This window comes from Nonomuraea sp. NPDC003727, assembly GCF_053586935.1.
Window position 1 is genome coordinate 225235 of the sequence record NZ_JBSFNE010000012.1, and the last position, 57671, is coordinate 282905.

Annotated in this window: 54 protein-coding genes (2 of these 54 only partly in view); 41 read left to right on the top strand and 13 right to left on the bottom strand. The window is 70.7% G+C overall.

Annotation, left to right across the window (positions count from 1 at the left end; translation table 11 throughout):
* Positions 1-513, bottom strand: partial view of an elongation factor G-like protein EF-G2 gene (locus ACWDLG_RS30120; protein WP_449926311.1) — the 5' end (the start) only. 1626 nt of this gene lie to the left of the window's left edge; only the first 513 of its 2139 coding nucleotides appear in the window; the start codon lies at positions 511-513; its stop codon lies beyond the left edge, outside the window.
* 176 nt (positions 514-689) lie between these two features.
* On the opposite strand from ACWDLG_RS30120, the gene pgsA reads away from it, so the two are divergent.
* From pgsA to ACWDLG_RS30210, 18 genes are all read left to right on the top strand, one after another.
* A complete protein-coding gene (gene pgsA / locus ACWDLG_RS30125) occupies positions 690-1313 on the top strand; it encodes a phosphatidylinositol phosphate synthase (protein WP_449926314.1) in 624 nt (207 codons plus the stop codon).
* Positions 1310-2206: a phosphatidylinositol mannoside acyltransferase gene (locus ACWDLG_RS30130; protein WP_449926317.1), complete on the top strand. Its 897-nt coding sequence runs from the start codon at positions 1310-1312 to the stop codon at positions 2204-2206. Before pgsA ends, ACWDLG_RS30130 begins: the two co-directional genes overlap by 4 nt.
* Complete coding sequence (locus ACWDLG_RS30135; RefSeq protein WP_449926320.1) at positions 2203-3309, top strand: glycosyltransferase family 4 protein; 1107 nt, start codon at positions 2203-2205, stop codon at positions 3307-3309. The genes ACWDLG_RS30130 and ACWDLG_RS30135 overlap by 4 nt, the downstream gene beginning before the upstream one ends.
* A complete protein-coding gene (locus tag ACWDLG_RS30140) occupies positions 3306-3848 on the top strand; it encodes a hypothetical protein (protein ID WP_354912168.1) in 543 nt (180 codons plus the stop codon). Before ACWDLG_RS30135 ends, ACWDLG_RS30140 begins: the two co-directional genes overlap by 4 nt.
* Positions 3849-3912: 64 nt before the next feature.
* Positions 3913-4920 (top strand): DUF3048 domain-containing protein, encoded by a 1008-nt coding sequence (locus ACWDLG_RS30145; protein WP_449926324.1) that lies wholly within the window; start codon positions 3913-3915, stop codon positions 4918-4920.
* A gap of 66 nt (positions 4921-4986) precedes the next feature.
* Positions 4987-5922: a pyridoxal 5'-phosphate synthase lyase subunit PdxS gene (gene pdxS, locus ACWDLG_RS30150; RefSeq protein ID WP_449926327.1), complete on the top strand. Its 936-nt coding sequence runs from the start codon at positions 4987-4989 to the stop codon at positions 5920-5922.
* A gap of 1083 nt (positions 5923-7005) precedes the next feature.
* Complete coding sequence (locus tag ACWDLG_RS30155) at positions 7006-8712, top strand: alkaline phosphatase D family protein (protein ID WP_449926330.1); 1707 nt, start codon at positions 7006-7008, stop codon at positions 8710-8712.
* A gap of 258 nt (positions 8713-8970) precedes the next feature.
* Positions 8971-9495 (top strand): pyridoxal 5'-phosphate synthase glutaminase subunit PdxT, encoded by a 525-nt coding sequence (gene pdxT / locus ACWDLG_RS30160; RefSeq protein WP_449926442.1) that lies wholly within the window; start codon positions 8971-8973, stop codon positions 9493-9495.
* Between the two features lie 3 nt (positions 9496-9498).
* On the top strand, positions 9499-10251 hold the full coding sequence (locus tag ACWDLG_RS30165) for a YebC/PmpR family DNA-binding transcriptional regulator (RefSeq protein ID WP_354912154.1): 753 nt from the start codon (positions 9499-9501) through the stop codon (positions 10249-10251).
* A gap of 45 nt (positions 10252-10296) precedes the next feature.
* Positions 10297-11445: a GNAT family N-acetyltransferase gene (locus ACWDLG_RS30170; RefSeq protein WP_449926333.1), complete on the top strand. Its 1149-nt coding sequence runs from the start codon at positions 10297-10299 to the stop codon at positions 11443-11445.
* A gap of 128 nt (positions 11446-11573) precedes the next feature.
* On the top strand, positions 11574-12101 hold the full coding sequence (gene ruvC / locus ACWDLG_RS30175) for a crossover junction endodeoxyribonuclease RuvC (RefSeq protein ID WP_449926336.1): 528 nt from the start codon (positions 11574-11576) through the stop codon (positions 12099-12101).
* Positions 12098-12718 (top strand): Holliday junction branch migration protein RuvA, encoded by a 621-nt coding sequence (ruvA, locus tag ACWDLG_RS30180; protein WP_354912145.1) that lies wholly within the window; start codon positions 12098-12100, stop codon positions 12716-12718. Before ruvC ends, ruvA begins: the two co-directional genes overlap by 4 nt.
* 46 nt (positions 12719-12764) lie before the next feature.
* Complete coding sequence (gene ruvB / locus ACWDLG_RS30185) at positions 12765-13781, top strand: Holliday junction branch migration DNA helicase RuvB (protein WP_354912142.1); 1017 nt, start codon at positions 12765-12767, stop codon at positions 13779-13781.
* A 316-nt stretch (positions 13782-14097) separates the two neighbouring features.
* Entirely contained in the window at positions 14098-14445 is a 348-nt protein-coding gene (gene yajC, locus ACWDLG_RS30190; RefSeq protein ID WP_449926340.1) for a preprotein translocase subunit YajC, read from the top strand.
* 41 nt (positions 14446-14486) lie between these two features.
* The gene (secD, locus tag ACWDLG_RS30195; protein WP_449926343.1) at positions 14487-16283 is read left to right on the top strand and encodes a protein translocase subunit SecD; all 1797 of its coding nucleotides are present in this window, start codon (positions 14487-14489) and stop codon (positions 16281-16283) included.
* Position 16284: 1 nt separating this feature from the next.
* A complete protein-coding gene (gene secF, locus ACWDLG_RS30200) occupies positions 16285-17292 on the top strand; it encodes a protein translocase subunit SecF (RefSeq protein ID WP_449926346.1) in 1008 nt (335 codons plus the stop codon).
* Between the two features lie 132 nt (positions 17293-17424).
* The gene (locus ACWDLG_RS30205; protein WP_354912135.1) at positions 17425-17946 is read left to right on the top strand and encodes an adenine phosphoribosyltransferase; all 522 of its coding nucleotides are present in this window, start codon (positions 17425-17427) and stop codon (positions 17944-17946) included.
* Positions 17947-18074: 128 nt separating this feature from the next.
* Positions 18075-20318: a RelA/SpoT family protein gene (locus tag ACWDLG_RS30210; protein ID WP_449926445.1), complete on the top strand. Its 2244-nt coding sequence runs from the start codon at positions 18075-18077 to the stop codon at positions 20316-20318.
* Here ACWDLG_RS30210 and ACWDLG_RS30215 read toward each other — a convergent pair.
* The 4 genes from ACWDLG_RS30215 to ACWDLG_RS30230 form a co-directional block, all read right to left on the bottom strand.
* A complete protein-coding gene (locus tag ACWDLG_RS30215; protein WP_449926349.1) occupies positions 20296-21342 on the bottom strand; it encodes a hypothetical protein in 1047 nt (348 codons plus the stop codon). The genes ACWDLG_RS30210 and ACWDLG_RS30215 overlap by 23 nt on opposite strands.
* Positions 21339-22394, bottom strand: coding sequence for a TOMM precursor leader peptide-binding protein (locus ACWDLG_RS30220; protein ID WP_449926350.1), 1056 nt, complete (start codon positions 22392-22394; stop codon positions 21339-21341). Before ACWDLG_RS30220 ends, ACWDLG_RS30215 begins: the two co-directional genes overlap by 4 nt.
* Positions 22395-22720: 326 nt before the next feature.
* Positions 22721-23971: a DUF349 domain-containing protein gene (locus ACWDLG_RS30225; RefSeq protein WP_354912125.1), complete on the bottom strand. Its 1251-nt coding sequence runs from the start codon at positions 23969-23971 to the stop codon at positions 22721-22723.
* Between the two features lie 37 nt (positions 23972-24008).
* On the bottom strand, positions 24009-24863 hold the full coding sequence (locus ACWDLG_RS30230) for a peptidylprolyl isomerase (RefSeq protein WP_354912123.1): 855 nt from the start codon (positions 24861-24863) through the stop codon (positions 24009-24011).
* Positions 24864-25003: 140 nt separating this feature from the next.
* Between ACWDLG_RS30230 and ACWDLG_RS30235 the strand changes: the two genes are divergently transcribed.
* Genes ACWDLG_RS30235 through aspS form a run of 3 tightly spaced genes read left to right on the top strand, consistent with a single transcriptional unit; the run spans position 25004 to position 28676 of the window.
* Positions 25004-25684, top strand: coding sequence for an MBL fold metallo-hydrolase (locus tag ACWDLG_RS30235; RefSeq protein WP_354912120.1), 681 nt, complete (start codon positions 25004-25006; stop codon positions 25682-25684).
* Positions 25684-26943 (top strand): histidine--tRNA ligase, encoded by a 1260-nt coding sequence (gene hisS / locus ACWDLG_RS30240; RefSeq protein WP_449926353.1) that lies wholly within the window; start codon positions 25684-25686, stop codon positions 26941-26943. The genes ACWDLG_RS30235 and hisS overlap by 1 nt, the downstream gene beginning before the upstream one ends.
* Positions 26940-28676, top strand: a complete 1737-nt coding sequence (gene aspS, locus ACWDLG_RS30245) for an aspartate--tRNA ligase (RefSeq protein ID WP_449926355.1) — start codon at positions 26940-26942, stop codon at positions 28674-28676. Before hisS ends, aspS begins: the two co-directional genes overlap by 4 nt.
* A gap of 67 nt (positions 28677-28743) precedes the next feature.
* Here the strand turns inward: aspS and ACWDLG_RS30250 are convergent, their stop codons facing one another.
* Genes ACWDLG_RS30250 through ACWDLG_RS30260 form a run of 3 tightly spaced genes read right to left on the bottom strand, consistent with a single transcriptional unit; the run spans position 28744 to position 32087 of the window.
* Positions 28744-29937 carry a cytochrome P450 family protein gene (locus ACWDLG_RS30250; RefSeq protein WP_449926357.1) on the bottom strand — a complete coding sequence of 398 codons (1194 nt, stop codon included), beginning with the start codon at positions 29935-29937 and terminating at the stop codon, positions 28744-28746.
* Positions 29930-31141, bottom strand: a complete 1212-nt coding sequence (locus ACWDLG_RS30255) for a cytochrome P450 family protein (RefSeq protein ID WP_449926359.1) — start codon at positions 31139-31141, stop codon at positions 29930-29932. Before ACWDLG_RS30255 ends, ACWDLG_RS30250 begins: the two co-directional genes overlap by 8 nt.
* A 55-nt stretch (positions 31142-31196) precedes the next feature.
* Positions 31197-32087: a peptidylprolyl isomerase gene (locus tag ACWDLG_RS30260; protein WP_449926361.1), complete on the bottom strand. Its 891-nt coding sequence runs from the start codon at positions 32085-32087 to the stop codon at positions 31197-31199.
* A gap of 189 nt (positions 32088-32276) precedes the next feature.
* Between ACWDLG_RS30260 and ACWDLG_RS30265 the strand changes: the two genes are divergently transcribed.
* From ACWDLG_RS30265 to ACWDLG_RS30345, 17 genes are all read left to right on the top strand, one after another.
* Positions 32277-32732, top strand: coding sequence for a DUF2231 domain-containing protein (locus ACWDLG_RS30265; protein WP_449926364.1), 456 nt, complete (start codon positions 32277-32279; stop codon positions 32730-32732).
* A gap of 69 nt (positions 32733-32801) precedes the next feature.
* On the top strand, positions 32802-34046 hold the full coding sequence (locus tag ACWDLG_RS30270) for a replication-associated recombination protein A (RefSeq protein ID WP_449926448.1): 1245 nt from the start codon (positions 32802-32804) through the stop codon (positions 34044-34046).
* Positions 34043-34435, top strand: coding sequence for a VOC family protein (locus ACWDLG_RS30275; protein WP_449926367.1), 393 nt, complete (start codon positions 34043-34045; stop codon positions 34433-34435). The genes ACWDLG_RS30270 and ACWDLG_RS30275 overlap by 4 nt, the downstream gene beginning before the upstream one ends.
* A 97-nt stretch (positions 34436-34532) precedes the next feature.
* Positions 34533-34904 carry a DUF948 domain-containing protein gene (locus ACWDLG_RS30280; RefSeq protein ID WP_354912100.1) on the top strand — a complete coding sequence of 124 codons (372 nt, stop codon included), beginning with the start codon at positions 34533-34535 and terminating at the stop codon, positions 34902-34904.
* Positions 34901-35131, top strand: a complete 231-nt coding sequence (locus ACWDLG_RS30285) for a hypothetical protein (RefSeq protein ID WP_354912098.1) — start codon at positions 34901-34903, stop codon at positions 35129-35131. The genes ACWDLG_RS30280 and ACWDLG_RS30285 overlap by 4 nt, the downstream gene beginning before the upstream one ends.
* 20 nt (positions 35132-35151) lie before the next feature.
* Positions 35152-37824 carry an alanine--tRNA ligase gene (gene alaS / locus ACWDLG_RS30290; protein WP_449926372.1) on the top strand — a complete coding sequence of 891 codons (2673 nt, stop codon included), beginning with the start codon at positions 35152-35154 and terminating at the stop codon, positions 37822-37824.
* Between the two features lies 1 nt (position 37825).
* The gene (gene ruvX, locus ACWDLG_RS30295) at positions 37826-38308 is read left to right on the top strand and encodes a Holliday junction resolvase RuvX (protein WP_449926375.1); all 483 of its coding nucleotides are present in this window, start codon (positions 37826-37828) and stop codon (positions 38306-38308) included.
* Positions 38305-39585 (top strand): endolytic transglycosylase MltG, encoded by a 1281-nt coding sequence (gene mltG, locus ACWDLG_RS30300; protein ID WP_449926377.1) that lies wholly within the window; start codon positions 38305-38307, stop codon positions 39583-39585. Before ruvX ends, mltG (ACWDLG_RS30300) begins: the two co-directional genes overlap by 4 nt.
* Before the next feature lie 229 nt (positions 39586-39814).
* Positions 39815-40957, top strand: coding sequence for an endolytic transglycosylase MltG (mltG, locus tag ACWDLG_RS30305; RefSeq protein ID WP_354912087.1), 1143 nt, complete (start codon positions 39815-39817; stop codon positions 40955-40957).
* Between the two features lie 159 nt (positions 40958-41116).
* A complete protein-coding gene (locus ACWDLG_RS30310) occupies positions 41117-41947 on the top strand; it encodes a shikimate dehydrogenase (RefSeq protein ID WP_449926381.1) in 831 nt (276 codons plus the stop codon).
* A gap of 387 nt (positions 41948-42334) precedes the next feature.
* Positions 42335-42970 carry a translation initiation factor IF-3 gene (infC, locus tag ACWDLG_RS30315; RefSeq protein WP_354912081.1) on the top strand — a complete coding sequence of 212 codons (636 nt, stop codon included), beginning with the start codon at positions 42335-42337 and terminating at the stop codon, positions 42968-42970.
* Between the two features lie 118 nt (positions 42971-43088).
* Positions 43089-43283, top strand: a complete 195-nt coding sequence (gene rpmI / locus ACWDLG_RS30320; RefSeq protein WP_354912078.1) for a 50S ribosomal protein L35 — start codon at positions 43089-43091, stop codon at positions 43281-43283.
* A 24-nt stretch (positions 43284-43307) separates the two neighbouring features.
* A complete protein-coding gene (gene rplT, locus ACWDLG_RS30325) occupies positions 43308-43691 on the top strand; it encodes a 50S ribosomal protein L20 (protein ID WP_354912075.1) in 384 nt (127 codons plus the stop codon).
* 779 nt (positions 43692-44470) lie between these two features.
* A complete protein-coding gene (locus ACWDLG_RS30330) occupies positions 44471-45274 on the top strand; it encodes a TrmH family RNA methyltransferase (RefSeq protein ID WP_449926386.1) in 804 nt (267 codons plus the stop codon).
* Between the two features lie 251 nt (positions 45275-45525).
* Entirely contained in the window at positions 45526-46608 is a 1083-nt protein-coding gene (locus ACWDLG_RS30335; protein WP_449926389.1) for an ATP-binding protein, read from the top strand.
* Between the two features lie 205 nt (positions 46609-46813).
* Positions 46814-47854, top strand: coding sequence for a phenylalanine--tRNA ligase subunit alpha (gene pheS, locus ACWDLG_RS30340; RefSeq protein ID WP_449926451.1), 1041 nt, complete (start codon positions 46814-46816; stop codon positions 47852-47854).
* A complete protein-coding gene (locus ACWDLG_RS30345) occupies positions 47854-50409 on the top strand; it encodes a phenylalanine--tRNA ligase subunit beta (protein ID WP_449926392.1) in 2556 nt (851 codons plus the stop codon). Before pheS ends, ACWDLG_RS30345 begins: the two co-directional genes overlap by 1 nt.
* Before the next feature lie 99 nt (positions 50410-50508).
* Here ACWDLG_RS30345 and ACWDLG_RS30350 read toward each other — a convergent pair whose 3' ends face one another.
* The gene (locus ACWDLG_RS30350) at positions 50509-51108 is read right to left on the bottom strand and encodes a Uma2 family endonuclease (RefSeq protein WP_449926394.1); all 600 of its coding nucleotides are present in this window, start codon (positions 51106-51108) and stop codon (positions 50509-50511) included.
* 76 nt (positions 51109-51184) lie between these two features.
* Between ACWDLG_RS30350 and ACWDLG_RS30355 the strand changes: the two genes are divergently transcribed.
* Both ACWDLG_RS30355 and ACWDLG_RS30360 read left to right on the top strand, forming a co-directional pair.
* Positions 51185-51421: a hypothetical protein gene (locus ACWDLG_RS30355; protein WP_449926397.1), complete on the top strand. Its 237-nt coding sequence runs from the start codon at positions 51185-51187 to the stop codon at positions 51419-51421.
* 124 nt (positions 51422-51545) lie between these two features.
* Positions 51546-52292: a metallophosphoesterase family protein gene (locus tag ACWDLG_RS30360; RefSeq protein WP_449926400.1), complete on the top strand. Its 747-nt coding sequence runs from the start codon at positions 51546-51548 to the stop codon at positions 52290-52292.
* Between the two features lie 469 nt (positions 52293-52761).
* On the opposite strand, the gene ACWDLG_RS30365 is transcribed toward ACWDLG_RS30360, so the two are convergent.
* From ACWDLG_RS30365 to ACWDLG_RS30380, 4 genes are all read right to left on the bottom strand, one after another.
* Positions 52762-54057 (bottom strand): MFS transporter, encoded by a 1296-nt coding sequence (locus tag ACWDLG_RS30365; protein WP_449926403.1) that lies wholly within the window; start codon positions 54055-54057, stop codon positions 52762-52764.
* A gap of 295 nt (positions 54058-54352) precedes the next feature.
* Positions 54353-54703 (bottom strand): nuclear transport factor 2 family protein, encoded by a 351-nt coding sequence (locus ACWDLG_RS30370; protein ID WP_449926406.1) that lies wholly within the window; start codon positions 54701-54703, stop codon positions 54353-54355.
* 49 nt (positions 54704-54752) lie between these two features.
* On the bottom strand, positions 54753-55154 hold the full coding sequence (locus ACWDLG_RS30375) for a hypothetical protein (RefSeq protein WP_354912050.1): 402 nt from the start codon (positions 55152-55154) through the stop codon (positions 54753-54755).
* Between the two features lie 438 nt (positions 55155-55592).
* Positions 55593-57248 (bottom strand): class I adenylate-forming enzyme family protein, encoded by a 1656-nt coding sequence (locus tag ACWDLG_RS30380; RefSeq protein WP_449926409.1) that lies wholly within the window; start codon positions 57246-57248, stop codon positions 55593-55595.
* Between the two features lie 212 nt (positions 57249-57460).
* On the opposite strand from ACWDLG_RS30380, the gene argC reads away from it, so the two are divergent.
* Positions 57461-57671 carry the 5' portion of an N-acetyl-gamma-glutamyl-phosphate reductase gene (gene argC, locus ACWDLG_RS30385; protein WP_354912045.1) on the top strand. 815 nt of this gene lie beyond the right edge of the window, so the window shows 211 of its 1026 coding nt (coding positions 1-211); it begins with the start codon at positions 57461-57463; the stop codon falls past the right edge of the window.

A 57671-nucleotide genomic window follows, 5' to 3' on the forward strand; every position in this document is an offset into this window, starting at 1 on the left:
ACCGAAGATCTCCTGACACTCGCCCAGGACCTGGTCGAAGTCGGCGCGGTGGTGGTCGATCTTGGTGATCACCACGGCCCTGGGCATGCCGACCTGCGCGCACTCCTCCCACAGCATCTGCGTCAGCCCGTCGATGCCGTCGGTCGCCGCGACCACGAACAGCGCGGCGTCCGCGGCGCGCAGCCCGGCCCGCAGGTCGCCCACGAAGTCGGCGTAGCCCGGCGTGTCCAGAAGATTGATCTTGATCCCGTTGTGGACGATCGGCGCGACGGACAGGTTCACCGAGCGCTGCTGGCGCACCTCCACCTCGTCGAAGTCGCTGACCGTGCTGCCGTCCTCCACACGGCCCATCCGCGGGATGGTGCCCGTGGCCGCGAGCAACTGCTCGACCAGGGTGGTCTTGCCCGCTCCCGAATGGCCGACCAGGACGACGTTGCGTATCGCGTCCGCCCTCTCGGCCGCTGGTGCCCTGCCCGCGGCTCCCATGGCCGCGCCGTGGTGCTTGTCAGCCACATCGCCTCCGCTTCCGTGGGACGGAGCCCGCAGGGTACGGCGCGCGCCGCCCAAATCGTCGTTCGATTCAGTGCCGCCGCCCAGCGGAATTACCGCAAAGGACGCGGTTAGTTCACCAAATACCCGTGTGGCGAATATCACAAGGGGGGCGAGGCAAAGAAGTGATGGCGGCCTGCATGGCCTACGATCGGAGCGCGATGCTCAAACTCCTGCGCCCGGCCATGACCCGGATACTCACCCCGCTGGGCAGGGCACTCGTCCGCCGCGGGATAGGCCCGAACGCCGTCACCGCGATCGGCACCACCGGCACCGTGGTGTGCGCCCTGGTCCTCTACCCCATGGGCCAGCTGTGGTGGGGCTCGCTGGCGATCACCGTGTTCGTGCTGTTCGACCTGCTCGACGGCGTCGTGGCGCGGATGGGCGGGGGCGGCGGCAGTACGTGGGGCGCCTTCCTCGACTCCACGCTCGACCGGGTGGCCGACGCGGCCGTCTTCTCCGGCCTGATCATCCACTTCTTCCTCCAGCGCGACCTGCTCATGGCGGGGGTCACGCTGTTCTGCCTGGTCGCCGGCGCGCTGGTGTCCTACGTCAAGGCCAGGGCAGAGGGGCTGGGAGTCGGCTGCGACGTGGGCCTGGCCGAGCGGCCCGAGCGGCTGGTCGTGGGGCTCGTGTCCGCCGGCCTGTCCGGCCTCGGCGTGCCGTACATCCTGGCCTTCGGCATGTGGCTGCTGGCGGCCGCCAGCGCCGTCACCGTCGTCCAGCGGATCGTCCACGTCCGTCGCCAGATTGGAGCCCGATGACCTCCCTCCAGGACCGTGCGGTCGCCGCGGGCTTCGCGGCGGGCTGGACGCTGCTGCCGTACCTGCCGGAGCGGCTGACCGCGGCCGCCTTCACCCTCGTGGCCGACCGGGCCTGGCGCCGGCGGGGCAAGAGCGTGCGCCGCCTCGAGCACAACCTGGCCAGGGTGACCGGGCTGGCCGAGGACAGCCCCGAACTGCGGGCGCTCAGCCGCGCGGGCATGCGTTCCTACCTGCGCTACTTCCACGAGGTCTTCAGGCTGCCGAAGATGCCCGTCGACGAGGTCGTGCGGCGCACCCACGTCACCGGCGACGAGCACATCTGGAACACCGTGGCCGAGGGGCGCGGCGTGGTGCTCGCGCTGCCGCACATGGGCAACTGGGACCAGTCGGGCGCATGGCTGGTCGGCTGCGGGCACCCCTTCACCACGGTGGCCGAGCGGCTCAAGCCCGAGTCGCTGTTCCGCCGCTACGTCGCCTTCCGCGAGGGCCTCGGGATGGAGGTGCTGCCGCTGACCGGCGGCGACGGGCACACGTTCGGCGTCCTCGCGCAGCGGGTGCGCAAGGGCGGCATCGTCTGCCTGCCCGCCGAGCGCGACCTGACCAAGGGCGGCGTCGAGGTGGAGTTCTTCGGCGCCACCACCAAGGTGCCGGTGGGCCCCGCGCTGCTGGCCGTCAAGACGGGCGCCGCGCTGCTGCCGGCGACCATGTGGTTCGAGGGCCCCGACTGGGGTCTGCGCATCCACGAGGAGGTCGAGGTGCCCGACTCCGGCACCCTCCAGGAGCGCACGGCCGCCGTGGCGCAGAGCCTGGTGACGGTGTTCGAGAAGGGCATCGCCGAACACCCCGAAGACTGGCACATGCTGCAGCGCCTGTGGCTGGAGGACCTGAAGTGAACGTCGGCATCGTCTGCCCTTACTCCTGGGACGTGCCGGGCGGTGTCAAACAGCACATCGACGACCTGGCGCAGGCGCTGACGGCCCAGGGGCACCAGGTCTCGGTGATCGCCCCGGCCGAGGAGGACGCCGAGTTGCCGCCGTACGTGACCGGTACCGGCAGGGCGGTGCCGGTGCCGTACAACGGCTCGGTGGCGCGGATGTCGTTCGGCTTCCTGTCGGCGGCCAGGGTGCGGCGCTGGATCCGCGAGAACGACTTCGACGTGCTCCACATCCACGAGCCGCTGGTGCCCAGCCTGGGCGTGCTGGCCTGCTGGGCGGCCAAGGGGCCGATCGTGGCCACCTTCCACGCCTCCTTCAACCGCTCGCGGGCCATCGCGATCGCCGAGCCGATGCTGCGCAGCGCGCTGGAGAAGCTCAGCGGCCGCATCGCCGTCTCCGACGCCGCCCGCAAGAGCCTGGTCGAGCAGTTCGGCGGCGACAGCGTGCTGATCCCCAACGGCGTGACCGTCAGCCGCTACACCCAGGCCGAGCCGCTGCCCGGCTGGGGCCCCGACGGGCGCACGCTCGGCTTCCTCGGCAGGATGGACGAGCCGCGCAAGGGCCTGCCCGTCCTTCTCGAGGCGCTGGAGCAGGTGCCCGACGCGAGGCTGCTCGTCGCGGGCCCCGGCGAGGTGAAGATCCCCAAGTCGATCCGCGACCGCGTCACGCTGCTCGGCATGGTCAGCGAGCAGGACAAGATCCGCGCCTACCACTCCGTCGACGTCTTCGTCGCGCCCAACACCGGCGGCGAGAGCTTCGGCATCGTGCTGGCCGAGGCCATGTCGGCCGGAGCCACCGTGCTGGCCAGCGACATCCCGGCCTTCCGCCGGGTGCTGGGCGACGGGCAGGCCGGCGCGCTGTTCCCCAACGGCGACGCGGCCGCCCTGGCCCACGAGGCGCGCGCCCTCCTCGACGACCCCGAGCGCAGGGCCAAGCTGGCCGACGAGGCGCTGCTCGCCGTGCGCAAGTACGACTGGTCCACGGTCGCCCGCGACGTCGTGCGCGTCTACGAGACCGTCACGGCCGCGGCGGGACGAGTGGAGGAAGACACCGTCGCATGAGCACCACGATCATCGTCCTGCTCGTGGGCATCCTCATGGTGCTCACCGCCGTCTACGTCTCCTGGCGGGCCGGGCGTCTCGACCGGCTGCACATCAGGCTGGAACTGGCCCGCGAGGCGCTCGACGTCGCGCTGGTCCGGCGCGCCGCCGTCGTGCTCGAACTGGCCGGATCCCGTCTGCTCGACCCCGCCACCTCCCTGGTCCTGGCCGCGGCCGCCCACGAGGCCCGTACGGCCGGCCCCGAGGAGCGCGAGCACGCCGAGAGCGACCTGTCCAGGGCGCTGCGCGCGGCCGTCGACCAGGACAGGTTCAGGGAACGCATCAGCGAGTCGCCGGGCGGCCTGTCGCTGCTGGAGGAGCTCGACGCCGCCGTCGCCAAGGTCGTCTACGCCCGCCGCTTCTACAACAACGCGGTCGCCGTGACCCGCACCGCCCAGCGCCGCTGGCTCGCCCGCAGCCTGCGCCTGGCCGGACGCACCGAGTATCCCGAATTCTTTGAGATCGATGACAATCCGCCCGAGACCATGGCAACCGAATGACCCGTTTTAGGGGAGCCCGGTAAGCTTCCTTCCGTTTTCGTGGCCGAGCGGAGGAGTTGAGCAGGTGCGGGTAGCCCGAACGATCGCGGTGACGCTGGCGGTGCTCGCTCCTGTCGCGGCCTGCTCGAGCGGGGGCGGAGCGGCCTCGCCGTCGAAGGCTCCGCAGGCGGCCCCCGTCTCCGCCACGCCGACGCCCGAGGTGAGCAAGCACCCCTTCACGGGCCTGCCGTACGAGGAGCTCGAACCGGTCCTGGCGGTGAAGATCGAGAACACCGCGGCGGGCAAGCCCCAGATGGGGCTGAAGAGCGCGGACATCGTCTACGTCGAGCAGGTCGAGGCCGGCCTCACCCGGCTGATGGCGGTCTTCTCCTCCAAGCTGCCGCCCAAGGTCGGCCCGGTCCGCAGCGCCCGCATCTCCGACCTGCACATCACGCCGCAGTTCGGCAAGCCGGCCTTCGCCTACTCCGGCGTCCAGTCCAAGATGCTGCCGTTCATGGCGGAGGCGTCGCTGTTCGACGTCGGCGACACCCGCAACCCCGGCGCGTTCTTCCGCCAGCCGGGCCGCTTCGCCCCCTACAACCTGTTCGCCAACACCAAGCAGCTGCTGGCCAAGGCGCCCAAGGCGAGCCAGGCCAAGGACATCGGCTTCACCTTCGGCGAGGCCCCCGCCGAGGGCGGCGTGCCGAAGAAGTCGTGGACGGTCAGATGGCCCGCCGCCCGCTTCACCTTCGCCTGGTCGGAGGCCAAGAAGCAGTGGCTCGTCTGGCAGGACGGCAAGAAGGACATGGCGGCCGAGGGCGGCCAGCTCGGCGCCCCCACGATCGTCGTGCAGTACACCAAGACCGAGCGCTCGCAGTTCCACGACAAGAACCAGAGCTACACCCCGCTGGTCCACTCCGTCGGCAAGGGATCGGCCATCGTGCTCCGCGACGGCAAGGCCTACAAGGCCAAGTGGTCGCGGGAATCGGAGGAAGAAGGGACGACGTTCACCACTGAGAGCGGTGAGCCGATGAACTTCGCGCCTGGCCAGGTGTGGATCGCTCTCGCCAGCCGCAAGCCCGTCATTCCTTAACGTACAAAATCCCGCCTCGACCCTGACATGGTGGTGTGTCCGGTCGTGGGGTGTTAAGGACCTACGATGGGCTTGAGAACTTACCGACCTGCCGTTGTGAGGAAGACCGTGTCTACCAGCCCCGTCACCGGAACCGCGCGCGTCAAGCGCGGCATGGCCGAGATGCTCAAGGGCGGCGTCATCATGGACGTCGTCACCCCCGAGCAGGCGAAGATCGCCGAGGACGCCGGGGCGGTCGCCGTCATGGCTCTGGAGCGCGTGCCCGCCGACATCCGCGCGCAGGGCGGCGTCTCCAGGATGAGCGACCCCGACATGATCGACGGCATCATCAACGCCGTCTCCATCCCCGTCATGGCCAAGGCCCGCATCGGCCACTTCGTCGAGGCGCAGATCCTGCAGTCGCTGGGCGTCGACTACATCGACGAGTCGGAGGTGCTGACCCCCGCCGACTACGCCAACCACATCGACAAGTACCAGTTCACCGTGCCGTTCGTGTGCGGCGCGACGAACCTGGGCGAGGCGCTGCGCCGCATCACCGAGGGCGCCGCCATGATCCGCTCCAAGGGCGAGGCGGGCACGGGCGACGTCTCCAACGCCGTCACCCACATGCGCACCATCAGGGGCGAGATCAAGCGCCTCACCTCGCTGCCCGAGGACGAGCTGTACGTGGCGGCCAAGGAGCTGCAGGCGCCGTACGACCTGGTCGTCGAGGTGGCCAAGACCGGCAAGCTGCCCGTGGTGCTGTTCACCGCCGGCGGCATCGCCACGCCCGCCGACGCCGCGATGATGATGCAGCTGGGCGCCGAGGGCGTGTTCGTCGGCTCCGGCATCTTCAAGTCGGGCGACCCCGCCAAGCGGGCGGCGGCGATCGTCAAGGCCACCACCTTCCACGACGACCCCGACGTCGTCGCCAAGGTGTCGCGCGGCCTCGGCGAGGCGATGGTCGGCATCAACGTCGACGAGATCCCGCAGCCGCACCGCCTGGCCGAGCGCGGCTGGTAGGCCCGCCCTCCCGCGACTGAGCGGCATCCCCTCGGGGGTGCCGCTTTTTCGTGCCGCCTCCTCGCCGCGCACTTTTCACGTCGCGCCTACGTCGCGCCGCCCTCTCCTTGCCCCGCGCCCTTTTCACGTCGCGCCTACTTCGTGCCGCCCCCTCTTCGCTCCGCCCCCTCTGCGGGTTCGCGTCGCGCACTCTGCGCGCCGCGCCCTCTTCTTGTTCGTGGTGCGGCCTCTTCGTGCCGCTTCTCGCGCGACCCGGCCGCCCGGCACCCCGGATCCTCGGTGCCCGTCCAGGGCCCTCCACGCCCCGCTCAAGGCCCGGTGACGGCCGGCCCTTTCCGCGTACTGGCTGGTGCTTGGTCATGCGCCTCGCTGAAAGGACCAGCAAGGTCCCGGCCCACCCCAGACCCCGCTCCAAGCTCCCGGCCCCCGGCTCTCTGCCTCCGCGCACTGCCTCTGCCTCCACTCACTGCCTCTGCCTCCGCCCCCGCCCTCCGCCCTCTGCCTCCGCCCTCTGCCTCCGCCCCCGGCCCTCGGCCTCGGCCCGGCGCCGCCCCACGTCCCTTGGCCTCTTGCCACCGGCCCCCCTTGCCCTTGAGCCCAGGGGCCCGGGCTCCCTGCTCCCCGACTCCCGGCCCTTGCCCCCGGCCCGGCCCCAGACCACACCGGCCCGAGCCGGGCACCAGCCCGGGCCGACCCCGGCATCGGCCCTCGACTCCCGCCCTGCCGCCCTTGCCCCCGTCCCGCGGCTTGTGTCCCTTGCTCCCGGCCCGGTCCCGGTCCTGGAACCGGCCCGGACCCCGCCTGGCCTTGGGTGCGGCGGCGTGGGCCCGGACCCCGCCTGGCCTTGGGCGCGGGGCGTGGGCCCGGAGTCCGCTTGGCGGGCGTCAGGGGCGCCGCCGTGCGGGAGCCGCTCCCATCGGTCGCGCGCGCCACCGGTGCGACAGGGGTGGACGGAGGAAATCTCCGTGAATCGCGGCACCCTTGGTAAAAATCGCCTTTTGTGTGACAGATGGCGTTAACCAGTGAGTCATGATCTTGGGCCAGGCTACGGGCGTCCCACCCTAGATCGCCTCGGGAGCACCCGTGTCCAAGCTCAACCGCCGCTCCTTCCTCGTCACCGGGTTAGCTGCGGGCGCCACCGCCGCGCTCCCCGCCGCCGCCTCCGCCACTCCGGCCGACCCGGCCCCCGCCCCAGCCGCCGACCCCGCCACCGAGAGCGCCGCCACCCTGGCCTCGCGCGGTCTCAGGTCGGACCCCTTCACGCTGGGCGTCGCCTCCGGTGACCCCGACCACAGCGGCTTCGTCATCTGGACCCGCCTGGCCCAGCAGCCGCTCGCCGAGGACGGCATGGGCGGCATGCCCCAGCGTCCCTTCCTCGTCCTGTGGCAGGTCTACGCCGACGAGCGCTGTCGACGCGTCGTCCGCGCCGGTGTCGCGACGGCCGCCCCCGAGTGGGGCCACAGCGTCCACGTCGAGGTGGACGGCCTGTCGTCAGGGCGGGAGTACTGGTACCGCTTCCGCGTGGGCCCCTACGTCTCGCCCGTCGGCCGCGCCCTCACCGCCCCGCATCCCCTGGCGTACGGCGGAGCGCTGTCCATGGCGTTCGTCTCCTGCGCGCAGTACGAGCACGGCTACTTCACCAGCTACCGCCGCCTGGCCGAGGAGCACCCCGACCTGATCCTGCACCTGGGCGACTACCAGTACGAGTACACCAAGAACACCTACACCATCCCCGGCGGCAACGTCCGCCACCACGAGGGTCCCGAGACCGAGACGCTCGCCAACTACCGGCAGCGCCACGCGCAGTACAAGGCCGACCCCGACCTGCAGGCCGCCCACGCCGCCGCGCCGTGGCTGGTCGTGTGGGACGACCACGAGCTCGACAACAACTGGGCCGACGAGGTGGCGGAGAAGCCCGAGGTGCCGCAGCCGAACTTCCTGCAGCGCCGCGAGGCGGCCTTCCGTGCCTACTACGAGAACATGCCGCTGCGCCGTACCTCTATCCCGCAGGGCATCGACATGCAGCTCTACCGGCGGATCCGGTGGGGACAGATGGCCACCTTCCACATGCTCGACACCCGGCAGTACCGCGACGACCAGGGGTGCGGCGACGGCTACCGGGACTGCCCGGCGGCGGTGGACCCGGCCCGGTCCATCACCGGCGCGGCGCAGGAGGAGTGGCTGATCAACGGCTTCCACCACTCGCGCGCCCAGTGGGACATCATCGGCCAGCAGGTCTTCTTCGCCCAGCGCGACAACAACGCGGGACCGGCGAAGGTCACCAGCCAGGACGCTTGGGACGGCTACGTGGCCTCCCGGCGGCGCATCACCCAGGGATGGATCGACGCGAAGGTGCGCAACCCGGTCGTGCTCACCGGTGACGTCCACGCTCACTGGGCCAGCGACCTGAAGCTGGACTACGACGACCCGACGGGGCCGTCCGTGGGCGCGGAGCTGGTGGCCACCTCCATCAGCACCGGCGGTGACGGGAAGGACTCCGACCCGGCCACACAGCCGTTCCTGAAGATCAACCCGCACCTCAAGTTCTACAACAACCAGCGCGGATACGTGCTGACGAAGATCGAGCGGGAGCAGATGTCGGCCGACTTCAAGGTCGTGCCCCAGGTGCGGACGCCCGGGTCGGAGGTCTACACCAGGGCGACGTTCGTGGTGGAGGACCGGGTGCCCGGCGTGCAGCAGACGTACCTGCGCCCGATGGACCCGTCGCTGCGCGCGGCGTCCGAGATGACGATCGAGGAGACGGTCCGCCTCGAGACCGAGCGCCCGTAGACCACGCGGGGCCGGCCTCGACGTCCGGAACCCCTGCCGCCTGCCCTCGGGCCCGGTGGCGGGGGTTCTTGCGTGGTTCCCCGCCGCGGCGACCGGGCCGTGCCCCTCCTCCAGGACGACGCCCGCGGAGGCCGCCCGGTAGGAAGAGCACGGCCCGTCGTGGTGTTGAATCAGGGGAACCCGGACCACGAAGGAAGGACGACCGTGCCCAAGATCGGTGTACTCGCACTCCAGGGAGACGTGCGCGAACACGTCCGCATGCTGGAGGAGGCGGGGGCGGAGGCGACGGCCGTGCGCAGGATCGCCGAGCTCGAGGCCGTCGACGGGCTGGTCATCCCCGGCGGGGAGTCCACCACGATGTGGAAGCTCGCCGAGATCTTCGAGCTGCTGGAACCGCTGCGCCTGCGCGTCAAGGAGGGCATGCCCGCCTACGGCTCGTGCGCCGGCATGATCATGCTGGCCGACCGCATCCAGGACGGCATCGAGGGCCAGCAGACGATCGGCGGCATCGACATGGTGGTCAGGCGTAACGCCTTCGGCCGCCAGGTCGACTCCTTCGAGGCCGATCTGTCCTTCGCGGGCGGCCCCGTACACGCTGTCTTCATCCGCGCCCCATGGGTGGAATCGGTGGGTTCCGACGTCGAGGTGCTGGCGACCGCGCCCCCTGGGGATAGGATCGTCGCGGTCCGACAGGGACCGCTGCTCGCGACATCGTTCCATCCGGAGCTGACCGGAGACACTCGCGTGCATGAATATTTCGTCAACATGGTGAGGGAGCTCTAGGTCATGTCCGGCCACTCCAAATGGGCTACGACGAAGCACAAGAAGGCCGCGCTCGACGCCAAGCGCGGCAAGCTGTTCGCGAAGCTCATCAAGAACATCGAGGTGGCGGCCAGGACCGGTGGCCCTGACCCGGATGCCAACCCCACCCTCTTCGACGCCATCTTCAAGGCGAAGAAGAACTCGGTGCCCAACGACAACATCGAGCGCGCCCGCAAGCGCGGCGGCGGCCTCGAGGCGGGCGGCGCCGACTGGCAGACCATCATGTACGAGGGCTACGCCCCCGGCGGTGTCGCGGTTCTCATCGAGTGCCTGACCGACAACCGCAACCGCGCCGCCTCCGAGGTCCGCGTCGCGCTCACCCGCAACGGCGGCTCGCTGGCCGACCCCGGTTCGGTGGCCTACATGTTCAACCGCAAGGGTGTCGTGATCGTCCCCAAGGACGGGCTGTCCGAGGACGACGTGCTGACCGCGGTGCTCGAGGCGGGCGCCGAGGAGGTCAACGACCTGGGCGAGTCGTTCGAGGTCGTCTCCGAGGCCGGTGACCTGGTGCCGGTGCGCAAGGCGCTGCAGGAGGCCGGCATCGACTACGACTCGGCCGAGTCGAGCTTCCTGCCGACGCTCAACGTCCCGCTCGACGAGGACGGCGCGCGCAAGGTCTTCCGTCTCATCGACGCGCTCGAGGACAGCGACGACGTCCAGAACGTCTACGCGAACTTCGACGTCAGCGACGACATCATGGAGAAGCTCGACGCCTGAAAACGGCTCGCGGCGGATGTCCCGCAGTGCGTAGGTTGACCTGCTGTGGAAATTCGTGATCTGAGCCCGGACGACCTCGACGCCGTCCTCGACACCCGCAAGCGCTCCTTCGGCCCGTTGCCCGCCGACCTCGCCGACAACTGGCGCGCAATGGCGCTGGCCACCCTGGAGCAGGGACGCTTCCTCGGCGTCTTCGACGGCTCGAGGGTGGCCGCCGCCGCGCGCCTGCCTGGTTTCACCCAGTGGTGGCACGGCAGGCCGCAGCCGATGGCCGGGGTGGCGGGTGTGGTCGTCAACCCCGAGGACCGCGGACGCGGCGTGGGCAGGCGGCTCATGCGGGCCGTCCTCGGCAGGGCGGCCGAGCTGGGCGAGGCCGTCTCGGCCCTCTACCCGGCCACCACGCCGATCTACCGCTCGCTCGGCTGGGAGCACGCGGGCGCCGAGAACGCGGTGACCCTCGCTCCCGAGGCGCTGCGCACCATCGGCCCGGCCGAGCAGGTCAAGCTGCGCAGGATGGGGCCCGACGACGTCGCCGAGGTGATCGCTATCCTCGGCCGCGTCCACGCCGCCAACCGCGCCAGCGGGCCCATCTGCTGGGACGAGGCCGCCTGGCGGCGCTACCTCGACGAGGATGACGACTTCCGCTACCTGGCCGACGACGGGTTCGTCGCCTACCGATGGGACGGGGGCGACATCGCCGTCGACAACCTCGTCGCCGGCTCGGAGGCGACCGCCCGCGCGCTGTGGGCCATGGTCGGCACCTCCTCCTCGATCGCCAAGAAGGTCACCGCCGTGGTCGCGCCGAACGACCCCGTGCTGTGGCTGGTGCGCGAGCGGGCCAAGGAGCAGGTCAAGCAGACGAGGTGGATGTTCCGGGTCGTGGACGTGGCCGAGGCGATCGCCAGGCGAGGCTTCCCGTCGGTGGTCTCGGCGCACGCCGTGATCACGGTCGACGACCCCGAGCGCCCGGCCAACAGCGGCACGTGGCGGCTGGAGATCTCCGGCGGCTCCGGTACGGCCGGCGCCGCCACGGGGCAGGGGCCGCGCTTCACCGTCAACGGCCTGTCGGCGCTGTACGCCGGGATCCCGACCTCGACGCTGCGCCCGGCCGGCCTGCTGTCCGGCCCGGAGGAGTTCGACGAGGCGCTGGACGCGGCGTTCGCCGGCACGCCGTACATGATCGACTACTTCTGATCGTCCGGCTCGGGCCCGCGCCCGCCGGGCGGCGCCGTGGAGCGAGGCGCGTCCGCCGTGCGCCGCCCGCCCAACCAGGGTAGAGTTCGCTGCCGAACAGATGTTCGGCAGCGAACGGAGGGCGGGCCGTGCGGGTGATGGGCGTCGACCCAGGGCTGACCAGATGCGGCCTCGGGGCCGTCGAGGGCCGCCCGGGCGCGCAGCTCAAGCTCGTCGCCGTCGGCGTGGTGCGCACCTCCGCCGACGACGAGCTCGGCGCCAGGCTCGTCGGCATCGAGCGCGGCATCGAGCGGTGGCTCGACGACGTGCGGCCCGACGCGGTGGCCGTCGAGCGCGTCTTCGCCCAGCACAACGTCCGCACCGTGATGGGCACCGCGCAGGCGGCGGGCATCGCCGTGCTGTGCGCCGCCAGGCGCGGCCTGCCGGTGGCGCTGCACACGCCCTCGGAGGTCAAGGCCGCCATCACCGGCAGCGGCACCGCCGACAAGAAGCAGATCGGCACCATGGTCACCAGGCTGCTGCGGCTGGCGGAGATGCCCAAGCCCGCCGACGCGGCCGACGCCCTCGCCCTGGCCATCTGCCACGTGTGGCGCGGCGGCACCCAGAACAGACTGGCCGAGGCGCTGGCCAAGGCATCGAGAGGACGTGCGCTGTGATCGCGTCGGTTTCCGGGGTCGTGGCGGCCGTCGCGCCCGACTCGGCGGTGATCGAGGTCGGCGGGGTGGGTGTGCTGGTGCACTGCACACCCGGCACGCTGGCCACCCTGCGGGTCGGCGAGCCCGGCCGGCTGGCCACCTCGCTGGTCGTCAGGGAGGAGTCGCTCACCCTGTACGGCTTCGCCACCGACGACGAGCGCACGGTCTTCGAGCTCGTCCAGACGGCCAGTGGCGTGGGCCCGAAGCTGGCCCTGGCCATGCTGGCCGTCCACACGCCCAACTCGCTGCGCGTCGCGGTCGCCTCGGCCGACCTCAAGGCGCTGACCAGGATCCCCGGCATCGGCCAGAAGGGCGCCCAGCGCATCGTGCTGGAGTTGAAGGACAAGCTCGGCACGCCCGAGGAGGCGGTCAACGCCGCGCTCAACGGCGACGCCGCCCTGCCGCTGTGGCGCGAGCAGGTCCACTCGGGTCTGGTCGGCCTCGGCTACTCCACCAGGGACGCCGACGAGGCGATCGCGCTGGTGGGGCCGCAGGCCGACGCCGAGGTGGCCGCGGGCCGGCAGCCGCAGGTGGCGGTGCTGCTCAAGGCGGCGCTCAGGGCGCTGAGCGTCCGATGAGGCCGGCGGTGGCGGGAAGCGGGCGCCCCGGCGGCGGGGAGATGGCATGAGCATCGAACGTGACCTGGTCTCGCCCGACGCCGAGGGCGACGAGCTGCAGATCGAGGCGGCGCTGCGGCCCAAGCGCCTGGCCGACTTCATCGGCCAGGCGCGCGTGCGCGAGCAGCTCTCGCTGGTGCTGGAGAGCGCGCTCAAACGGAACCGGCCGCCCGACCACGTGCTGATGAGCGGCTCGCCGGGGCTGGGCAAGACCACCCTGGCCATGATCATCGCAGCCGAGCTCGGCGCCCCGCTGCGGATCACCTCGGGCCCGGCCCTGGAGCGCGCCGGCGACCTGGCGGCGATCCTGTCGACGCTGACCGAGGGCGAGGTGCTGTTCATCGACGAGATCCACCGGATGGCCCGCCCCGCCGAGGAGATGCTCTACCTCGCGATGGAGGACTTCAGGGTCGACATCATCGTCGGCAAGGGCCCCGGCGCCACCGCCATCCCGCTGGAGATCGCGCCCTTCACCCTCGTCGGCGCCACGACCAGAGCGGGCCTGCTGCCGGCGCCGCTGCGCGACCGGTTCGGCTTCACCGCCCACATGGACTTCTACGAGGTCGCCGAGCTCGAACAGGTGCTGCGCCGCTCGGCCGGGCTGCTCGGCGTGACGCTGCCCGAGGAGGGCGCCCACGAGATCGCCAGGCGCTCGCGCGGCACGCCCCGCATCGCCAACCGGCTGCTGCGCCGGGTGCGCGACTTCTCCGAGATCCGCTCCGACGGCGTCATCACCCGAGACGTCGCCTCGGCCGCGCTCAACCTCTACGAGGTCGACGCCGAGGGCCTCGACCGACTCGACCGGGCGGTGCTCGGCGCGCTGCTGCGCAAGTTCGGCGGCGGCCCCGTCGGGCTGTCGACGCTCGCCGTGGCCGTGGGGGAGGAGCCGGAGACGGTCGAGGTGGTGGCCGAGCCGTTCCTGGTGCGCCAGGGGCTGCTGGCCCGCACGCCGCGCGGGCGGGTCGCCACCACCGCCGCCTGGCTTCACCTGGGCCTCACCCCTCCGCCGGAGGCGCCCTTCTAACCGAGACGCCCGCCGCCGGGCCGAGACGGCAGGACCCGGCCGCCGGAAACGCCACGAAACGGCGCGGTCACAGAACGGTTGCAAGCATTGCGAATTGGGAACTTCCCCGCGCGCCGAATCGCTGCCTCGTTGCCGGGTTTCGCAACAACCGCCTACACTCCGTGGCTTGGCTGGCTGTGTAAGCTGATGGGCTGAGCGGCGCGGCCCCTCGACGCAACGCATGGAATTTCCGGCTCGACGCCGGTGTCATCATCTTGACAGACGATGGAAGGTCGCCCTCGTGGACTCAGCAACGCTTATGAACATCCTGCCGCTTGTGCTTCTGGTGGTGGTGTTCTACTTCCTGCTCATCAGGCCGCAGCGCAAGCGGCAGCAGGAAGCCGTTCAGATGCAGAACTCGCTCGCGCCCGGCGCCCGTGTGATGACCACCACCGGCCTGTTCGCCACCGTGGTGGCTGTCGACAACGAGGACGTCATCCTGGAGGTCGCTCCCGGCGTCGAGACCCGCTGGGTGAAGGCCGCCATCGGTCGGGTCGTCACCCCCGTCGCCGATGACAAGCTCGCCGCGACGGAGCCTGAGACGACCGAGACGAAGGAATCCGCCGTAGCCGACGAGCCGGTCGACCGCAACGACGACGAGGACACCAACAGCAAGAAGTCCTGACCAGCTTGCGGCCGACCCCTACCTGAAAGAACAGACGACCAGTGGCCCGACCGACCAGCGGCCAGAGCAAGCCGGGGCGCACGCTCCTGGTGCTTCTGGCGCTCATCTTCGCCATGGGCGGGGCGATGTTCCTGCAGCCGGCGTTCACGCCGAAGCTCGGACTCGACCTCGCGGGTGGCACGACGGCGACACTGTCGCCGATCACTCCGAACGGCTCTCCCCCCTCTGAAGAGAGCCTCAACCTCGCCGTCAACATCATCCGTGACCGGGTGAACGGCACCGGAATCTCCGACGCGGAGGTCGCCAAGTCGGGCGACAACATCGTCATCTCGGTTCCCGGCGCAGGCAAGGACGAGGTCATCAAGCTGGTCGGCACCACGGCGGAGCTGCGCTTCCGCCAGGTCCTGGCCGCCGAGGCGGCCCAGCCGCAGCCGAGCACCATGCCCACCCAGGCGCCGACGCCCTCGGGCTCAGGACAGCCTTCCACGCAGCCGAACGGGCAGTCGTCCGACCGGCCTTCCACGCAGCCGAGCGCCCGCACCTCGGCCAACGCGCCCACACCCAGCGCCTCCCCGACGGGCAAGGCCCTGTCGTCCGCGCTGACCTCGCCCAACCCCTCGCCCTCCGCCGCTGCGACCGGCGAGCGGAAGAGCCAGAACCAGGACCAGAACAAGGGCCAGGACAAGAGCCGGAACGCCAAGGCGACCCCGTCCGCGACGCCGAGCGCCCAGCCCAGCGCGCCGACCCAGGACTCCGCGCTGGCCGGCATCGACCCCGCGCTGGTCAAGCAGTACAACGAGCTCGACTGCGCCAAGAACAAGCAGCAGGGCGTCCAGGACGACCCGAGCAAGCCGTACGTCACCTGTGACGCCGACGGCACCGCCAAGTACATTCTCGACAAGGCCAGGGTCGTCGGCACCGACATCGACACGGCCAGCGCCGGCGTGCAGCAGACCACCGGCCAGTGGGTCGTGCAGCTCAACTTCAAGAGCAAGGGCGCCACGGCGTGGTCGACCCTGACCACCGAGGCCTACCAGGCCCAGCCGCCGCGCAACATGGTCGCCGTGGTCCTCGACGGCGTGGTCATCACCGCGCCGAACATCAACGAGCCCATCCCCGGCGGCCGGGCGGAGATCTCCGGCGGCTTCACCCAGCAGACCGCGACCGCGCTGGCCGACCAGCTGAAGTACGGCGCGCTGCCGCTGAAGTTCGTGCGCAGCTCCATCGACACGATCTCCTCCACCCTCGGCCAGGACCAGCTGCGCGGCGGCCTCATCGCCGGCGCCATCGGTCTCGGCCTGGTGGTCATCTACTCGCTGCTGTACTACCGCGGCCTCGGCGTGGTCGCGGTGCTGAGCCTCCTGATGGCCTCGGTCATCACCTACGAGGCGGTGGTGCTCCTCGGCACCTACGCGGGCTTCAGCCTGTCGCTGCCGCACATCATCGGTCTGGTGGTCTCGATCGGCATCACAGCCGACTCCTTCATCGTCTACTTCGAACGCATCAGAGACGAGATGAAGGAGGGCAGACGCTCGCTGCGCGCCGCCGTCGAGGTGGCGTGGGTGCGCGCGCGCCGGACGATCCTGATCGCCGACGCGGTCATGTTCATCGCCGCCGTGGTGCTCTACTTCCTGGCCGTCGGCGGCGTCGCCGGCTTCGCGTTCGCGATGGGTCTGACCACGCTGATCGACGTGGTCGTGGTGTTCCTGTTCACCAAGCCGTTCATCGCGCTGCTGGCGAGGTTGAAGTTCTTCGCCAAGGGGCACAAGCTCTCCGGTCTCGACGCCGAGCGCATGGGCCCGGAGACTGTTCGTACGACCACTCCGCAGGAGGCCTGACATGGGACTCGGGCGTCGCCTCTACCGTGGCGAGATCGACGTCGACTTCGTCGGCCGCCGGAAGCTGTGGTACAGCCTTTCGGCCTTCCTGCTGCTGTTCTCCGTCGCCGGCCTGATCTTCAGCGCCGTCACCCATGGCAGCGCGCTCAACCTGGGCGTGGAGTTCAAGGGCGGCTCGGTGTTCTCCTTCGCCGCGCCGCAGGCCGGCATCGAGAAGGTCCGCGAGACCATGACCGAGGCGGGCGTCCACCAGCCGATCGTCCAGCAGGCCGGCGGTAGCTGGCGGGTGACCACCGAGACCCTCGACGAGGCCAACCTGTCCAGGGTGCAGCAGTCCGTCGCCAAGGACCTCGGCGTCGACCCCGCGCAGATCTCCATCACCTCGATCGGCGCCTCCTGGGGCGGTGAGGTGGCCACCAAGGCCTGGCTCGGCCTCGTGGTGTTCATGTTCGCGATCATCCTGTATCTGAGCATGGCCTTCGAGCCGAAGATGGCCTTGGCGGCGATCGTCGCGCTGCTGCACGACCTGGTCATCACGGCCGGCATCTACGCGTGGTCGGGCTTCGAGGTCACCCCTGCGACCCTGCTGGGCTTCCTCACCATCCTCGGCTACTCGCTGTACGACGCGGTCGTCGTCTTCGACATGATCAAGGAGGTCACCGCCAAGCTCGGCACGACCTCCAAGAAGACCTACACGATGGCCGCGAACGACGCGCTCAACCACACGCTGATCAGGTCGCTGAACACCTCGCTGGTGGCCATCCTGCCGGTGGCGGCGATCCTGTTCATCGGCACCACGCTGCTGGGCGCAGGCACGCTGAAGGACCTGTCGCTCGCCCTGTTCGTCGGCATGCTGGTCGGCACGTACTCCTCGCTGTGCGTGGCCACGCCGCTGCTGGTGACGCTGAAGGAGCGCGAGCCGAAGTACCAGGCGATCGCCAAGCGGCTGGCGTCCACCGGCGGGGGCAAGAGCGGCGGCGCCAAGCGGCCCGCCACCGCCAAGAACTGACCGCTCGACGCTGGGCGCCGCCCCCGTCCCTTCTCACGGGACGGGGGCGGCGTCGTGCCGGGCGGCCGGGGTGTGGGATGGTGGTGCGTCCGACAGGCGGACGCACCGGACGGAGAGGAAAGAGAGCCCGACGTGAGCGAGCTGAGCCAGCTGATCCTTGAGCGGATCAGGGACGTCAACGACTACCCGAAGCACGGGGTCGTGTTCAAGGACATCACCCCTCTGCTCGCCGACCCGCAGGCGTTCACCGCGGTGGTCGACGCGCTCGCCGGCTGCTTCCCCGGGGTGGACAAGGTCGTCGGCATCGAGGCGCGCGGCTTCATCCTGGCCGCTCCCGCCGCCTGCCGGGCCGGGGCGGGGTTCGTGCCGGTCCGCAAGAAGGGCAAGCTGCCCTCCACCACCCTCGAGGCCTCCTACGAGCTGGAGTACGGCTCGGCCACCATCGAGGTCCACCAGGACGCCTTCGGCCCCGGCGACAGGGTCGTCATCGTCGACGACGTGCTGGCCACCGGCGGCACCGCCGAGGCGACGGTGGAGCTGGTCAGGAGGGCGGGAGCCGAGGTCGTCGGCGTCGCCGTCCTGATGGAGCTGGCCTTCCTGAAGGGGCGCGAGCGGCTGGAGGGTGTCGACCTGAGGGCGCTCGTGATCGTGTGATGGGCGACCGGCCGACGCGCGGGTGACATGGCTGGATACACTGAGGGATCTGGACTCGAACGTGAGGAGTCTGTGTGCCCCGTGAGGTAGTCGTGCCCGACGCCACCGACGCCGGTAGTTCCGAAGGGATGTCCGGCGCTCCAGCGGCGCGTCGCCGACGGTTTGGGGGTGGGGCCATGAATCCGGTGCTGGAGCCGTTGTTCCGGACGGTCCGCGCCACCCATCCCAAGGCGGACCTGCGCCTGATCGAGCGTGCCTACGACGTGGCCGCCTACCACCACCGCGACCAGAAGCGGAAGAGTGGCGACCCCTACATCACGCACCCGCTGGCCGTGGCGACGATCCTGGCCGAGCTCGGCACCGACGACGAGACGCTGTGCGCCGCCCTGCTGCACGACACGGTCGAGGACACCGCCTACAGCCTGGACGAGCTGCGCGCCGACTTCGGCGACAAGATCGGGCTGCTGGTCGACGGCGTCACCAAGCTGGACAAGGTCAAGTTCGGTGACGCCGCGCAGGCCGAGACCGTGCGCAAGATGGTCGTGGCGATGTCGCGCGACATCAGGGTGCTGGTCATCAAGCTCGCCGACCGCCTCCACAACATGCGCACGATGCGCTACCTGCCGGAGCACAAGAGGCAGCAGAAGTCCCGCGAGACGCTGGAGATCTTCGCCCCGCTGGCCCACCGCCTGGGCATGAACACGATCAAGTGGGAGCTCGAGGATCTCGCGTTCGCGATGCTCTACCCCAAACGCTACGACGAGATCGCCCGCATGGTCTCCGAGCGGGCCCCGCGCCGCGACCTGTTCCTGCAGGAGGTCATCGAGAAGGTCTCGGCCGACCTGCGCGACGCCAGGATCCGCGCGGTGGTCAAGGGCAGGCCGAAGCACTACTACTCGGTCTACCAGAAGATGATCGCCCGCGACGTGGCCTTCGACGACATCTACGACCTGGTGGGCATCCGGGTCCTGGTCGACTCGGTCCGCGACTGCTATGCGGCGCTCGGAACGATCCACGCGCGATGGAACCCGGTGCCCGGCCGGTTCAAGGACTACATCGCGATGCCCAAGTTCAACATGTACCAGTCGCTGCACACCACGGTGATCGGTCCCGAGGGCAAGCCGGTCGAGCTGCAGATCCGCACGCACGCGATGCACCACAGGGCCGAGTACGGCGTGGCCGCCCACTGGAAGTACAAGGAGGAGGCGGGCAGCCCCGGTCCTGCGGGCAAGGTCAAGCCGGGCGGCGACATGGCCTGGCTGCGCCAGCTGCTCGACTGGCAGAAGGAGACCTCCGACCCGGGGGAGTTCCTGGAGTCGCTGCGCTTCGACCTGTCGGTGTCGGAGGTGTACGTCTTCACCCCGCGCGGCCAGGTGGTGGCGCTGCCCGAGGGCGCGACGCCGGTCGACTTCGCCTACGCCGTCCACACCGAGGTGGGTCACCGGTGCATCGGGGCGCGCGTCAACGGCCGCCTGGTGCCGCTGGAGTCGCGCCTGGGCAACGGCGACACCGTGGAGATCTTCACCTCCAAGTCGCCCGACGCGGGTCCCTCGCGTGACTGGCTGAAGTTCGTCAAGTCGGGCCGTGCCCGCAACAAGATCAGGCAGTGGTTCTCCAAGGAGCGCCGCGAGACCGCGATCGAGGCGGGCAAGGAGGCCATCGGCAGGGCCATGCGCAAGCAGGGGCTGCCGCTGCAGCGGCTCATGTCGGGCGAGGCGCTGCTGGCGCTCGCCCGCGACCTGCGCTACCCCGACGTCTCGGCCCTCTACGCGGCCGTCGGCGAGGGCCACGTCGCCGCGCAGACGGTCGTGCAGAAGCTCGTGACGTCCATCGGCGGCGTCGACAGCGCCGAGGAGGACATCGCCGAGGTCTCGCTGCCGACCAGGCTCAGCCGCCGTCCCAGGGGCGGCGGCGGTGCGGGCGTCGTCGTGGCGGGCGACTCCGACGTGTGGGTACGGCTCTCGCGCTGCTGCACCCCCGTGCCGGGCGACGACATCGTCGGGTTCGTCACCCGCGGCCACGGCGTGTCGGTGCACCGCTCCGACTGCACCAACGTGCAGCAGCTCAAGGAGCAGCCCGACCGCCTCGTGGAGGTGACGTGGGCGCCCAACGAGGACTCGGTGTTCCTGGTGGCGATCCAGGTGGAGGCGCTCGACCGGCCCCGCCTGCTGTCCGACGTCACCCGCACGCTGTCCGACCAGCACGTCAACATCCTGTCGGCGTCGGTGACCACCTCCCGCGACCGGGTGGCGGTCAGCAAGTTCACCTTCGAGATGGGCGACCCCAAGCACCTGGGTCACGTGCTGAAGGCGGTGCGCAGCATCCAGGGCGTCTACGACGTCTACCGGGTCAGCGGAGCCTCTGGCGGATGAACACCCACAGGTAGAGCCCCCAGCCGAAGGCGACGATCGCCAGCGTGAGCAGCGGCTGCACGGACGTGCCGAGTTCGGCCACGGCCTGCCGGCACACCGCGATCGTGATGGGCACGGTGTAGCCGAGCAGGAAGGCCAGGCCGAGCACCCGGCCGGCGATGACGAACCAGGCGTAGATCCGCACCGAGCGCGGCGCCTGCCGGTGCCGCCGCCGCAGGTAGGCCTGGGCGTCGGCCATGAGGTTCTTGTTGCCGGTGGCGTTGGCGAAGGCGTAGTAGACGTCGGTGCGCATGAAGAACAGGAACTGCCAGACGATCTGCGAGGCGCAGATGACCATCACGAGGCGGGCCACGGCGTTCTCGGTGACGTACAGCGCGCAGGCGGCTGCGGAGACCAGGAACAGGTCGGTCCGCATGCCCGCCAGGTGCGCGCGGTAGCGGGCCCGGCGGGGCAGCCGCCAGACGCCGGTCACGTTGGTCTGGACGACGAGGAACTGCAGGCGGGTGCCGAGCGACAGCTCGGCCCGCACGCCCAGTGAGCGGGCGGCCAGGATGTGGCTGAGCTCGTGGACGAAGACGAGCACCCACGAGCCCACGGCGAACGACAGGGTGAACGCGAGGCTGTTCGACCACACCAGGCCCGACATGCCGGACACGATGCGCGGTTCGGCGACGACGGCCGCGACGGCGCACAGCGCCAGCAGCCCGACGAGGACGTCGGCGACGGGGGAGAAGAGCAGGCGCACGTGCTCCGGCCGGACGCGGTCCCAGGGGCTGGGCGGCAGCTCGGGTTCCTCGAGCAGCCCCATGCTCTCCAGGCCGCCGACGAAGGCCGCCACGTCGACGTCCGTGCCGTGGCGCTCCAGCACCTCCTTCCTGACCTCCTCGACCGTCCTGGAGCCGTCCAGCAGCGCCAGCACCTTGGCGGCGATGCCCGGCACGTTGACGAACCGCGCGCCGTTGCCGACCACGTAGTCGTCGGGACCGTCCTCGACCACGCTCAGGAAGCTCAGGTCGGGCCTCATCCGCAGACCTCGCACCCGGGCAGGCGTTCGAACGGGTGCGCGGTGGTGCTCAGGTCGAGCAGGTCGAGGTGCACGGTCCTGCCCTCCAGGGCGGGCGCTCCCGTGCCGGTCAGGTGGCGGACGATCTCGGCGGCCAGCAGGCCGGAGACCGCCGCGCAGAGCGGGCCGAAGGCGGGGACGGTCCGGCCGGCGTTGTCGGCGGTGGGCAGCTCGGCCGTGCCGTACGGCTCGGCCAGCCGGCGTTCCCTGCAGGTCAGGCAGCCGGTCCTGCCCGGTACCACGAGGGGGCCGACCAGGCCGACGTGCTGGTTGAACCCGCCGGTCACGAACGGCACGCCCGCCTGCACGCAGGCCTGGTTGACCCAGCGGCGGATGTGCGGCTGCGGGGTGTCGACGGTGTTGACCACGAAGTCCTCGCCCGCGGCGGGGACGTCGGCCGCCCCCTGGATGCGGCGCCGGATCTCGACGATCTCGGCGTCGGGCTGGTGGGCGCGCAGCCGGTCGGCGGCCGCGGCGACCTTGGACCTGCCGACGTCGGCGGGGGTGTAGAGGTGCTGGCGGTGCAGATTGGACGGCTCGACCTGGTCGTCGTCGACGAGCGTCAGCCGCCGCACGCCCGCGGTGACCAGCTGGACGGCGACCGCGCCGCCGATGGCGCCGGCGCCCAGCACGGTGACCCGCCGGGCGGCCAGGTCCCGCAGGGCGGTGACCGCCTGGCCGGCGGGATGGAACATCGACAGGAACAGCGCCTGCCGGGACAGCCGGTCGTCGGCGGTCAGCGCCGCCAGGTCGGTCTCGGTGACCAGGAGGCGGGCGGCGAGCAGCCGGTCGATCGCGGCGTCTATTTCGCCGGGAGTGACGCCGTCGAGCAGCGGGTAAAGTTCTTGTCTCGATCGTGGACGCCGGGCGCAGAGCCGGAACAGCTCGCGTAGCGGTTTTTCCGCCGGTGACAGGATGCGGCCCGTGGGCGGAAAGTCGCCGAGCCTGACCTGTTCCCGTGAATCGTCGACGAACAGAGGGAAAGCCGGATTCACCTGAATCCGTTCGCGCATGGGCGGGGCTCCGTGAGAGGTGGTGTGGGGCCTCCACCGAGGCCCCACGGACGGGTTTCAGCAGCTGTTGCTGTTACCGGTGGTCTCTACCTCTTCGACGGGCTTGATCTCGATTGTCATCTTGACCCCTTTCGCCGATATCTGCGAGTCCCATGATCGTAGGAACCTGCGGCGAAATATGGGGAGGCCCAATGACCCTGCGTGACCGCTTTTCACGGAAAAAGCGCCGACTCCATTCGGGGACGGAGAACGGGAATGCCGGCTTGTCAGAAAAGAGCCGATAAAAAGGCTCCGGGTGGCGCACCACCCGGAGCCTCCGGCAGGGATCAGCTGAACTCGGCGAGCGTGCGCTCGGCCTCCTCCAGCCACGAACGGCGGGCCGCCAGCGCCTCCTCGGCGTCCTTGACCTCCTTGGCGCGCCCGGCGGCCTGGGCCTTGCCGAGCTTCTTCTCCAGCTGCTCGATCGAGGTGCGCAACTGGTCGACCGTGCTCTGGGCACGAGCCCTGGCCTCGGGGTTGGAGCGCTTCCACTCCGCCTCCTCGGCCTTGCGGACCGCCTCGTCGACGCGCCGCAGCCCGCCCTCCAGCCGGTCGCGCTGCTCGCGCGGCACGGGACCGACGGCCTCCCAGCGCTCGAGCAGCGTGCGCAGCGCGGCCCGGGCGTGGCGGTGGTCGGTCACCGGCAGGATCTTCTCCGCCTCGACCAGCAGCGCCTCCTTGGCCTCCGCGTTGGCCGCCAGCGAGGCGTCACGCTCGGCGAAGACCGCGGAACGGGCCTGGAAGAACTGGTCCTGGGCCGCCTTGAACCTGGCCCACAGCTCGTCCTCGGCCTCGCGCGAGGCCCGGCCGGCCGACTTCCACTGCTGCATGAGCTCGCGGTAGACGGCGGCCGTCTGGCCCCAGTCGGTGGAGTCGGCCAGCGCCTCGGCCTCGACCACGATCCGCTCCTTGTAGGCGCGGATGCCCTCGCGCTGCTCGTCCAGCCCCGCGAAGTAGGCCTTGCGCCGCTTGGCGAAGGCCGTCCGGGCCGCCGACAGCCGCTTCCACAGGGCCGCCTCGGTGACGCGGTCGATGCGCTCGGCGGCCTTCCACTCCTCCACCAGCTGGCGCAGCCGCTCACCGCCCGACTTCCAGTGGGTGGTCTCGTCGGCGATGCGCTCGGCCTCGCCGACGATGCGCTCCTTGACCGCCTTGGCCTCGGCCCTGGCCAGGTCACGCGCGGCCTTGACCTCTTCGCGGCGCTTGGCGACCAGCTCGCTGAGCGCGTCGAGACGCGTGACCAGCGCGCCCAGGTCGCCTATGGCGTGGGCGTCGGCGACGGCCTCGCGCAGCTTGACGATGCTCGCCTCGGCCTGCGCAGGAGCCAGGTCGGTGCCCTTGACGCGCTGTTCGAGCAGCTGGACCTGACCGGCCAGCTCGTCGTACTTGCGGTGGAAGTAGGCCAGCGCTTCTTCGGGCTCACCGGCCTGCCAGGACCCGACGGCCCGCTCTCCCTCGGCCGTACGCACGTAGACGGTGCCGTCGTCGTCTACCCGGCCCCACGGGTCGGTGCTCACCGTGTCCTCCCGCACTCTCATCAGACCCTTCGGGACTACTGCCCCTAGTTGTATTACGTCAGCTCTTGGCAGAGATTGTCACGTCTTTGATTTCGACCGTCTCCTTGGGTGCGCCCGTGCCGTCCGGACCAGGAGTGATGACGCCCGCCTTGTTGACCTTGTCGAGAATGTCGAGACCCTTGGTGATGGTACCGACAGGCGTGTAGTCGGGGGTCAGCCCGATGTCGCCGTAGACCAGGAAGAACTGGCTGCCCGTCGTGCCGGGCTCGCTGGTCTTGGCCATGGCCATGACGCCGCGCTTGTAGGTGGCGCCTTCGAGGTTCTCCTCGGCCAGCCGGTAGCCGGGGCCGCCCTGGCCGTCGCCCTGCGCCTTGCCGTCGGCCTTGGCCGTCGGGTCGCCGCACTGCAGCATGGGGAACTGCGCGCTGCCCAGGCGGTGGCACTTGCTGCCGTTGTAGTACTTCTTGGCGGCCAGGTGCTTGAGCGAGTTGACGGTGCACGGGGCCTTGACGCCGTTGAGCTCGACGACGATGTCGCCCTGGCTCGTCTTGAGCGTCATGACCGCGTCCTTGGCCTCGGCCTTGGCCGGCGGCAGCCCGACGTCCTTGACCGTGCCGCTGGTGTCGGGCAGGTAGCCGCACTCGCCCGTCGCCGGGTCGAAGGGCTTGGGGCCGGCCGCGGCCGACGTGGAGGTGGAGGGCGCGGCCGACGGCGAGTCGGAGGCGGCGCTGTCGCCGCTGCCGCCGAGCAGGGCCACGGCGGCGATGACGCCGCCCACGACCACGAGGACGCCCACGGTGGATCCGATCACGGCGGTGCGCTTGGCCTTGGCTTCGCGTTCGGTGCGGCGCTGCATCTGCCGCTCGTAGTGCTCACGTGCCAGCTGACGCTGGCGGTCCTTGCCCGTGGACACCGCTTTTGCCTCCCTATCGAATCAACTGAGGTGGGCGAATCGTATCGGCCAACCGGTTATGGTTCGCAGCCCAGCGGCCAGCACCGGTACGCTTCGGTTACATTCTCATCCGCTTTCTTGACGAGACTCAGCCGAGGCAGATGCTCATCGCAGGCTTCCCCGCAGGGGCGTTCCAGACCAACTGCTACCTCGTGGCGCCGGCCGCCGGCGAGGAGTGCGTGATCGTCGATCCTGGCCAGGACGCCGTCGACGCCGTCGACGACCTGCTCCGCGAGCACCGGCTGAAGCCCGTCGCGGTCCTTCTCACCCACGGCCACCTCGACCACGTCTGGTCGGTCGCCCCCGTCTGCGGCGCGCGCGACATCCCCGCGTGGATCCACCCCGAGGACCGCCACCTGCTGAGCGACCCGGCCGCCGGCTGGTCGCCCACCTCCGGCCAGCTGTTCGGGGGCATCACGCTGAGCGAACCCGACGACGTGCGGGAGCTGTCCGACGGCGCCGTCGTCGAGCTGGCGGGGATGGAGTTCGTGGTCGACCACACCCCGGGCCATACCAGGGGGTCGGTGAGTTTCAGGCTGCCTCCAGAGGAGATCATGTTCTCGGGCGACCTGCTGTTCGCCGGCTCCATCGGCCGCTCTGACCTGCCGGGCGGCGACTACCCGACGATCCTGCGCAGCCTGGCCGCCAAGTGCCTGCCGCTGCCGGACGAGACGGTCGTCCTGCCGGGCCACGGACCGCAGACCACGATCGGCCGCGAGCGCGCGACCAACCCTTATCTCAAGGAAGCCGCGCCGCACGCCGGTCCCACACGAGGGATCTGATGACTTTCCAAGCACCCAAGGGCACCTTCGACTGGCTGCCGCCCCGCTCCGAGCGGGTCCTCGCCGTCAGGGAGACGCTCGTCGCCCCCGTACGGCAGGCGGGCTACGGCTACGTCGAGACGCCCGTCTTCGAGGACACCGAGCTGTTCAAACGCGGCGTCGGCGAGTCGACCGACGTCGTGTCGAAGGAGATGTACACCTTCCCCGACAAGGCGGGCAGGTCGCTGACCCTGCGCCCGGAGGGCACCGCCTCGGTCGTGCGCGCCGTCCTGCAGCACAACCTGCACACCGGCCAGCTCCCGGTGAAGCTGTGGTACTCCGGCAGCCAGTTCCGCTACGAACGTGCCCAGAAGGGCCGCTACCGCCACTTCTGGCAGGTCGGCGCGGAGGCGCTCGGCGCCGAGGACCCGGCGCTCGACGCCGAGCTGATCGTGCTGGCCTGGCGCGGTTTCCGCGACCTCGGCCTGCGCGAGGTCACGCTGCTGGTCAACTCGCTCGGCGACCAGGGCTGCCGCCCCGCCTACCGGGCCGCGCTGCAGGACTTCCTGCGCGCCCTCGACCTCGACGAGGACACCAGGGCCAGGATCGAGATCAACCCGCTGCGCGTGCTCGACGACAAGCGCCCCGAGGTGCAGGAGCAGCTCAAGGGGGCGCCGCTGGTCGTCGACCACCTGTGCGAGGCGTGCAAGGCCTACCACGAGGAGGTCCGCGCCCTGCTGACCGCCTGCGAGGTGCCCTTCACCGACGACCCGCGCCTGGTGCGCGGCCTCGACTACTACACCCGCACCACCTTCGAGTTCGTCCACGGCGGGCTCGGCTCGCAGTCGGCCGTCGGCGGCGGCGGGCGCTACGACGGGCTCAGCGAGATGCTCGGCGGCCCGTCGCTGCCCAGCGTCGGCTGGGCGCTCGGCGTCGACCGCACGCTGCTGGCGATGGAGGCCGAGGGCCTGCTCGGCGACGAGGCCGGCGGCCGCGTCCAGGTGTACGGTGTCCCGCTGGGCGACGAGGCACGCCGCCGGATGTTCCTGCTCGTCGAGGAGCTTCGAGGGGCGGGCCTGTCGGCCGACATGGCCTTCGGCGGCAAGGGGCTCAAGGGCGCGATGAAGGGCGCCGACCGCTCGGGCGCCCGCTTCGCGCTGATCCTCGGAGAGCGTGACCTGGCGGCGCAGGCCGTCCAGGTGAAGGACCTGACCACCGGAGAGCAGACCGAGGTGCCGCTGGCCCAGGTCGCCGATGTTTTGAAGGGAAAGCTGCAGTGATTCGCACGCACAAGGCCGGCGAGCTCCGCAAGGAGCACGCGGGCCAGCAGGTGACGCTCGCGGGCTGGGTGGCCCGCCGTCGTGACCACGGCGGGGTCGTCTTCATCGACCTGCGTGACGCCTCGGGCTCCGCGCAGGTGGTCTTCCGCGAGGAGGACGACGCCCACGGCCTGCGCAGCGAGTACTGCGTGAGGGTGGTCGGCGAGGTCAGGATCCGCCCTGAGGGCAACGCCAACCCCGATCTGCCCACCGGCGAGATCGAGGTCGTGGCCGACTCGGTCGAGGTGCTCAGCGAGGCCGCGCCGCTGCCGTTCCCGATCGAGGGCGGCACGGGGGTGGCCGAGGAGGTCCGCCTGCGCTACCGCTACCTCGACATCCGCCGCCAGCAGGTCGCCAACGCGATGCGGATCCGCTCCAAGGCCACCTACCTGGCCAACGAGGTGATGAACGAGCACGGCTTCGTCTACGTCGAGACGCCGACGCTGACCCGCTCGACGCCCGAGGGCGCCCGCGACTTCCTGGTGCCGGTGCGCCTGCAGCCGGGCAACTGGTACGCCCTGCCCCAGTCGCCCCAGCTGTTCAAGCAGCTGCTGCAGGTGTCGGGCCTGGAGCGCTACTACCAGCTGGCCAAGTGCTACCGCGACGAGGACCTGCGCGCCGACCGGCAGCCCGAGTTCACCCAGATCGACATCGAGATGTCCTTCGTGGACCAGGACGATGTGATCGCGGTGGGCGAGGCGCTGATCGCGCGGGTCTGGAAGGAGATCCTCGGCTACGAGATCCCCATGCCGCTGCCGCGCATGCCCTACGCCGAGGCGATGGCCCGCTACGGCTCCGACAAGCCTGACCTGCGCTTCGGTCAGGAGCTCGTCGACATGACGGAGTACTTCGCGAACACCACCTTCCGCGTCTTCCAGGCCCACTACGTCGGCGCCGTGGTCATGCCCGGTGGTGCGTCGCAGACCCGCAAGGAGCTCGACGCCTGGCAGGAGTGGGCCAAGTCCCGCGGCGCCCGCGGCCTGGCCTACGTGCTGGTCCAGGAGGACGGCACGCTCGGCGGCCCCGTCGCCAAGAACCTGTCGCCCAACGAGGCCGCGGGCCTGGCGGACAAGGTGGGCGCCAAGCCGGGTGACGCGATCTTCTTCGCCGCCGGTCCCCGCAACTCCTCGCGCGACCTGCTCGGCGCGGCCCGGCTCGAGATCGGCCGCCGCTGCGGCCTGATCGACGAGTCGCAGTGGTCGTTCCTGTGGGTCGTCGACGCGCCCATGTTCGAGGAGGACGGCGAGGGCGGCTGGACCGCGGTCCACCACCCCTTCACCGGGCCCAAGCCCGAGTGGGCCGACAACTTCCAGGAACACCCGGGCGAGGCGCTTGCCTACGCCTACGACATGGTCTGCAACGGCATGGAGATCGGCGGCGGCTCCATCCGTATCCACCGGGCCGAGATGCAGCAGCGCGTCTTCGACGTGCTCGGCATCAGCAAGCAGGAGGCCGAGTCGAAGTTCGGCTTCCTGCTGGAGGCGTTCAAGTACGGCCCGCCGCCGCACGGCGGCATCGCCTACGGCTGGGACAGGATCTGCATGCTCCTGGCGGGCGGCGAGTCGATCCGCGACGTGATCGCCTTCCCGAAGACCGCCTCCGGCTTCGACCCGCTGACCGGCGCGCCCACGCCGATCACCGTCGAACAGCGCAAGGAGGCGGGCGTCGACGCCAAGCCGAAGGACGAGGTGTAGGAACCGGGCGACCGACCGCGGAACGAGCCGGTGGCGTGGCCGAGGCCGCGCCACCGGCTCGTCGGCGTCAGAACCGGACGGGCAGCGCGGCGAGGCCGCGCACGACCGAGCCGGTCAGCCGCCAGCTCAGCTCCTCCTCGGCGCAGCCCAGCGCGAGGCCGGGCAGCCGGTCGAGCAGGGTGCCGATGGCGATCTGGCCCTCCATGCGGGCCAGTGGCGCGCCGAGGCAGAAGTGGATGCCGTGGCCGAAGGCCAGGTGCCTGGTGTCGGCGCGGGTGATGTCGAGCGTGTCGGGCGCCGCCACGACCGCGGGGTCGCGGCCCACCGCGCCGAGCGAGATGTGCACCATGGCGCCCCGAGGGATGCGGATGCCGGCGATCTCGAGGTCCTCGGCCGCGAAGCGCGGGGTCGAGCGCTCGACGGGCCCGTCGTAGCGCAGGAACTCCTCGACCGCGTTCGGCAGCAGCTCCGGCCTGGCGCGTAGCAGCTCGAGCTGGCCGGGGTTGCGCAGCAGCGCGAGCACGCCGTTGCCGATCAGGTTGACCGTGGTCTCGTGGCCGGCGATCAGCAGCAGGCTGAGCGTGGAGAGGAGCTCCTTTTCGGTCAGCTCGTCCAGGGACACCAGCGCGCTGATCAGGTCGTCGCGCGGCGCGGCCCTGCGCTGCTCGGTCAGGTCGCGGAAGTAGCCGGTGGTCGCCCGGGCCGCCGCCCTGCGCCGTTCGACCTCGTCGGGCTCGAAGGTGGGGTTGACCAGCAGGGCCGACCATTCGCGGAACAGGTCGCGGTCCTCCGGCGGCACGCCGAGCAGCTCGCAGATCACGATGATCGGCAGCGGGAAGGCGAACGCGTCCAGCAGCTCGGCCCTGCCGCCGGCGAAGGCGTCGATCAGCTCGTCGGTGATCTGCTGGACGCGCGGGCGCAGCTCCTCCACCCGGCGCGGGGTGAAGGCCTTGGAGACGATCCTGCGCAGCCGCGTGTGGTCGGGCGGGTCGGAGGAGAGCATGTTGGCGTCGAAGAGGAGGTCGTCCTCGGTGGCGATCGCCTTGAAGTAGTCGCCGAACCGCTGCATGTCCTTCGACAGGCGCGGGTCGTTCAGAGCGGCCCTGCCGTGCTCGTGATCGATGATCAGATAGGCCTCGAAGCCCGGCGGGAAGTCGATCGGGAAGACCGGTCCCTCGCCTCGTAAGGGGGCGTAGACGGCGTAGGGGTTCCTGCTGAACTCTGGGGTGAACAGGAACTCGAAGGGCAGCTTGTCAGGCACGCGGGCCACCCTGGATCGTGACCGGGAGGGCGGTCAGCGAGCGCAGGATGGAGCCGCTGAAGCGCCAGCTCAGCTCCTTCTCCTCGCAGCCGAGCGCGAGGCCGGGCAGCCGGGTGAGCAGCGAGCCGAAGGCGATCTGGGCCTCCATGCGGGCCAGTGGCGCGCCGAGGCAGAAGTGGATGCCGTGCCCGAAGGCGACGTGCCGGTTGTCTTCGCGCGTGACGTCCAGCGCGTCGGCGCGCTCGAAAGCCTGGGGATCGCGGCCCGCCGCGCCGATCGAGACGTGCACGAAGCTGCCCTTCGGGATCTGCGTCCCGGCGATCTCCATGTCCTCGAGCGCGATGCGGAAGGTGCCGCGCTCCACGGGCGCGTCGAAGCGCAGGAACTCCTCGACCGCGTTCGGCAGCAGGTCGGGCCTGGCGCGCAGCAGCTCGAGCTGGTCGGGGCTGCGCAGCAGGGCCAGCATGCCGTTGCCGATGAGGTTGACGGTCGTCTCGTGGCCGGCGATCAGCAGCAGCGCCAGCGTCGACAGCAGCTCCTGCTCGCTCAGCTCGGTGCTGGTGACCAGCGCCCCGACCAGGTCGTCGGTGGGGGTGGCGCGCCGCTGGGCGATCAGCTCCCTGAAGTAGGCGCGCAAGGCGTCGCCGGCCTCGTCGCGCTGCCTGGCCAGCTCCTCGTCGAAGGCCGGGCGGACCAGCGCGCCCGACCAGTGGCGGAAGTCGGCCCGGTCGCTGTCGGGGATGCCCAGCAGCTCGCAGATCACGATGATCGGCAGCGGGAAGGCGAAGGCGTCGATCAGCTCGATCGTGTCGCCCTCGAAGGCGTCGATCAGCTCGTCGGTGATCTGCTGGACGCGCGGGCGCAGCTCCTCGATCCTGCGCGGGGTGAACGCCTTCGACACCAGGCGCCGCAGCCGCGTGTGGTCGGGCGGGTCCGACATCAGCATGTTGTCGGCCAGCACGGGATTTTCCTGCGCGATCGCCTCGCGGAACCAGTCAGGGCCGTTGGTCAGGCTCTTGGACAGGCGCGGATCGTTCAGCGCGGGCCTGACGTGCTCGTGGTCGATGATCACGAACGAGGGCGCGCCGGGCGGGAAGTCGATCGCGTGGACGGGCCCCTTCGCCCGGAGCTCGGCGTAGACCGCGTACGGGTCGGTGCTGAACTCCGGGGAGAGGAAGAACTCGAACGGAAGTTTGTCGGTCACAGCCTCCAGCGTGCCCCTGCGTGGCGGGGCGGCGGCGGGGTTGTGACCTGAATCACTAGGAGAAGCGCACGTCCTTGATCACGACCGGCTTCTTCGGCGCGGTGGTGCCGCCGTCGCCGGTGATGTCGTTGGGGTTGACGATCAGGTCCTTCTCGGTCTTGGCGAGGCCCAGCATCATCTCCATGCCCTTGCTGACCGTGCCCAGCACGCCGTACTCGGGGGAGACCTGCGTGTTCTCGTTGGACAGGGAGATGGCGAACTGGCTGCCGTTCTGGCCCGCGGCGCCCGACGGCTGGGTGACGAACACGACGCCCTGGTTGTACGGGATGCCGACGTTCTCGTCGCCGTAGGTGAAGCCGGACGAGCCCTGACCGTCGGTGGGGTTGATCCCGTCGGCCTTGGCCAGCGGGTCGCCGCACTGCAGGAGGTGCACGCCCGCGGCGTCGGGCGTGACCAGGCGCTGGCACCTGGTGTTGTCGTAGAAGTTCTTCTTGGCCAGGAAGGCCAGCGCGTTGACCGTGCACGGCGCCTGCTCGGTCATGAGGTCGATGACGATCTCGCCGCGGTTGGTGACGATCGTCATCTGCTTGAGCTTCTTGTTGGGCCGCTTGCCCGGCAGGCCGACGAACTTGGTCGGGACGGCCGGGTCGTTCTGCCTCTTGTACTCGCAGGTCACCGGCCCCGCCGACGCCGTCGGGCTGGCCGAGGGCACCGCGGGGACCGAGGTGCTGGCCTTGGGGGAGGCGGAGGCCTCGGCCACGGGCGTGGCGTCGCTCTTGCCGATCATCGTGGTGGCCGCGACGATGCCGCCCGCCACGAGCACCACGGCGATGCCCGCGCCGATGAAGGTGTTGCGCCTGGCCTTGGCCGCCTGCTCGGCTGCACGCTGCGCCTGCCGCTCCTTGTGCTCCCGCGCCAGCTCGCTCTGGCGGTCGTCGCCGCTCACCGGTATTTCCTCCACGTTTGCCGACACATGACCAAACTGCTCCGCGCATGCTATCGGGGTTGGGAATGTGCTGGACGTAAGTAGCTGGTGGGAGAGATGGGGCTTATGTCCTGAGAAGTAGATGAGAAACCGGTCTCAGCGAACCTCGGCGTGGTGGGATCCGTAGTCATATGAGAACGGAGTCGTGAAATGTTCAACGAGATCCTGGGCCTCCCCGCGCACCCACTGATCATCCACTTCGCGGTGGTGCTCACCCCGCTCCTGGTCGCCGCCTCCGTGGCGTACGCACTCGTGCCCCGCTTCCGGCCGTCCCTCGGATGGGCGGTGGTGGCGCTCGCGCTCGCCGCGCCCGCCGCCGTCTTCGCCGCCCGCCAGAGCGGCGGCGCCCTGAAGGCGGCCCGGTTCTCGCAGGTGGAGGGAGAGCTCGGGCAGCGCATCGCCGAGCACCAGAGCTTCGCCCTGCCGCTGCTGCTGGCCACGGCCGGCCTCGGCCTGGCCGCCCTGCTGATGGTCTTCCTGTGGCGTGCCGAGCGGCGCGTGCCCGCCTGGGCGGCGTCGGCGGTGACGGTGGCGCTGGCCGTCGCGGCGGGCTACTACGTGTTCCGAGCAGGGGATTCGGGCGCCAGGGCGGTGTGGGCCCTGTAGGCTCGATTTGTGGAGAGTCTGTTCGATTCGGCCGCAGAGGAGGCCACCCCCCAGCCGCTGGCGGTGCGGATGCGCCCCCGCGCCCTCGACGAAGTGCTCGGCCAGCGCCACCTGCTCGGCCAGGGCACCCCGCTGCGCCGGCTGGTCGAGAGCGACGCGCCGATGTCGCTGTTCCTGTGGGGGCCGCCGGGCACCGGCAAGACCACGCTCGCCTACGTGGTCGCCGGCGTCACCAAGCGCCGCTTCGTCGAGATCTCCGCCGTGTCGGCCGGCGTCAAGGACGTCCGCGCGGCCATCGACAACGCGCGCCGCGAGCTCGGCATGACGGGCAGGCAGACCGTGCTGTTCGTCGACGAGGTCCACCGCTTCAACAAGGCCCAGCAGGACGCCCTGCTGCCCGCGGTGGAGAACAGGTGGGTCACCTTCATCGGCGCCACCACCGAGAACCCGTTCTTCTCGGTGATCTCGCCGTTGCTGTCACGCTCGCTGCTGCTGACCCTCGAGTCGCTGTCCGACGACGACATCCGCGCCGTGCTGCGGCGGGCCGTCACCGACGAGCGCGGCCTGTCCGGCCGCGCCACGCTCGCCCCCGAGGCGCTGGAGCACCTGGTACGGCTGGCGGGCGGCGACGCCCGCCGCTCGCTGACCTACCTCGAGGCCGCCGCCCTGCTGGCCGACGACATCACGGTCGAGGTCGTGGAGAAGGCGGTCGACAAGGCGGCCGTCCGCTACGACCGGCAGGGCGACCAGCACTACGACGTCATCAGCGCGTTCATCAAGTCGATGCGCGGCTCCGACGCCGACGCCGCGCTCCACTACCTGGCCCGCATGATCGAGGCCGGGGAGGACCCCCGGTTCATCGCCCGCAGGATCGTCATCTTCGCCTCCGAGGACGTCGGCCTGGCCGACAACACCTGCCTGCAGACCGCGGTCGCCGCCGCGCAGGCCGTCCAGCTCATCGGCCTGCCCGAGGCGGGCATCAACCTGGCCCACGCGGTCATCCACTGCGCGCTGGCCCCCAAGTCCAACGCCGTGGTCAAGGCCATCGGGGCGGCCGCCGACGACGTGCGGCGCGGCCTGATGGGCCAGGTGCCCGGCCACCTGCGCGACGCCCACTACCCGGGCGCGGCCAAGCTCGGCCACGGCAAGGGCTACAAGTACCCCCACGACTTCGAGCACGGTCTGGTCCGCCAGGACTACGCGCCCGAGGAGGTGCGCGAGCGCCGCTACTACGCGCCGACCAGGCACGGCGCCGAGGCCGGCGTCGCCGACCGGTGGGCGAGGATCCGCGACTTCCTGCGCGGATCCTCGTGAGCCTGCACCACGTGGAGCTGTGGGTCGACTCGCTGGAGGCGGTCCTGCCCGGCTTCACCTGGCTGTTCACCAGACTCGGCTACGAGCCTCACCAGGAGTGGGAGGGGGGAAGGTCGTGGCGGCACGGAGCCACCTACATCGTCGTGGAGGAGTCGCCGGCGCGGGTGCGGGAGCCGTACGACAGGATGCGCCCTGGCCTCAACCACCTGGCCTTCCACGCCGACGACGTCGACGCCATGGTGGCCGAGGCGCCGGCGCACGGATGGCGGCTGATGTTCGCCGACCGGCACCCCCACGCGGGCGGCCCCGGCCACTACGCGGCCTACCTGGAGAACGCGCAGGGCTTCGAGGTGGAGCTGGTGGCCGGAGCGCGTCGGGCGGCGGAGTGACTCGCTCGGCGCGACATACACCCAGCAGGCAGTCGAGTGGTATCCGGCACGATAGGGTCTTTCCCATTCCACGACGCCAACGGGGACGGATCCGCTGATGCTGACCGCAGGAGAACTGGCCGGGCTGATCGTCGCCATGGCCTGGGCGATCCTCGTCTGCTTTCTCGCCATGGTGCTCGTCAAGCTCGCGCGGCTGCTCAGGGAGACCACCAAGATGGTCTCCGACCTCAACGACCGGGTCGTGCCCCTGCTGGAGGACATGAGCATGACCGTCAACGAGGCCAACCGGCAGCTCGTCGCCGTCGAGGCCATCACCCGCGACGTCAAGCAGGTCAGCGGGCACGCCGCCAAACTCAGCGCCGTCACCCAGACGATCTTCACCGGGCCGCTCATCAGGGTCTCCGCCCTCAGTCACGGCGTGCGCAGGGCCATCGAGGTCCGCAAGCAGCCGCGCAGGAGGCGGCGGTGATCAGGCGGCTGTTCTACATGGCGCTCGGCGCGTTCGGCGCCGTGTGGGTGATGCGCAAGCTGCAGACCCTCAAGCCCGACCACGTCGCCCGCAGGGCCGCCGACGGTGCCAGCGGGCTGCTGCTGCAGGTGAGAGACTTTACCTCCGAGGCGCTCGGCGAGGCCGCCGACCGCGAAATCGAGTTGCGATCCCGCTTCGGGCTCGACAACCCTGACACAACCCACTAACGCAAAGGATGGCCGCTGATATGGAGTCGGCAGAGATCGCCCGCCGCTTCCTGCGCTTCTTCGAGGAGCGTGGGCACAAGGTCGTGCCCTCGGCCAGCCTGATCGCTGAGGACCCGACGCTGCTCCTGGTGCCTGCGGGCATGGTGCCCTTCAAGCCGTACTTCCTGGGGCAGCGCAAGCCTCCGGCGGCACGGCTGGCCAGCGTGCAGAAGTGTGTGCGCACCCCCGACATCGACGAGGTCGGCAAGACCACCAGGCACGCCACCTTCTTCCAGATGCTCGGCAACTTCTCCCTCGGCGACTACTTCAAGGAACTGGCGATCCCGTACGCCTGGGAGCTGCTGACCAAGCCCGAGTCGGAGGGCGGCTTCGGCTTCCCCGAGGACCGGCTCTGGGCGACGGTCTACCTCGACGACGACGAGGCCTTCGACATCTGGCACAACAAGGTCGGCGTGCCGGTCGAGCGCATCCAGCGCCGCGGCCTGGCCGACAACTACTGGCACATGGGCGTGGCCGGCCCCGGCGGCCCCTGCTCGGAGATCTACTACGACCGCGGCCCCGAGTACGGCCGCGAGGGCGGGCCCATCGCCGACGAGAACCGCTACCTCGAGGTCTGGAACAACGTCTTCATGCAGGACCAGCTCAGCGCGGTCCGTAACAAGACCGACTTCGACATCTCCGGCGAGCTGCCCAACAAGAACATCGACACCGGCATGGGCCTCGAGCGCATGGCGGCGATCCTGCAGGGCGTCGACAACATCTACGAGATCGACACCACCTACAAGATCCTCGACAAGGCCGCCGAGCTCACCAACTCGCGCTACGGCCGCGACCCGCGCGCCGACGTCAGCCTGCGCGTGGTCGCCGACCACGTCCGCACCGGCACCATGCTGGTCGCCGACGGCGTCGGCCCGAGCAACGAGGGCCGCGGCTACGTGCTGCGCCGCATCCTGCGCCGCTCCATCCGCAACCTGCGCCTGCTCGGCTCGGGCGAGGAGCGCTACATGCACGAGCTCACCGCGGTCGCCATCGACGTGATGGGCGAGCAGTACCCCGAGCTGAAGAACGACGCGCCGCAGATCCACGCGGTCATCGACGCCGAGGAGACCTCCTTCCTCGGCACGCTGCGCACCGGCACGGCGATCTTCGACGTCGCCGTCGAGGAGACCAAGCGCAAGTCCGGCACCACGCTCTCCGGCGACCAGGCCTTCCAGCTCCACGACACCTACGGCTTCCCCATCGACCTCACCCTGGAGATGGCGGCCGAGCAGGGGCTCAAGGTCGACGAAGAGGGCTTCCGCCGTCTGATGAAGGAGCAGCGCGAGCGCGCCAAGGCCGACGCGGCGGCCAAGAAGACCGGCAACGCCGACATCTCCGTCTTCGGCGAGCTGCTGGAGAAGGCGGGCACGGTCGAGTTCCTCGGCTACGACCTGACCACGGCGGAGTCCAGCGTGGTCGGCATCCTCGTCGACGGCGTCCCGGTTCCCGTGGCCGGCGCGGGCTCGACCGTCGAGGTCGTGCTGGGCCGTACCCCCTTCTACGCCGAGGGCGGCGGTCAGCTCGCCGACCAGGGCGTGCTGCGCACCTCGGGCGCGCAGGTCGACGTGCTCGACGTGCAGTCGCCGATCAAGGGCCTGGTCGTCCACCGCGGCAAGGTCCGCACCGGCGAGCTGCGCCTGGGCGACGAGGTGCAGGCCGAGGTCGACGTCGAGCGCCGCAAGGCGATCTCGCGCAGCCACAGTGCCACCCACCTGGTGCACCGCGGCTTCAAGAACGCCCTGGGCGAGTCGGCGGCGCAGGCGGGCTCGGAGAACTCGCCCGGCCGCTTCCGCTTCGACTTCACCTCCGCCGGCGCCGTGCCGCCCAGCGTGCTGCGCGACGTCGAGGACGAGGTCAACGCCGTCCTCATCAACGACCTCAGGGTCAACGCCTTCTACACCTCCCAGGCCGAGGCCAGGGCGATGGGCGCGCTGGCCATGTTCGGCGAGAAGTACGGCGACGAGGTCCGCGTCGTGGAGATCGGCGACTACTCCCGCGAGCTGTGCGGCGGCACCCACGTCCACTCCTCGGGCCAGCTCGGCCTGGTCAAGGTGCTGGGCGAGCAGTCGGTCGGCGCGGGCGTGCGCCGCGTGGAGGCGCTGGTCGGCATCGACGCCTTCCGCTTCCTGGCCCGCGAGTCGCTGCTGGTCGCCCAGGTGACCGAGCAGCTGAAGGCGCGCCGCGAGGAGCTGCCCGAGCGCATCGAGGGCATCGTCTCCCGGCTGCGCACCGCCGAGAAGGAGCTGGAGAAGCTGCGCTCCGCGCAGGTGCTCCAGATCGCCGGCGATCTGGCCGCGCAGGCCCGTGAGCTGCACGGAGTCTCTGTCGTGACCCACCGCGCGCCTGATGGAACCGGGCCCGATGATCTGCGTAAGCTCGCGCTTGACGTGCGCGGCAGGTTCGCCGGCGACCGTCCGGCGGTCGTCGTGCTCGCCGGGGTCCCCGCTGACCGTCCGGTGGTGGTTGCCGCGGTCAACGAGGCGGGGCGCGAGCGGGGGCTCAAGGCCGGGAGACTGGTCGGCGTCGCCGCCAAGGCGCTTGGGGGTGGCGGTGGCGGCAAGGACGATGTCGCGCAGGGCGGGGGCACCCGTCCTGAGGCGATCGACGAGGCGTTGCGCGTGGTCGGCGAGACCATCGCGGAGCAGCTCACCTGACATGAGATTCGGCGCACGACTCGGCGTCGACGTCGGGTCCGTACGCATCGGAGTGGCCCGCAGCGACCCCTCGGGACTGCTGGCCACTCCGGTGGAGACCGTCAGACGCGGTGCGGGCGACCTCGACCGCATCGCCGTCCTGGTCGAGGAGCACGCGGCGATCGAGGTGATCGTCGGGCTGCCCACCTCGCTGTCGGGACGTGAGGGCCAGGCCGCGGCGCTGGCCCGGACCTTCGCCGTCGACCTCGCCGTACGGCTGGCACCCGTGCCGGTGCGGCTGTTCGACGAGCGGCTGACCACGGTCGCCGCCCAGCAGGGGCTGCGGGCCAGCGGCGTCAAGGCCAAGAAGCAGCGCTCCGTCGTCGACCAGGTGGCCGCCGTCGTGCTGCTGCAGGACGCGCTCGACGCGGAGCGAGCCACAGACCGGCCACCAGGCAGACCTGTCGATCCGCCCGAAGCGGCGGACGACGGGTCTGCCCGGTGAGCGGGCCGGACGACGAGGGACCCCGCACGACGCCGGGACGTCCCCTGGAGGACACGGCTCCGCTGCCGGTGGCCGAGCTGCCGTCGAGCCGGCGGCCCGGCGACGACGACGGTGACTCGCTGGCCGAGGTGATCCCCTTCAGCAGACCGGCGGAGGACGAGGGAGAGGCCGGCGGCGACGGGCCCGACCTGCCGGCCGCCGGTTGGGCGGCCTCGCCGGCAGCCGATCGGGCGGCCTCGGGCCGGCGCCGGGCCAGGCGCAAGGCGGCCACGCTGGCGGGTGGCGCCGCCGCCTCCGTGCTGGCGCTCGGCACCGCGGGGTTCGTGGTGCTGAAGCCGTACGTCATGCCCGCGGACTTCGACGGGGCGGGCACGGGAGCGGTCACCGTGCACATCCACCCGGGAGCCAGCGCGGGCGACATCGGGGCACTCCTGACCGAGGCCGGCGTGGTGGCCAGTGCCCGCTCGTTCGCCAACGTGGCGCAGGAACGTTCCAAGGCGGCGAGCCTGTATCCCGGGCACTACCTGCTGCGCAAGGGGATGGCCGCCGCCGCGGCGCTCGACCTGCTGCTGACGCCGAGTGCCAGGGTGGTCAAGCGGGTCACGCTGCCCGACGGCATGCGGCTGTCGGAGGCGCTGCCGTACCTGGCCAAGCAGTCGGGCATCCCGCTCCAGGACTTCCGGACGGCCAGGGTCGCCACGCTGGGCCTGCCCCGCTACGCCCGCGGCCTGGAGGGCTTCCTCTTCCCGGCGACCTACGAGGTCGAGCCGGGCGGCACGGCGGCCGACCTGCTCAGGCGGATGGTCACCCGGTTCAGGGAGGCGGCCGCGAGCATCGGCCTCGAGTCACGTGCCGCGGGGGTCGCGCTCACGCCGCTGGAGGCGGTCACCGTGGCGAGCCTGGTGCAGGCCGAGGGCGGCAGGGACGGCGACTATCCGAAGATCGCTAGAGTGATCTACAACCGGCTCAGGAGCGGCACCCCGCTCCAGCTCGACGCCACCGTCACCTATGCGCTCAACCGGCGCACGCTGAAGCTGTCGCAGGACGATCTCAGGGTGCGCTCCCGGTACAACACCTACCGGCACAAGGGCCTGCCTCCGGGGCCGATCGCCAATCCGGGGGAGAAGGCGCTGCTGGCCGCGTTGCACCCGGCCAGGGGCGATTGGAACTGGTTTGTGACAACCAACCCGGAGCATAGAATCACGAAATTCACCGACAAAGAGAGTGAGTTCGTGAGATACCGGGAAGAGTTGAACGACTACCTCGGGACCCATTGATGCTGCTCGGGGCCTGCTTAGTCCCGCCGAGGACCGGGGCCGGGGCGGAGGCGCGCACGCCTGCCGCATCCCCTAGCATTGCTACACATCGTGATAACCGCTGGTCACCGGCTCAAGGCCGGCGGATCCCCTCGTTCGGCTCGGTAACCCCCACCGGTTTGGTGTTCCCCCTTGACGCCAGGCCGTCCATACCGGGAGATTGGCCACCGCATCTATGAACGATCTCGACATGGACTTTTTGCTAGGCTCCGAGGACGACGAAGGTCGGGCCAGGGGCCGCTCTCGCGGTTCCGGCAAGGTGGGCCGTGGCCGCCGCAGGCGCAGGCGCCGCAACCGCGGCGGATTCCTCGCCCCGCTGCTCGCTGTGATCGTCCTCGTGGGCATCATCGGCGGTGGCGGCTACTACGGCTACCTGTGGCTCAGCGACGCGCTGGTGCCCGACGACTTCAAGGGACCCGGCACCACCGAGGTGGTCATCCAGGTCAAGGACGGCCAGACCGCCGCCGACGTCGCCAAGACCCTGCAGGCGCAGGGCGTGGTGGCCAGCGAGCGCGCCTTCACCAACGCCATCGCCGCCGCCGGCAAGAGCTCCGAGCTGCGACCCGGCCAGTTCACCCTGAAGAAGGGCATGTCGGCCGCCGCCGCCGTCGAGGCGCTGGTGTCGGGCAAGAAGCTGCAGAACACCGTCCTGATCAAGGAGGGGGAGCGGCTCACCAAGGTGTTCGACATCCTGGCCAAGCAGACCAAGAAGTCGCGCAAGGAGTTCGTCGCGGCGGCCAAGGACAAGGAGGCCATCGGCCTGCCGTCCTACGCCAAGAGCCTGGAGGGCTACGCCTTCCCCGCGACCTACGAGTTCGAGCCGAACGCCACTCCCACCCAGATGCTCACCCAGATGGTCGACCGCTACACGCAGGCGGCGTCGGCCACGAACCTGGAGGAGTCGGCCAAACAGCTCGGCCTCACCCCGGGGCAGATCATGACCGTCGCCAGCATCGTGCAGGCCGAGGCGGGCACGTACGAGGACATGCCGAAGATCGCCGAGGTGATCTACAACCGTCTGTCGCGCAAGCCGGCGATGAAGCTCCAGATGGACAGCACGGTCATGTACGCGCTCAACAAGTACGGCATCGCCGCCTCCCATGCCGACCTGGAGACCAAGTCGAAGTTCAACACCTACATGTACGAAGGACTGCCGCCGGGGCCGATCAGCAACCCGGGCGAGCACGCGATCGAGGCGGCGCTCAAGCCGAGCGACAGCGGCTACCTGTACTTCGTGACGACCGACCCCAAGAACAAGGTCACCAAGTTCACGGCCAGCGAGGCGGAGTTCTGGAAGCTGAAGGCGGAGTTCGAGCGCAACGGCGGCGGGTGACCCGGCCGGCCCGCGCGGGCTCGGCGCCGGCTCGGCGTGGGCTCGGTGCAGGCTGGGCTCGGTGAGGCGTGGTCCCGTGCCGCCGGGTGGGGCTCGCGCGGGCCTGCCGTACCGGGCGATAGAGTCCTGGGGACCCAGGGCGCGGTGAAAGGAGCGGGTGTGCGGACCACGGGACGGGCGGCGGTGCTGGGCTCGCCGATCACGCACTCGCTCTCGCCGTTCCTGCACCGGGCCGCCTACCAGGCCATGGGCCTGACCGGCTGGACCTACGAGGCGCGCGAGTGCGACGAAGCCGGCCTGCCCGCCATGCTCGACGCCGAGGACTGGGCGGGGCTGTCGCTGACGATGCCGCTCAAGCGCGCCGTGCTCCCGCTGCTCGACACCGTCTCCGACCTGGCCGTCGCGGTGGGCGGCGCCAACACGGTGGTGTTCGCCCACGGCGCCAGACACGGCGACAACACCGACGTCCACGGCATCGAGCAGGCCCTGGCCGAGGCGGGCATCCCCGCCCCCGGCTCGGCGCTGGTGCTGGGCGGCGGCGCCACGGCCGCCTCCGCCCTGGCCGCGCTGCGCGGCCTCGGCACCGGCGCCGCGACACTCGTCGTACGCGACCCCGCGCGGGCGGGGGAGACGGTCGAGGTGGCCGAGCGGCTCGGGATGGCACTGGCGGTCGAGACGTTCGACAAGCTCGACGCGTTGCTCGACGTCGACCTGGTGGTCTCCACGCTGCCCGGTGGCGCCGCCGATGCTTTCGCGGGCCAGGTGGCGCGGGTCCCCGCGCTGTTCGACGTCGTCTACGCCCCCTGGCCGACGCGCCTGGCCGCCGCGGTGCGGGCCGCGGGCGGACAGGTGGTCGGCGGGTTCCCGATGCTGCTGCACCAGGCGGTGCGGCAGGTGGAGCTGATGACGGGCCGGACGGACGTGCCGGTGGCGGCGATGCGCGCGGCGGGCGAGGCCGAGATCCTCAGGCGCGCCACTCGAACGGGTTGATTCCCGGTCCCCGCGAAGTCTTGACTCTACGGTGACCAGCCCCCGGGCAGCCCGATGGGGCTGAGCCTGGCCGTTCTCCGGCCGTCTCGGCGAAGACAGGCCTGGTCCGCGGCCCGCTGTCGTGTGCCAGGCCGTTTAGGAAATGCGTCAGCCAGGCGGGATGATTCGGCGGGCGCTCGTGGTTGTGGTAATGTAGCTCCCTGATCGGTCCGGCATGCTTGCTGGACGCGCAAGCGGAGGTCTCCCTCCCACCTGAGTCACCGTGAGGTGTCCAGGTACAGGATCACGCCGGACTTACTCCGGGGAGCTTACGGCCATTCGAGCCGCCAAGCTCAGTGGCCCCGCATGCGCGATGTGCGGGGCATTTTCGCGTTTACATCCGCGTTGATGCCCGGCACGATCGAGCGCGTAGGGATCGCATACCTAGGAGGCCCCATCAGCACTGAGCCCCGCATCAACGAGCGCATCCGTGTGCCCGAGGTTCGCCTCGTCGGCCCTAACGGTGAGCAGGTCGGCATCGTGTCCATCCACGACGCCCTGAAGCTCGCCCAGGAGGCAGACCTCGACCTCGTCGAGGTCGCGGCCACGGCTCGTCCGCCCGTGTGCAAGCTCATGGACTACGGCAAGTTCAAGTACGAGTCCGCGATGAAGGCGCGCGAGGCGCGCAAGAATCAGGCGCACACGATCATCAAGGAGATCAAGCTCCGGCCGAAGATCGACCCGCACGACTACGAGACCAAGAAGGGTCACGTGGTGCGGTTCCTCAAGGCGGGAGACAAGGTCAAAGTCACGATCATGTTCCGCGGACGTGAGCAGTCGCGTCCCGAGCTGGGTTTCAGGCTCCTGCAGAGGCTGGCCGAGGACGTCACGGAGCTCGGCTTCGTCGAGTCCCAGCCCAAGCAGGACGGCCGTAACATGATCATGGTGATCGGTCCGCACAAGAAGAAGGCCGAGGCCAAGGCTGAAAAGGCAGCGGCCAAGGCGCAGCGTGGCAGCGAGGAGCCTTCCGAACCGGAAGAGTGACCCGCAGTTCGGGTTAGCCTTACAGGCGACCCAGCCAGCGCCAGTCGAACAAGCCGCAACCGGGCCGGCCCGCACCGGCCCGGGATTCGGCACGGACGAATTGAGGAGAGACGGCGAAATGCCGAAGATGAAGACGCACAGCGGTGCGAAGAAGCGGTTCCGGTTCACCGGAACCGGCAAGATCAAGCGCCGCCGCGCCAGCCGCGCGCACTACAACGAGTGGAAGTCGTCCACGCTGACGCGCCGTCTCAAGAATGAAGTCGTCATTTCCGACGCTGACTACAAGAAGACCAAGAAGCTGCTCGCCAAGTAGCGCAAGTCCCCGGGGAGATAGAACATGGCACGCGTGAAGCGGGCGCTCAACGCCAAGAAGAAGCGCAGGGTCGTCCTCGAGCGGGCGAGCGGCTACCGTGGCCAGCGGTCCAGGCTGTACCGCAAGGCCAAGGAGCAGATGCTCCACTCGATGACCTACGCCTACCGTGACCGTAAGGACCGCAAGGGCGCTTTCCGCCGCCTGTGGATCCAGCGGATCAACGCGGCGGCTCGTCAGAACGGCATCACCTACAACCGCCTGATCCAGGGTCTGCGGCTGGCCAACATCGAGGTCGACCGCAAGATCCTCGCCGACCTGGCGGTCAACGACAGCCAGACCTTCGCGACGCTGGTCGAGGCCGCCAAGAAGGCCCTGCCGGCGAACGTGAACGCGCCGGCCGCGGGCTGACCGTTCGGCACGGATTCGCACGGGCCCACCGCCACGTCGGTGGGCCCGTTTTGTTTGCCCGGCGCGGCCCGCTCGGGCGGACATGGGGCCGGACGGCACGCGGGTGATTCGCCTCGCCGTCCCGGCTCGTGCCCCTGCCCTCCCGGACAGGTGGGTGTCACGGCGCGGCACCTGGTGGCCGGGCCCAGTGGCTTCCAGGAGGAACCGCTCGATGGCCGGTGGGTTGCCGGTGTGCCGAGAGCGGCCTGCCCTACGGGGTGGGGGTTCTCTCGTGGTCCACGGTCTCCTGGCTTTCTCGCGGGAGCGGCCTCTTGGCTTTGTCCGGGAGCGGTCTTCTGGCTTTCTCCCGGGAGTGGTCCGCCGGTGGCTGACAGCCGGCGGGAGTGACCGATCATCCGGCGGGTTTCGCGGCACGGGGCGACCGGCCTGGTGTGGCTCGTGTCGATCTGCGGTTCGCTGAGAGCTGCCTGACAGCCGCGCAACGGCCGTTCCTGAGGGTGATCGCCGGCAGCGGGCAGGCGCGATGGCCGGACCAGGTTCGGCCCGACCGTCGCCGGCGGTAGGCAGGCGGTGAGCGGACCGGGTTCGGCCCGACCGTCGCCGGCGGGCCGGCGGGCGGTGAGCGGACCGGGGTCGGTGAAGCGGGCCCTGAGCGGCGTCCGGCCTCCCGCAGCGGCCCGCGCGAGCGTCCCTCATGCTCTTCAGGGGTCCGGGAGGGTCGTGAGGGCTGGACAATGGCTCGTGCGGGCACGAGCGTTCGACGAGTGGGGGACTGGAGCATGGCGGGATCCGAGCTGACCAACGTGAAGTCGCCGCGCGTGAAAGCCGCGCGCCGGCTCACCAAGCGCGCCTTCAGGGAGCAGGACCGCAAGTTCCTCGCCGAAGGACCCCAGGCCGTGCGCGAGGCGCTCAAGCTGGACGGCGTGGTCCTCGAACTGTTCGCCACCGCCGAGGCCGAGGTGCGACACGGCGACCTCATCAGCGAGGCCACGCTCAAGGGCGTTCCGGTCCAGCGGGCCAGCGGCGAGGTCATGGCCGAACTGGCCCAGACGGTGACGCCGCAGGGCCTGGTGGCGATCTGCACGTTCGTGCACACGCCCCTGGAGCAGGCCGTCACCGAACAGGCCCGGCTCGTGGCGGTGCTCGCGCACGTGCGCGACCCCGGCAACGCGGGCACCGTGATGCGTACGGCCGACGCGGCCGGCGCCGACTCCGTCGTGTTCACCGACGCCTCGGTCGACCCCTACAACGGCAAGTGCGTCAGGGCCAGCGCGGGCAGCCTGTTCCACCTGCCCGTGGCCATCGGCTCGCCGGTCGCGCAGGCCGTGCGGCGGCTGAAGGACAGCGGGCTGCGGGTGCTGGCGGCCGACGGGGCCGGCAAGCACACGCTGGACGACGTCGACCTGTCGGGGCCCACGGCCTGGGTGTTCGGCAACGAGGCGTGGGGGCTGCCCGAGGAGATCCTGGCGCTCACCGACGACGTGGTGCGGGTACCGATCTACGGGCAGGCCGAGAGCCTCAACCTGGCGACCGCGGCGGCGGTCTGCCTGTACGCCTCGGCCAGGGCCCAGCGGAACGGCTGAACCGACCAGGAACCGGCCGGGCAAGCGGGGTTTGCCCCGCAGGCGCGTGACGGCGGCGCGTGACGGCGGCCCGCCGGTGAGCTCGCGTGCCGTCTCCCTGGACGGGCCGGCATGCGTGCCCTGGGTGGGCCCGGCCCGGCGGTAGCCGTACGGGAGGGCAGGGCGACCCCAGCGCAAGGCGGCGCGCGCGGGTGCCCCCTGGTGTGGGAAACCCGCTATTGTCGGCCATGTAGGTCGAGGAGGCGGGGTTCGTGCGGGGCGAAGGTACCGGTTGGCGGGTGTCCGATCCGGCGTGCACGGTGCCCGTGGACGACCTGCCCGACGGGCTCATCGTGACCGACCGCTTCGGCGTGATCCTCACCGTCAACAGGGCCGCCGCCAGGCTCACCGGCGTCAGCCGCGAGCGCGCGGTCGGCGGTGACATCAACGAGGTGTTCCCGTTCCGCGACCACGACGGCCGCGAGTGGTGGAAGTGCCTCGACCCCGAGGGCGGGCTGCGCACCAGGACCAGGGTGCCCGAACGGCCGCTCCACCTGCCCGGCGGGCAGGAGCTGCACGTGGCGGCCAGGCTCGTGCGCGAGCCCGAGTGCGGCGGCGACGTCGCGCGGGTCACGATCACCCTGCGCGACGGCGGCGCCAGGGCGCGGCTCGAACGCAGCCGCGCCGACCTGGTCTCGACGGTCGCCCACGAGCTGCGCTCGCCGCTGACCAGCGTCAAGGGCTTCACCGCGACGCTGCTGGCCAAGTGGACGCGCTTCACCGAAGAGCAGAAGCTCGTGATGCTGGAGACCGTCAACAACGACGCCGACAGGGTCACCAGGCTGATCACCGAGCTGCTCGACGTCTCGCGGATCGAGTCGGGGCGGCTGGAGATCCACCGGGCGGTCGTCGACGTGCCCGCCCGGGCCCGCAAGATCATCGCTGGCAGGGTCGCGGCGGGCGAGCCCGAAAACCGCTTCCAGCTGCGAGTCTCCGGCGAGCTGCCCGAGATGTGGCTCGACGGCGACAAGATCGACCAGATTCTCGGTAACCTGGTGGAGAACGCGGTGCGCCACGGCAGGGGCACCGTCACGATCGACATCGAATCCGTCGGCTGGGGAGTTGCCGTGTCCGTGCGAGACCAGGGTGAGGGCATCGCGCCCGAGCTGGCCCCGCGCGTCTTCCAGCAGTTCTGGCGCGGCAACAGCCGCAGGCGCGGCGGCACGGGCCTTGGCCTGTTCATCGTCAAGGGCCTGGTGGAGGCCCACGGCGGCACCATCACCGTGCAGCGCGCGCCCGAGGGCGGGGCCGAGTTCCGATTTACCATGCCCGCCGGGGCACCCGACTTCGCCTGACCATACGGCGAGCACGGACCCGACGGGCTTTTCCACAGGCGCGAGGCGCGGCCGGTCGTTTTCCACAGGCAGGCGTCGCCGCGCACGACCCTTTCTGCCGATCCGACTAGACTCGGGTCCGCTCAAGCCCTGGATACGGAGCTCTCTCTTGTCTGACTACGACCCCGTCGAGGTCACCCCTCTGCACGCCGACGAGGTGGCGCGCATGGAGGCCGAGGCCGTCGCCGCGATCAAGGCGGCGGGCGATCTCGACGCACTCAAGCAGGTGCGCCTCGCACACGCCGGAGACCGCTCGCCGATCGCGCTGGCCAACCGCGAGATCGGCGCCCTGCCGCCCGCGGCCCGCGCCGAGGCGGGCAAGCGCATCGGCGGCGCCCGCAAGACGATCAACGAGGCCCTCGCCGCGCGCCAGGCCGAGCTGGAGGCCGAGCGCGACGCCCGCGTCCTCGTCGAGGAGACGGTTGACGTCACGCTGCCCTGGGACCGCGCGCCCCGAGGCGCCCGCCACCCGCTCACGACCATGCAGGAACGCATCGCCGACACCTTCGTCGCGATGGGCTACGAGGTCGCCGAGGGCCCCGAGCTCGAAGGCGAGTGGTTCAACTTCGACGCGCTCAACATCGCGACCGACCACCCGGCCCGCTCCGACCACGACACCTTCTTCGTCGAGTCCACCGACTCCGGCAAGGTGCTGCGCACCCAGACCTCCCCGGTGCAGATCAGGGCGCTGCTGCAGCGGGGCGTGCCGGTCTACGTCGTCTCGCCCGGCAAGGTCTTCCGCACCGACGAGCTCGACGCCACCCACACGCCGGTCTTCCACCAGGTCGAGGGGCTGGCGATCGACGAGGGCCTGACGATGGCCCACCTCAAGGGCACGCTCGACCGCTTCGCCGAGGTCATGTTCGGCGAGGGCATCACGACCAGGTTCAGGCCCAACTACTTCCCCTTCACCGAGCCTTCGGCCGAGATGGACCTCAAGTGCTTCGTGTGCAGGGGCGCCTCGGCCGTTCCCGGCAACCCGCCCTGCCGCACCTGCAAGTCGGAGGGCTGGATCGAGTGGGGCGGCTGCGGCATGGTCAACCCGCGCGTGCTCGTCGCCTGCGGCGTCGACCCGCGCAAGTACTCCGGCTTCGCCTTCGGCATGGGCATCGAGCGGACGCTGATGTTCCGCCACAACGCCGAAGACATGCGTGACATGGTCGAGGGCGATGTCCGCTTCACCCTCCCGTTCGGAATGGAGATCTGATGAAGGTCCCGCTTTCCTGGCTGCGGGAGCACGTCGACCTCCCCGCCGTCACCGCGCACGAGGTGGCGGACAAGCTCACCGCCGCCGGCCTCAAGCTCGAGAGCATCAGCTCCCACGGCCACGACGTGAAGAACGTCGTGGTGGGCGAGGTGCTCTCGATCGAGGAGCTGACCGGTTTCAAGAAGCCGATCCGCCACTGCATGGTCGAGGTCGGCGAGGCCGAGCCGCGCCAGATCGTCTGCGGCGCCACCAACTTCGTGGTGGGCGACAGGGTGCCCGTCGTGCTGCCCGGCGGCGTGCTGCCCGGCGGCTTCGAGGTCGGCGCGCGCAAGACCTACGGCCGCATGTCCGAGGGCATGATCTGCTCCGAGCGCGAGCTCGGCCTCGGCGACGACCACGACGGCATCATGGTGCTGCCCCAGGACACCCCGATCGGCACCGACGTGGTCGAGCTGCTCGGCCTGCGCGACGACGTGCTCGAGCTGGAGATCACCCCAGACATCGGCTACGCCCTGTCGATCAGGGGCGTGGCCCGCGAGGCGGCCACCGCCTTCGGCGTGCCGTTCCATGACCCGGCGGCGATCGAGCTGCCCGCCGACACCGAGCCGTCCCACCCCGCCTCCATCGGCGACCCGACGTCCTGCGACAGGTTCGTGCTGCGCGAGGTGCGCGGCTTCGACCCGTCCGCGCCGAGCCCGCTGTGGATGCGCACCAGGCTCACCAGGGCCGGCATGCGTCCGGTGTCGCTGGCCGTCGACATCACCAACTACGTGATGCTGGAGCTCGGCCAGCCGCTGCACGCCTTCGACCGCACGAAGCTGACCGGCGAGATCGTCGTACGGCGGGCCGTCCCCGGCGAGACGCTGGAGACGCTCGACCACGTCGTCCGCAAGCTCGACACCGACGACATCCTGATCACCGACGACTCGGGCGCGATCTCGATGGCGGGCACCATGGGCGGCCTGCACACCGAGATCTCCGACGACTCCACCGACATCGTGATCGAGGCGGCCCACTTCTCGGCCACCGGCACGGCGCGCATGTCCCGTCGGCACAACCTGGTGTCGGAGGCGTCCAAGCGTTTCGAGCGCGGCGTCGACCGCGAGCTGCCGCTGGCCGCCTCGTGGCGGGCGGTGCAGTTGCTGACCTCCCTGGGCGGTGCCACCGCCGTCCCGGGTGTCACCCACGCCCAGAGCGAGGTGTCGCCCGTGCGGATCGCCATCCCGACCTCCCACCCGGGGGCCGTGGCCGGCGTGCCGTACTCCCGCGAGACGGTCGTCACCCGCCTGGAGCAGGTGGGCTGCCAGGTCGTGCCGGGCGCCGACCCGGCGCCGCAGCGCGGCGGCGTCGACCCCACGGGCGTGGTCTCCGGCGGCGACACCGACGGGCTGCTGGCCGTGACGGGCGACGACATGATCACGGTCACGCCGCCGTCGTGGCGCCCCGACCTCACCGACCCCAACGACCTGGCCGAAGAGGTCATCCGCCTCGAGGGCTACGCCGACCTGCCCTCGATCCTGCCCAAGGCTCCGGCGGGCGCCGGGCTGACCGAGGCGCAGCGGCTGCGCCGGCGGGTCGGCCGCACGCTGGCCGCCGCCGGCTACGTCGAGGTGCTGGCCTACCCGTTCCTCGGCGAGCGCGACCTCGACCACCTGCAGCTGCCCGAGGGCGACGACCGCCGTCGTGCCGTACGGCTGGCCAACCCGCTGTCGGAGGACGAGCCGCTGCTGCGCACCACGCTGCTGCCCGGCCTGCTCAAGACCCTGGTGCGCAACGTGGGCCGCGGGTTCAACGACGTGGCGCTGTTCGAGACCGGCCTGGTCTACCGGCCCGGTGAGGGCACGCCCGCCAAGGCGCCCGTGCTCGGCGTCGACCGCCGGCCCTCTCCCGAGGAGCTCGAGTCGATCGAGTCGGCGCTGCCCAGGCAGCCGCAGCGGGTGGCCGTCGTGCTGGCCGGCGAGTTCGAGCGCTCCGGCTGGTGGGGCCAGGGCCGCCAGGCCGGCTGGGCCGACGCCGTACAGGCCGCGCGGCTCGTGGCGAGAGAGGCCCGCGTGGAGCTGGCCGTGGTCGCCGACCAGCACGAGCCGTGGCACCCCGGCCGGTGCGCCGCCCTCTACGTGGGCGACGTCCTCGTGGGCCACGCGGGAGAGCTGCACCCCCGGGTGGTCGAGGCCTACGGCCTGCCGCCGCGCACCTGCGCCATGGAGCTGGAGCTCACCCGCCTCGAGCAGGCCATGCCGGGGCCGGTCGAGACGCCCCCTGTCTCCTCCTACCCGATCGCCACGCAGGACGTCGCGCTGATCGTCCCCGACTGGACCCCGGTCGCGGACGTGGCGGCGGCGCTGCGTGACGGCGCGGGCGAGCTGCTGGAGTCGGTGCGGCTGTTCGACGTCTACACCGGAGCGCAGGTGGGCGAGGGCAACAAGTCGCTGGCCTACACGCTGCGCTTCCGCGCCGCCGACCGCACGCTGACGGTGGAGGAGACCACCGCCGCCCGCGACGCGGCCGTCGCGATGGCCGCCGACCGGGTCGGCGCGCAACTGCGCGGGGCGTAGGAGAGACCGTGAAAGGGGGCCCCTCGGGGCCCCCTTTTTCGTGGCGACCTCCGTGCCGCCCGGCTCGCGGATTCGTCCAGATCTCAGAGCCGATTGATCTCAGAGCCGGTCGATCTCGGTGAGGTCGATGTCGAGGTCGAACGGGACGGTGAGCTTCAACCGGTCGTGGTGGATCCCGGTGAGCCCGTAGGCGCAGGTCGCGGGGTCGAGCTCGTAGACGTGGACGACGGGACCATGCGCGTCGTTCTCGACCCGCCAGTGGTGCCTGATGCCCGCCTCCGCGTACAGCTGCGGCTTGCGCTCGCGGTCGCGCACGAGAGAGTCCGGTGTCACCACTTCGGCGGCGAGCAGCACGTCGGCCGCCTGGTAGGAGGTCTCCTCGCCGTGCGTCGCCTCGGCGCGGACGATGCTCACGTCAGGCTCGGGCCGCTGGGCCGGGCCGAGGATGACGCTCATGTGCCTGCGCACCCTGAGCGTGCCCGGAGCCTGGCGTCGCAGCTCGAACTCCAGGAGCGAGACCGTGCGCATGTGGAGGGACGGCTGTGGTCTCACGAACACCAAGCTTGCGTCAATCAACTCCGTGCGCGCAGGCAGATCCGGAAGGTGATCGAGGTGCTCGGCGGCGAAGCCCTCGGCCGGAGGGAAGACCCAACCGGGTAGCGAGCGAGTCGTCTCCGGTGTCACCGCGTCGGACGCCATGGGCCCACGGTAGGTGATCTACGCCGCTCACGCCCGGAGAACGAGGAGGCAGGGCCGGGCTTTAGGCTTGCCGTCCATGAGGCAGTTGCTGGTGTTCTCCGAACGTGACGACGCCGAAGAGGTGGCCGAGACGCTGGTCGAATGGTTCCCGCGGCTCGGCGGTGTGCCTGCCGTCGTCAGGGAGACGCTCGCGGGGGAGGACGACGCCGAGGACGCGCAGTGGCTCGTCGTCGTCGAAGGGCTCGACGAGGAGCACCTTGCGCGGGTCGACGCGCTGGTGGAGGAACGCGAGGGCTGGCGCGAAAGCGGCTGATCGCCCGCGGTGGTGATGCCTGAGGGGACGCGGAGCGGCTGACCCGAGGGTGCGGGCGACCGGGCGGTCCGCCACGGGCGAAAGCCCTTGAGGGGCGCGCGGGCGATCCGGCAGCGTGAACGGCATGCGTGTAGCCGTACTGTCCGACATCCATGGTGTCCTGCCCGCGCTGGAGGCCGTGCTGGCCGAACCCGACGTTGTGGCGGCGGACCTGCTCGTCCTCACCGGTGACATGGCCGCGGGCCCGCAACCCGTTGCGACGCTCGACCTGCTGGTCTCGCTGGGGGAGCGGGCGCTGTGGGTGAACGGCAACGCGGACCGGGAGCTGGTGGAGGTCGCCCGCGGCAAGCCGAGCGCCTACCCGATCTCGCAGTGGGCCGGCCGGCAGCTGCGCGATGACCAGGTGGAGCTGCTGGCGGGCCTGCCGGACGCGCGCGAACTGGATCTCGGCGCTCTGGGCACGACGCTGTTCGTGCACGCCACGCCCCGGCGTGACGATGAGATGATCCTGGTCGACAGCACGATCGAGCGTTGGGCCGAGGTGCTCGACGCTGTCGGGGCGGACACGGTCGTGCTGGGCAACACGCACATGCCGTTCGTCAGGCTGGTCGACCGCAGGCTGGTGGTCAATCCCGGCTCGGTCGGCATGCCGTACGGCACGGCGGGCGCCCACTGGGCCCTGCTCGACGCGGGAAGCGGCGCCGTCACGCTCCGCCGTACCCTGTTCGACGCACGAGCGGCGGGCGCACGGATCGTCGAGGAGAGCGGCTTCCCCGAGGTCGCCGGATGGGTGGCCGACTACGTCACCGGAATCCACTCCGACGTGGAGGCGCTGCGCGCGTTCGGGAAAGCCGAGGGCAGGCCCGCCTAGCGCCACGCCTTCGCGGCGCGTCCTTTCCGGGCGTGCCCGACGCCCCGGCGGCAGACCATCACGCATGTCCTCGACCGACGGCGTGCCGCCCGGCCGGCGCCCCGGCGGTAGGTCATCTGCGTGCCTTCGACTGGCGATCTGCCGCGCTGCGACTGCCGCCCCGGCGGTTGGTCATGGGGCGTGCCGTCCCATGGCCGGTACCCGATGGCAGGTCGCCAGGCATGCCCTCCTCGAGCGGCGACGTGCCGCCGGGAAGGCCCGGGCGGCATCACTGGGCACGCGCCGGCTGGGGACGTGTCGCTGGGCCGGCCGTAGCGGTGGTACCACCACCGGGCAGGCTGCGTCGGCGGTACCACCGGGTACGCTTCGGGCGGCGGTATCAGCGGGCGTGCTCCAGCGGGGTGGCGTCGCCGGGGCGGCGCGGGCTCAGGTCCGGGCGGCCTGGGGCCGGCAGGGCCGCACGTCGGCGTCAGGCCTGGGAGGTGGCGGCCTCGCGGCGGGCCTTCTCGGCCAGCGCGTGTTCGCTGGTCCTGGCGTCGTAGGTGCGGAAGGACGGCAGCAGCCACGCCAGCAGCGCCACCGAGCCCACGCACAGCAACCCGCCCACCCCCAGGGAGAACCGGGCGCCTCCGGCCTGCGCCATGAGCCCGGCCCTGGCGTTGCCGAGCATCGGGCCGCTGGCGTAGGAGAGCAGCTCGATGCCCGCCAGGCGGCCGCGCAGTTCCTCCGGGATGGTCTGGTTCCACATGGTCATCCGGAAGATGCCGCTGACCATGTCGGCCGCGCCCGCCAGCGCCAGGCAGAGGAAGATCGCCCAGATGTTGGGGATCACCGCCGCGAGCGCGATCGCCGCCCCCCACAGCGCCGCCGCCAGGATCACGCCGAGTCCCTGTCGTTGCACGCGCGCCGCCCAGGCCCCCGTGAGCGAGGCGACGAGCGAGCCGACCGCGCCGGCCGAATACAGCAGGCCGAGCGCCTGGGGAGCGCCGTAGTGGTCGACGATGAACGGGAACAGCGCCGTCGACATGGCGAACACCATCGCGGCGATATCGACCAGATAGGTGCCCATCAGGTCGCGCCTGCCGACGGCGTAGCGGACGCCCTCGACCAGCGAGCTCAGCGAGGCCGGAGCGGCGTCCTCCTTCGGCGGGACGGCCGCGATCCGCCACAGCAGCAGCAGCGAGAGCACGAAGCTGATGGTGTCGACCGCGTAGGCGGTGGCGACGCTGAACGTGGTCACCAGCAGGCCGCCGAGGGCGGGCGCCGTGATGGCGCCGATGTTCCAGCGCAGGCTGGCCAGCACGGCCGCGGAACCCAGCTGGTCGTGCCTGACCACCTGCGGGATCAGCGCCTCCAGACTCGGCCGCTGCAGGCTGGCCAGGCCGGTGGACAGCGCGCCGACCACGTACAGCACCCACACCTGCGGCTCGGGCAGGATCGCGTTGACCATCAGGAGCGCCGAGGTCACCATGAGCCCGACCTCGCCCAGCAGGATGACCTTGCGCCGGTCGAGCGAGTCGGCGATCGCGCCGCCCCACAGCCCGCAGATCACCATGGGCACGAACTCCGCCAGGCTCACCAGGCCGACCGCGACGTAGGAGCCGGTCAGCTCCTTCATCTGGTACGGCACCGCGACCATCGTGATGAACGTGCCGAACATGGTGATGACGCCGGAGGCCATCAGCAGCCGGTAGTCGCGGGATTCGCGCAGCGGACCCAGGTCGATGGCGAAGTGGGCGAGCAGGCGCTTGAGTCGGTCGGACACGAGGGTTCATTGTCTTTCGGGGCCGCGGGTCGGCGCAAAGGATTTTCCACCGCCCGGCAGGACGAAGCGCCGGCGTGCCGGCCCCTCGCGTGATGGCCTCCCACGCGATGGCCCCTTCGCGTGATGACCCCTTCGCGTGACGGCTCCCTCGCGTGATGGCCTCCCAGCCGATGGCTCCTTCGCGTGATGGCCCCACATGATGGGCACCCGCCGGATGGCCCAGTGTGACGGCCTCCGCGTGAGGGCCCGAGCATGACGAAGGCCCCCGGGGTCCGGGGGCCTTCGAGCGGATCGCTCAGCCGGGCACTTTGTCGAGAAAGCCGAGCACCTGGCGGATCCTGCCGTCCTCGGCGAGCTTCACCACGTCGAACCCGACGGCCAGTGCCTCGCCGCCGGCGGGGCCGAGGTGCCAGGTGAAGCGGACCAGGTCGTGGTGGGCGTCGTAAAGCTCGCCGGGGGTGAAGACCAGGCCGGGGAACATCTCCTGGGCTCCGGCGATCACCGCGGCGATGCCCTCGTGGCCGGCCACGTCCGCCATGGGGTCGGTGTAGGTGGCGTCCTCGGTCCAGAGCTCGGCGACGGCCTTGGCGCGGGCCTCGGCGTCGGTCTCGTTCCAGGCGGCCAGGTAGCGCTCGACGATGGTCATGGTGTTCTCGTCCTTTCCTGTCGGTGAGAGGGGCGGGTCGGTGAGGGGGTCAGGCGGCCTTGCGCAGGCCCATGATCTGCAGTTCGGCGAAGCCGGCCACCACGAGGGCCTGGGCGATGGCCCAGATCGCGCCGATGGTGGTGAAGTCCATGAGGCCGGTGACGACGGTGGCGACGCTGCCGAGGGTCCACACGATGTTCAGGGCGATCACGGCCTGGGTGGCGGCCCTGCTGATGGTCGCCCGGCTGGCGAGGAAACCGACCGCCGCGCCGTAGACGAGGAGGAAGACGCCGATTTCGCGCAGGACGCCGGCGTCGGCGCCGAGGAGCGCGCCGACGGGGGCGGCGGCCAGCAGGTAGATCAGCCCGTTGCCGCCGGTGATGATGGCGTCCGCGGCCAGGGCCAGGCGCAGGAACTTGGCGCGGTCGGCGGTGACGGGGATGGTGGTCATCGTGTGCTCCTTCGGAAGGGTGTTTCGTTCCGGTGGTGCAACCGTGTCATCAGGGACATCAAGGCTGCGATTACGCGGGAGGTAACGACGACCGCCTGTGGCGCGCTGACCTGCGACAAAGCAAAAGAAAAACGCTCTTCCACCCACCGAGGGCGCGGATGAGCGCGTCAAGAGGGGTGGAAGAGCGCGGGTCGGGAGGGCGGAAGAGCGCGGGCCCGAGGGGATGAGCGGGCGTCAAGGGGGTCAAAGGGGGTGGAAGGGCGCGGGTCGAGAGGGTGGAAGAGCGCGGTTCCGAGGGGATGCGCGCAGGTCAAGGGGGGTGGAAGGGCACGGGCCGGAGGGATGAGCTCGCGGGGCGAGGGGGGCGGAAGAGCGGGCCTCGGGCCGCTCAGCAGGGCCGGTCAGCGCTCAGTAGGGCCGGTCAGCAGGGGCCGGGCATCAGGGTCGGTCGGGGCCCAGGACCTCCTGCCGCAGCCGGGTCTTGAGGATCTTGCCGCCCGGGTTGCGCGGCAGCTCGCTGTCCCTGAACCAGTAGTGGGCAGGCACCTTGAACCCGGCGATCCGTTCCTGTAGGAACGCCGTCAGCTCCTCGGCCGTGGTGGGGGCCGACAGCCGGACCACCGCGCCCACCTCCTCGCCGAGCTCGTCGTGCGGCACGCCGATCACCGCCGCGTCGTCCACGGACGGGTGCTCGAACAGCGCCGCCTCGACCTCCGCGCAGTACACGTTCTCGCCGCCGCGGATCACCATGTCCTTCGCCCGGTCGACGATGTACACGAAGCCTTCGTCGTCCACCCGCGCCAGGTCGCCGGTGTGCAGCCACCCGTCGACGAAGGTCTCGGCCGTCGCCGCGGGCTTGTTCCAGTAGCCGAGGATGACGTTGGGTCCCCGCAGGCACAGTTCGCCCACCTCGCCGGCGGGCAGCGGCGCGCCCGTGGGGTCGGTGACGCGCACGTCGACGACGGCGGAGGGCAGTCCGATGCTGTCCGGTCTGCGGGTGTAGTCGGCGCCCGCGTTGTTGATCGCCAGGGCCGTGGTCTCCGTCATGCCGTAACCGTTGCTCGGCGCGCGGCCCGGCAGTTCGGCGCTGATGCGCTCCATGAGCTTGGGCGGTGCGGGGGCGCCGCCGTACGAGATGCCGGTGAGGGACGACAGGTCGTACTTGCCCACGTCGGGGTGCGACAGCAGCTGCCAGGCGTTGGTGGGCACGCCGGTCATGCCGGTGATCTGCTCGCGTTCGATGAGCTGCAGCGCCCGCTCGGGGTCCCACTTGTACATGAGCACGAGAGCGCCTCCGGTGAACATGGTGCCCATGAGGACGGCGAAGCAGCCCGTCACGTGGAACAGCGGCACGGTCAGCAGCGTCACGCGCCGCTCACCCGTCAGGCCGGACGGGTCCTTGCCCGCCATGACGACCGCTCTGATCAGCGAGTAGGCGACGGTCATCGGGGCCTGGCCGAGGTTGCGGTGGCTGCCGAGCGCGCCCTTGGGCAGCCCCGTCGTGCCGGAGGTGTAGAAGATGGTGGCCGGGTCCTCGGGCGACAGCTCCACCTCGGGAAGCGTCACGTCCGGCCTGACCTCGCCCATGACCTCGTTCCACGGCCTGCCGTGTCCCGATCCTCTGGTGACGATCAGCGGCACGCCTGTGCCGGCCAGCCGCTCGGCGCGCTCGCCGTCGGCGATCAGCACCTTGGCGCCCGAGTCCGTGACCCCGTAGGCGAGCTCCTGCGCGGTCCACCACGCGTTCAGCGGTACGGCGATCGCCCCCGCGGCGAGCACGGCGGAGAAGGAGACGACCCATTCCGGGTAGTTGCGCATGGCGATCGCGACCCTGTCACCCTTGGCGACGCCGTACTCCTCGGCGAGCCTGCGCGCCAGGGTCGCCGCCTGCCGGTAGTGCTCCTCGTAGCTGATCCGCTCGTCCTCGTAGACGAGGAAGTCCTTCTCGCCCTGGAACCGACTGTTCTCGAGCATCGTGCGGAAGTGTCTGGGTGCGTGTTTCCACGTACGGATCCCGGAGTCGAGCGCCTCGGTTTCGAACAGCTGGCCCGCCGCCGTGAGCTGGGCCTGGACCTGGGTGTGCGTGATGCTCATGGGCAAGAACTCCCGCAGGGTCTGTGAACCGGAGTTTCACAGTACCGACCGGTAGGTACGTGACGCTAGATCCTCAATTCTGAGTGATTATGCACTCTTTGGGTGTTTAGTCCCGTCTCACGATGCGGGCGCGCAGGCCGAGCTTGCTTGCATGTTCATCGACTCACATGCATAATCTTTCTAAGCAAGAGCATGAGTAAGGGTGAATGATTATGCAGCGTGTGGCGATCGCCGGAGCCAGCGGCTATGCCGGAGGTGAGCTCGCGCGCCTGCTGCTCATGCATCCTGAGCTGGAGATCGGCGCGCTGACCGCGGCCACGAGCGCGGGCAGCCCGCTCGGCGCCCACCAGCCGCACCTGCCCCAGCTGGCCGGCCGGATCATTCAGGAAACCACCGCCGAGACCCTCGCCGGCCATGACGTGG

Bases quoted from the DNA above. Each gene is read 5' to 3' on its own strand.
- pgsA (WP_449926314.1), top strand. From the start codon at position 690: ATGGCCTACGATCGGAGCGCGATGCTCAAACTCCTGCGCCCGGCCATG.
- ACWDLG_RS30130 (WP_449926317.1), top strand. From the start codon at position 1,310: ATGACCTCCCTCCAGGACCGTGCGGTCGCCGCGGGCTTCGCGGCGGGC.
- ACWDLG_RS30140 (WP_354912168.1), top strand. From the start codon at position 3,306: ATGAGCACCACGATCATCGTCCTGCTCGTGGGCATCCTCATGGTGCTC.
- pdxS (WP_449926327.1), top strand. From the start codon at position 4,987: ATGGGCTTGAGAACTTACCGACCTGCCGTTGTGAGGAAGACCGTGTCT.
- pdxT (WP_449926442.1), top strand. From the start codon at position 8,971: ATGCTGGAGGAGGCGGGGGCGGAGGCGACGGCCGTGCGCAGGATCGCC.
- ACWDLG_RS30165 (WP_354912154.1), top strand. From the start codon at position 9,499: ATGTCCGGCCACTCCAAATGGGCTACGACGAAGCACAAGAAGGCCGCG.
- ruvB (WP_354912142.1), top strand. From the start codon at position 12,765: ATGAGCATCGAACGTGACCTGGTCTCGCCCGACGCCGAGGGCGACGAG.
- secF (WP_449926346.1), top strand. From the start codon at position 16,285: ATGGGACTCGGGCGTCGCCTCTACCGTGGCGAGATCGACGTCGACTTC.
- ACWDLG_RS30210 (WP_449926445.1), top strand. From the start codon at position 18,075: ATGTCCGGCGCTCCAGCGGCGCGTCGCCGACGGTTTGGGGGTGGGGCC.
- ACWDLG_RS30215 (WP_449926349.1), bottom strand. From the start codon at position 21,342: ATGAGGCCCGACCTGAGCTTCCTGAGCGTGGTCGAGGACGGTCCCGAC.
- ACWDLG_RS30220 (WP_449926350.1), bottom strand. From the start codon at position 22,394: ATGCGCGAACGGATTCAGGTGAATCCGGCTTTCCCTCTGTTCGTCGAC.
- ACWDLG_RS30225 (WP_354912125.1), bottom strand. From the start codon at position 23,971: ATGAGAGTGCGGGAGGACACGGTGAGCACCGACCCGTGGGGCCGGGTA.
- ACWDLG_RS30235 (WP_354912120.1), top strand. From the start codon at position 25,004: ATGCTCATCGCAGGCTTCCCCGCAGGGGCGTTCCAGACCAACTGCTAC.
- hisS (WP_449926353.1), top strand. From the start codon at position 25,684: ATGACTTTCCAAGCACCCAAGGGCACCTTCGACTGGCTGCCGCCCCGC.
- ACWDLG_RS30265 (WP_449926364.1), top strand. From the start codon at position 32,277: ATGTTCAACGAGATCCTGGGCCTCCCCGCGCACCCACTGATCATCCAC.
- ACWDLG_RS30270 (WP_449926448.1), top strand. From the start codon at position 32,802: ATGCGCCCCCGCGCCCTCGACGAAGTGCTCGGCCAGCGCCACCTGCTC.
- ACWDLG_RS30280 (WP_354912100.1), top strand. From the start codon at position 34,533: ATGCTGACCGCAGGAGAACTGGCCGGGCTGATCGTCGCCATGGCCTGG.
- alaS (WP_449926372.1), top strand. From the start codon at position 35,152: ATGGAGTCGGCAGAGATCGCCCGCCGCTTCCTGCGCTTCTTCGAGGAG.
- ruvX (WP_449926375.1), top strand. From the start codon at position 37,826: ATGAGATTCGGCGCACGACTCGGCGTCGACGTCGGGTCCGTACGCATC.
- mltG (WP_354912087.1), top strand. From the start codon at position 39,815: ATGGACTTTTTGCTAGGCTCCGAGGACGACGAAGGTCGGGCCAGGGGC.
- infC (WP_354912081.1), top strand. From the start codon at position 42,335: ATGCCCGGCACGATCGAGCGCGTAGGGATCGCATACCTAGGAGGCCCC.
- rpmI (WP_354912078.1), top strand. From the start codon at position 43,089: ATGCCGAAGATGAAGACGCACAGCGGTGCGAAGAAGCGGTTCCGGTTC.
- rplT (WP_354912075.1), top strand. From the start codon at position 43,308: ATGGCACGCGTGAAGCGGGCGCTCAACGCCAAGAAGAAGCGCAGGGTC.
- ACWDLG_RS30330 (WP_449926386.1), top strand. From the start codon at position 44,471: ATGGCGGGATCCGAGCTGACCAACGTGAAGTCGCCGCGCGTGAAAGCC.
- pheS (WP_449926451.1), top strand. From the start codon at position 46,814: ATGGAGGCCGAGGCCGTCGCCGCGATCAAGGCGGCGGGCGATCTCGAC.
- ACWDLG_RS30345 (WP_449926392.1), top strand. From the start codon at position 47,854: ATGAAGGTCCCGCTTTCCTGGCTGCGGGAGCACGTCGACCTCCCCGCC.
- ACWDLG_RS30350 (WP_449926394.1), bottom strand. From the start codon at position 51,108: ATGGCGTCCGACGCGGTGACACCGGAGACGACTCGCTCGCTACCCGGT.
- ACWDLG_RS30355 (WP_449926397.1), top strand. From the start codon at position 51,185: ATGAGGCAGTTGCTGGTGTTCTCCGAACGTGACGACGCCGAAGAGGTG.
- ACWDLG_RS30360 (WP_449926400.1), top strand. From the start codon at position 51,546: ATGCGTGTAGCCGTACTGTCCGACATCCATGGTGTCCTGCCCGCGCTG.
- ACWDLG_RS30370 (WP_449926406.1), bottom strand. From the start codon at position 54,703: ATGACCATCGTCGAGCGCTACCTGGCCGCCTGGAACGAGACCGACGCC.
- ACWDLG_RS30375 (WP_354912050.1), bottom strand. From the start codon at position 55,154: ATGACCACCATCCCCGTCACCGCCGACCGCGCCAAGTTCCTGCGCCTG.
- ACWDLG_RS30380 (WP_449926409.1), bottom strand. From the start codon at position 57,248: ATGAGCATCACGCACACCCAGGTCCAGGCCCAGCTCACGGCGGCGGGC.